Source organism: Nocardia sputorum, assembly GCF_027924405.1.
In the GTDB taxonomy this organism is placed as follows: domain Bacteria; phylum Actinomycetota; class Actinomycetes; order Mycobacteriales; family Mycobacteriaceae; genus Nocardia; species Nocardia sputorum.
Map to the genome: position 1 here is coordinate 5,319,062 of NZ_AP026978.1, position 57,671 is coordinate 5,376,732.

The window sequence follows — 57,671 nt, forward strand, 5'->3', positions numbered from 1 at the left end:
CGCACGGGCCAGGGCGCCGGGCTCCGGCCCGCCGAGCACGCCGATCGGCTGGTCCCGGACCTCGTAGCCGTGGCAGTACGGGCAGTGCAGCACGTCACGGCCCCACCGCTCGGCCACTCCGGGCAGCTCCGGCAGTTCGTCGCGCAGCCCGGTGGCCACGAGCACGCGACGAGCCCGCAGCGTCCCGCCGCCACCGAGCCGCAGCGTGTGGTCGGCCTCCCCCGTCCGCTCGGCGCCGACGACGACGTCGTCGATCATCTCCGCGCCGTAGCTCACGGCCTCGGCGGCTCCGCTCGCCAGCAGTTGCGCCGGTGGCATCCCGTCCCGGGACAGGAACCCGTGCATGTGCTCGGCGGGCGCGTTGCGCGGTGCGCCGCCCCTGACCACCGCGACGCGCCGCCGCGCCCGGGCCAGGACCAGCGCACCGGACAATCCCGCCGCTCCGCCGCCCACGATCACCACGTCGTATGTTTCGCTCATCCGCGATCACCTCCATCGACACAGTGCCGTCAGTTCCGGCGATTCAGCAACAAATGTTGCCAAAATCGGGAAAGCGCGGTGCACTGGTGACATGTCTGCACCACCGGCTGTCGCCCAGGCCCTCGCCGATATCGGGCCACGACTCAAAGCGCTGCGCACCCGCCGCAATGTCACGCTCACCGCGCTGGCCGAAAGCACCGGGATCTCCAAGAGCACGCTGTCGCGGCTCGAGTCCGGTCAGCGCAAAGCCAGCCTGGAACTGCTGCTGCCGATCGCGATGGCCCACCAGGTGCCGTTGGACGAATTGGTGGCCGCCCCCGCGATCGCCGATCCGCGGGTCCACACGACGGCGCGGAAGATGAACGGGCTCACCATCGTTCCGCTGACCCGGCAGCCGGGTCCGCTGCAGGCGTTCAAGATCATCATCCCACCCGAGCGCGGCGAACCCGACCCCAAGGTGCACGAGGGTTTCGAGTGGCTCTACGTGTTGTCCGGACGACTGCGGCTGGTACTCGGCGAGCACGATCTGGTGCTCGGCCCGGGCGAGGCCGCGGAATTCGACACCCGCCAACCGCATTGGTTCGGCAGCGCGGGCCGGGGTCCGGTGGAAATCCTGAGCCTATTCGGGTCGCAGGGTGAACGAATGCATCTTCGCGCGCGGTCGGCGGGCCGGAAACGCGCCTGAACCACTTGTGTCTGAAATGTCCGTTATTGCCAAAACGTGAATTTTCCGGACCCTGGAAAGGGTGAATACCCCAAGCGCTCCTCCCCCGGTGAATCCCCAAGAAAAACCAGGGTTTTCCCGGTTGCCGAACACGCGTCGGCTGCGGACGCTGGGAGAGGTGAACCCCCCGCTGGAGGCATACGCCCCCGAACCCCGGCTGCCGGTGCTGGTCCCGGAGACGCTGCACGATCTGCGCGGTCAGACGATCGCGGAGATCCGGTATCCCGCCGCGGCGGCCCTGGTCGTCGCGGGCGTTCCCGGCGCGGGCAAGAGCACCGCGCTGCGTAAGTTCTTCGGCGCCGACGCGGCGGCCACCACGCCGTCGCGCAGTGCCGCCGGAGTGCTGGTGCTCGACTCGATGCAGGCGCGTAATCGCTGGCGGCCCAAGCTGTGGTGGCTGCCCTACCTGCTGTGGCGCCCGCTGGTGCACGTCGCGCACTTCCAGGCCATTCGCGCCGCGTTGCGGGAGGTCAGCGGCCCGGTCGTCATCCACGACTGCGCCACCTTCGGTTGGGCACGCGCTCTGATCGCGCGCTGGGCGGCGGATCGCGAACTGCACCTGCTCATGTTGGACGTGCCCGCGGCGGTGGCCCGCGCGGGCCAGCACAGCCGCGGACGGCGGATCAACCACGTGGTCTTCCGGCTGCACGTGCGAAGCTGGCGGCGGCTGATGCGCACCGTGGCGACGCAGCGCCGCCCGGTCGGCCGCGCGTCCCGATCGGTGGTCATCGTCGACCGCGCGGCCGTGAATCACCTGCAGTGCGTGACGTTCGCCTGACCGGACGCCGCCGCGGTCAGGGCACCAGGACGGTCAATGCCGCGGGCACCGCCCGGATCGTGATCGGCAGCGTGCCCGCCGGTTCACCGTCGGCGGTGGCGGGCGCGCCGGCCGCGGTGAGCGTGACGGCCGCGGCGCGGAACTGCTTGACCTCCGGGTGATTCTGCCGTTTGCCCGCCGACAGCGCGGGCAGCAGGCGCAGCATCTCCCCGCGCGACAACGCGCCCACCACGGTCAGGTCGAGCAGTCCGTCGTCCATCAGCGCGTCCGGGCAGATCAGCATGCCGCCGCCGTAGGTGCGGGTGTTGCCAACCGCGACCATGACCGCCTCGGTCACCAGCTGCGCGCCCGCGCCCGGGTTGGTCAGCCCGTCGGTCACCGCGTCCACCAGCTCGACCCGGTAGGGCACGGTGAAGCGCCCGGATATCTCGGCCAGCGCGGCGACGGTGTAGCGCAGTCTGCCCTTCGGCCAGCGCATCTCGTTGGCGCGCAGGGTGACCCGCGCGTCGAATCCGGTGCCCGCCACCGTGGCGAACCACATCGGCGGGTCGGAGGACTCGATGCGGCCGAGGTCGATCGTCCTGGTCCGCCCACGCAACACCAGCGAGGCGGCGGCCTGCGGATCGTCGGTCGGCACGCCGAGTTCCCTGGCCAGATCGTTGCCGGTACCGGCGGGAATCATGCCGAGCGCCACGCCGGTCTCGGCGACGGCGGGGAGGGTCACGTTGATCAGGCCGTCGCCGCCGACGCAGACCACGGCATCGGGTCTCGCGCCGCCCGCGATCAAATCCCGCACCTGCCGAACTGTTTCGGCGGCCGAGGGAGCGCATACCTCCGTGACCTCCGCGCCGCCCGCGCGGAAGCGGGCGATCGCGACGCTCGCCGCGTCACCTCCCCTGCCGTGCCCGGACCGCGGATTGGTCACCACGGTGATCTTGCGCACCGGCGAATAGTTGTTCACGGCACCAGCTTTCCGGGATTCAGGATGCCCGCCGGGTCGAGTTCGGCCTTCACCGCACGCAGCACGCGCACGCCTAGATCGCCCACTTCGTCCGGCACCCACGGACGATGATCGGTGCCCACCGCGTGGTGGTGGGTGATGGTGCCGCCGCTGGCGACGATGGCGTCGCCCGCGGCGCGCTTGGCGGCCTGCCACTGGGCCAGCGGGTCGTCGAGCTGCTTGGCGACGACGGTGAAGTACAGCGACGCGCCGGTCGGATAGGTGTGCGAGATGTGGCACATGACCAGGGGCGGAGTGCCCTGCGCACCGAGCGAATCGGTCAGTGCCGCGGTGACCCCCGCCTTCAGCGCGCTCAGATTCGACCAGGTGGTGGCGGTCTCCAGCGTTTCGCAGAGCACGCCCACGTCCAGCAGCGCGTCGCGCAGGTACGGGGCGGCGAAACGACCGTGCTCCCATTCCCGGGCCGGTGTCTCCCCCAAGGACGCGCCACCCGCGGCGGCCAGCACGGCGGCCGCTTCGGCGCTGCGTGCGGCGACATGCGCCGAGCTGCCCTCGTAGGTGGTGATGGCCAGGCATCCGGCCACGGGGTTGCCGCCGATATCGCCGGAGCGGGCGAGATTGATCCCGGTCTCCGCCTCGTCGGACAAGCGGAGCACAGTGGGCGCCGCGCCCGCCTGCACGACCGCGCGCAACGCGGCGGCGCCGGTCGCGAAATCGGGGAACGCCCAAGCTTGGTAGGCGACAGTTTCCGGAACCGGATGCACCCGCAGCGTGACCTCGGTGATCACGCCGAGCGTGCCCTCTGATCCGACGAACAACTCGCGCAGGTCCGGTCCCGCCGCCGAGGCGGGCGCGCGCCCGAGTTCGAGCGTGCCGCTGGGGGTGGCGATCTTCAGCCGCTGCACCATGTCGTCGAAACGGCCGTAGCCCGCCGAGGCCTGGCCGGACGACCGCGTCGCCGCGAAGCCGCCGAGGGTGGCGAACTCGAAACTCTGCGGGAAATGACCGAGGGACAGCCCGTGCGCGCCGAGCAGTTCCTCCGCGCGCGGACCGGTCACGCCCGCGCCCAGGGTGGCGGTGCCGCTGACCGGATCGACCTCGGTCAACCCGGCCAATCTGCGCAGATCAAGGGCGATCACGGTGTCGAAGCGTCCGCGCACGGGATCGACGCCGCCGACCACACTGGTGCCGCCGCCGAACGGGACCACCGCGACGGCGTGCCGCGCGCAGTAGCCGAGCACGGCGAGGACCTCGTCGTGATCGGCCGGGAAGACGACGGCGTCCGGCGCGTCCTGCGGCCCCTCGGCCCGGCGGCGCAGCAGATCGGGCGTGCTCTTCCCGCCGGCGTGCCGCAGCCGATCGCGGTGGTCGGCCGACACGTTGCCGGGGCCGACCACCTCGACCAGCCCGGCGCGCCGCTCGGGCGTCAACGCCGATTCGCGCAGTGGCACGTCGCCCTCGTCGCGGCGCGCCACCGGGTTGCCGGAGACCCCGAACACCTGCGTCAGCAGACCGCGGATCCGTTCCGAAAGTGGCTGGTGAGCAGCCGCGACGCCCCAGGCATCCCAGACCATGCTCGCCGCCGAGTCGCCCGGGCCGGTCTTCGCCGACCGGGCCGGATCGCCGTCGGTGTGCTGCTGCGTGTCCACCATGCGTTACAGTTTGACATAGACTGTCAAGCAGTAACGAACAACTGGACAAATTCTTCCTGGCCGACGCTCCGCCGTCGGCCGCTCGACCCCGGTGGTGACGCTTTGACCGCTCCCGACACCTCCGCCGAGCACCTCTCGGCGACCGACCTGGCGATTCTCGACGCCGCCCGCGCCTGCGTGGAGGAGTTCGGCGTACGCCGCACCACACTCACCGAGGTGGCGCGGCGGGCGGGCGTCAGCAGGCCGACGGTCTACCGTCGCTGGCCGGACACCGGCGCGCTGGTAGCGGAGTTGCTGGTGCGCGAGCTGCGCGGGATCGTGGCGGCGACCATGCCGTCGGCGGGCAGCGCACGCACCAGGTTGGTGGAGGGCGTGGTCGCCGGGGCGGCGACGGTCCGGACGAATCCGTTGTTCGGCAAGATCTTCCGCACCGACACCGATCTGATGCTCACCTACGTCTTCGGCAGGCTCGGGCGCAACCAGCGCGCGCTGATCGAACTGTTCGCGGCGGGCATCCGAGACGGCCAGCGGGACGGCTCCATCCGCGCGGGCCATCCGGAGCGGATGGCCACCATGCTGCTGCTGATCGCCCAGTCCGCGGTGCAGTCGGCGGGCACCGTCGCACCGCTGCTGGCGGGCGAGCACCTCGACGCCGAACTCCGTCGCGCGATCGACGGCTACCTCGACGATCGCGCTCACGAAACGGCCGAAGACGCGGCCCGAGCGCAATCGTGATGAGTACCAGCTCGCGGCGTTCCCGCTGCATCCGAAAGGCATGTGATGAGCACTGAGCCAATGCGTACCGGAGACTCCGCGTTGAACGCCGCGCGCCGCGCCACGGATTTGTCGCGGCTCGGCGACGGCGCCGAGATCGACGTCCTGGTGATCGGCGGCGGCGTCACCGGCGCCGGAGCCGCACTGGACGCCGCCGCCCGCGGACTGCGGACCGTGCTGGTGGAACGCCACGACCTGGCGTTCGGCACCAGCCGCTGGAGCTCCAAGCTGGTGCACGGCGGCCTCCGGTATCTGGCGAGCGGCCGGGTGGGCATCGCCCACGAGAGCGCGGTGGAACGCGGCATGCTGCTGCGCACCACGGCGCCGCATCTGGTGCGCCCGCTGCCTCAGCTGGTGCCGCTGCTGCCGAATGTCGGCACAACGCAAGCCGCTCTGGTGCGCGCCGGTTTCCTGGCGGGCGATCTACTCCGGCGCGGCGCGGGCACACCCGCCGCGCTGCTGCCCCGGTCCCGGCGCGTCGCCGCCGCGGAAGCCGTACGGCTCGCGCCGACCGTGCGGCGCGCGGGCCTGCGCGGCGGCCTGCAGGCATGGGACGGGCAACTGGTCGACGACGCACGCCTGGTCGTCGCGCTGGCGCGCACGGCCGCGGCGCACGGCGCGCGGGTTCTGACCCGCGTCGAAGCGCGCGAGGTGACCGGGCAGTCGGCGACCCTGCGCGACACCCGCACCGGCGAGACCCTCACGGTGCGACCGCGCACCGTGGTGAACGCCACCGGCGTCTGGGCCGATCAGGTGGACCCGAGCATCCGGCTGCGCCCGAGCCGGGGCACACATCTGGTGTTCTCGGCCGAGTCCTTCGGCGGCCTCAGCGCGGCGCTCACCGTCCCGGTGCCCGGCAGCATCGGCCGTTTCGTGTTCGCCTTCCCCGCCGCGCACGGCCGGGTCTACCTGGGCTTGACCGACGAGGACGCGCCCGGCCCGGTGCCCGACGAGCCCGAGCCCACCGGGAGCGAAATCGATTTCCTGCTCGACACGATCAATCCCGCCCTGCGAGAGCCGTTGACCCGCAGCGACATTCGCGGGTCGTACGCCGGATTGCGCCCACTGCTGCAGACCGCCGACGACAGCACGGCGGACATCTCCCGGCAGCACGCGGTGCTGCGTTCCCCGACCGGAGTCGTCACCATCGTCGGGGGCAAGCTCACCACGTACCGGAAGATGGCCGAGGACGTGATCGACGCCGCGGTCACGCACGGCGGTCTCGCCGCGGGGCCGTGCCGCACCCGGCGGCTGCCACTGGCGGGCGCGGTCTCCGGCGCGGCACGCGACCGCATCGACGCCCCGCCCGTGCTGATCGAGCGTTACGGCAGTGAGGCGGCCGACGTACTGGCCGCGGCGCGGCGCGATCCGGCGCTCGCCGAGCCGGTCGCACCCGGAATGGACGTACTAGGTGCGGAATTCGCGTTCGCGGTGTCGCACGAGGGCGCGCTCGAGGCCGGAGACCTGCTGGACCGGCGCACGCGCATCGGCTTGGTCGCCGAGGATCGCGCCGCCGCGGCGGCCGCGGCCGCGCGCGCCTTCGCCTGACCGCACCGCGGGTTCAGTCCATCGACCACTCGGACAGGTCCGCGCGCATGCACGCGCGCGGCCAGCGGTCGAGGCCGTGGGCCCGTTCGGCGGCACGCAACGCGATCAGCCCCGGCGTCTCCTCGTCCGCCGCCAGGTACCGGAAGCCGAGCCGCTGGTAATACGGGCCGTTCCACGGCACCTCGGTAAAGGTGGTCAACGTCATCGCGGGCAGGTTCGCGGTGGCGGCCCATCGGGCGGCCTGGTCGAGCAAGCGTTTGCCGATCCGGCGGCGGGCGTGGTCCGGATGCACCGAAACCTGCTCGATATGGGCGTTTCCGTCGACCACGCCCACGATCAGGTAGCCGATCGGCGGGTCGGCGTCGCTCCATACCCAGGCGCGCCCGGCCTGCAGGAACTCGCGCAGCGTCGCCTTCGAAGGCGGTTCGTCGTCGGCTACGGCCGTCATGCCGAGTTCCGCGAACGGCTTGCCCGCCGCGCGTTCGATCTCTTGCAGCACGGGCAGGTCTTCGCTTGTCGCGGGCCGGATCACCGGCCCATTGTGCAACGGCGCGCCCGACGCGGACCACCGAATTTCACTCCGCCGGGGTGGCTAGGATGCCGTTGATCAGCACTCGCACCGCCCATGCCGCGCGTGCGTCGCCGTCACCCGACAGCAGAGCCTGCCGCATGGCCACGACGGTCGGATAGCGGTCGGCGGGCAGTTCGGCGAAGCGCCGCTCCATCGCGGCGAGATACTCCTGTTCGCTGCCGCCGCCGGTGTCGTGCGCGCTCTGCTCCGCCGCCGCGGCCGTGATGTGCAGATAGAGCAGGTCCACCGCCCACGACGCGGTGCGCTCGTCCAACCCCGCCTCGATGAGCGCGCCGAGCATGAATTCCACCAACCGCACCGCGTTGGGACTGCTCGGGATCACACCGAGCGCGACGAGCGCCAGCCCCTCGTGCTTGCTCATCGCCGCCACCATGGTGTCGGCCAGTGCGGTGAGCCGCTCCCGCCAGTTCGCCCCACCCGGCTCCGGGACGCCGCCGAGGACATGGTCGAGCATGGCGGCCATCAGGTCGTCGCGATTGGCGACGTACACGTACAGCGAGGCGGCGCCGGTGTCCAAGTCCTGCGCCACCCGGCGCATGGTCAGCGCCGCCGCGCCGTCGCGATCCAGAATGCGCAGACCGGTCTCGACGATCACCTCGCGACTCAGCGGAGCTTTGGCCGGGCGGGCCCGGCGGCTGACGGCTGCTGCGCTCATGGGCCGAGCATAACCAGGGACGAACGGCGTTCGGGTGACCGGCGCAGGTCGGGGGTGCGAAACATGCGGGATACCGAGACACGGACCGAGAACCGATCCGGCCGCTGGTTCCGCAACGACCCGCCAGGACGCCGTCGCGACTTCCGGCACACCCCTGTCGCCGCAGTGTCATCCCCGGGCGTACCTGCCCCGCAACTCGGTTGTGCTGCATGCGCCACCGGATCGCAGCCCGCGCGACCACTGCGATCTCGCTGACGCGGAGCCGTCGGCCCACCAGAGAGTTGGGCTGATCCGGGTCCACCGTCCGGGGTCCGGGGCCGGCGAACCACTCACCCTGAGCGCCGGTAGTGTCCGCAAACCTCGAACTGTGACTTATGACATAGCAGGAGACGACGAGCATGACCGTCGCCGACTGCGGAAAACACCACAACGTGCAGCTCACAGCGTTGGTGATAGTGGAAGCAACCGCTCGTGAGAAGACGCGCGCCCGAGCGTGATTCGGGGACCGGACGGTGCGCCGGAGGGTTCCGGCATTCCGCTTCGCGATGCTCGCAGACCCCGGTTCGGTTGTCGCCGACGCTCTATGCTGGCTTCGGAATGCCGGTAGTGCGCCGGGAAGGAGGGCGCGGGTGCGCAGGAAACCGTCCACCGTGGGTGTCGCACCGGGCGACGGGCTCGTCGCTCGCTTCGGTGCGGTCGTCGCCTACCTCGGAGCCGAAACGACCTCCACGGACCGGATACTCGGCACCATCGAAGCCGTGGCCGAAGGAGAGCATCCCGGCGCCGCGCTCGCCCAGCGCTTGGCCGCGGTGATCTTCGGCAGCACGGTCCAACCGCCGCCGTTCGGCGTGGTCGCGCCGACCGACGACGGCTTGCTGATTCTGTTGCGCGGACCGGTGACCGCCGAGATCCAAGGTGCGGAGGGCACCCGCCGCCTCGACGGCGGGCGCGCGTTCACCTGGGTCGACGAGATCGTGCGCGAACCGGTGCGCCGCATCACGATCGGCGCGGACACGGGGACGCCGCCGACCGCGCTCCCCCGCACGGATCTGCGGGCGGGCGTGGTCCCCGGCGGCGGTTTCGTCATGCACGCCGCGGTGCGGCGCGCCGGGAAGACCGTCGAGCCGCGCACCTCCGAGCCCGCGGCACAGGGCGAACCAGAACCCACAGCGGCGGCCGGTTTCGCCGCGATGCCCGAACCGACCGGCGCCGCCGAGGCCGTCGTCCAGCCGAAGCCGGTCGCCCGCCCGACCGACTCGGCCCCGGTCGCTCGGCCGACCGACTCCGCCCCGGTCGCCCGCCCGCCCGACTCGGCTCGTCTCCTGGCCAAACCACGTCCGCCCCGGCACGTCACCGATCGCCCGCTCGCCTGGTCCCAGGTACAGCCCGCGCACGAACCGGTCGCTCCGCGCGAAGTTCCCGAGAACGGTGCGACGCGAGCCGCGCGCCCGGCGGCGCCGTCCGGCGACGCGGCGGCCGGTGCGCTGGTCACCGAGGACGGCGCGGCCTACCCGTTGAACCGCGCCTACGTCATCGGGCGCGGGCCGCAAGTGGACGAATCGGTGCGCGCCGCCACCGCCGCGCCGATCGTCATCCAGCGCGACCGCCACGTCTCGCGCGTCCACGCGTATGTGTCGGTCGACGGCGGCAAGGTGTACGTCCGGGACGCCGCCGCCACCTCGGGCACCTTCATCGCCGGTCCCGGCACCGATCAGTGGACCAGGATCAGCACGTCGCCGACCGAGCTCCCGCCGGGCTGGCGCGTCCGCATCAGCGAGCGGGTCCTCACCTACCGCGGCGACGAGCAGCGCACGGGCGCGGCAGATATCGCGGCAGCGCGCCGCCGATCCTGACGGCCGGATTCCTCCACCGACGCAAGCGCGGTATCGGTCACCCGGTCCGGCATCCACAGACAGCGTCGTTCGCCCGGATCGGTGCGACATACGCAGAGCGCGGGCCGCACGCACCGGCCCGATGCCACATGCACAAAGCACGGCCGCAGTACGCACCGCCCGATCGGAATGCGGTGGGGGGCATTCCCTCCCGCGCGGTCGCGATGTCTCGGGCGACCACGGCGCGGCCCACATCGCCCCGCCCGAGCACGGCAACCCTGGGCACCGCACGGCCCCACGCGAGCGGTGCTGACGCCCGGTCGGCCGGTCCCCGCCCGGTTCGGACCGCGCGGAGAGGACAATGGCGGCATGCACCGAAACGGACCGAGCCGCGACATCGACGAGTCCGAGCTGACGGTGACCCCGCCCGAAGAGCAGGCCGCGGGCGTCACCGCCGTGGCGGTGGCGCTGAAGCGCTCGATCGAGGAAATGGGCGTCGTGCGCACCGCCCGCACCTTGGCGCGGGTCAATCAGGTGCACGGCTTCGACTGCCCCGGCTGCGCGTGGCCGGAGCCGACCGGCCATCGCAGGCCCGCCGAGTTCTGCGAGAACGGCGCGAAGGCCGTCGCCGAAGAAGCCACGCTGCGCACGGTGACTCCGGAGTTCTTCGCCGCACACTCCGTGGCGGAGCTGAGCGAGAAGTCCGGCTATTGGCTCGGTCAGCAGGGCCGGCTGACCCACCCCATGGTGCTGCGGCCCGGCGACACCCACTACCGCCCCATCGCCTGGGACGACGCCTACCACCTGATCGCGGACACCCTGCGCGGACTGGACTCACCCGACGAGGCGGTGTTCTACACCTCCGGCCGCACCAGCAACGAGACCGCGTTCCTCTACCAGCTGGTGGTGCGCAGCTACGGCACCAACAACCTGCCGGACTGCTCCAACATGTGTCACGAGTCCTCCGGCACGGCGCTGTCGAGCTCGATCGGAATCGGCAAGGGGTCGGTCTCCATCGACGACTTCGCCAAGGCCGACCTGATCGTGGTCGCGGGACAGAATCCGGGCACCAACCATCCACGGATGCTCAGCGCGCTCGCCGCGGCCAAGGCCGCGGGCGCACGCGTCGTCGCGATCAACCCGCTGCCGGAGACCGGGCTGTTGGGGTTCCGGGATCCGCAGACGGTCAAAGGCGTCACCACCGGTGTGCCGATCGCCGACGATTTCCTGCAGATCCGCCTCGGCGGCGATATGGCCCTGTTCCAAGTGCTGGGCCGGCTGCTGCTGGAAGCCGAGGATCGCGCGCCCGGCACGGTGGTCGACCGGGCGTTCGTCGATGCCCACTGCGCCGGCTACGCGGAGTACGAAAAGCACGTGCGCGCGGTCGATCTCGCCACCGCCGAAGAGGCCACCGGTTTGAGCCGGACCGAACTCGAGCACACCGCGCGGGTGTTCGCCGGCGCGAGCAACATCATCGTGTGCTGGGCGATGGGCTTGACTCAGCAGGCGCATGCGGTGGCCACCATCGAGGAGGCCACCAACCTGCTGCTCTTGCGCGGCATGATCGGCAAGCCGGGCGCGGGGGTGTGCCCCGTACGTGGGCACTCCAACGTGCAGGGCGACCGCACCATGGGCATCTGGGAGAAGATGCCCGCCGCTTTCCTCGACGCCCTCGACCGCGAGTTCGGCATCACCAGCCCTCGCGAGCACGGCTTCGACACCGTCGCGGCCATCCGCGCCATGCGCGACGGACGCGCGAAGGTCTTCTTCGGCATGGGCGGCAACTTCGTCTCCGCCACTCCGGATACCGGCGTGACCGAAGCCGCGCTGCGCGGCTGTGCGCTGACCGTGCAGGTCTCCACCAAACTCAATCGCAGCCACGTCGTGCACGGTCGCACCGCGCTCATCCTGCCGACGCTCGGCCGCACCGACCTCGACCTCGCCCCCGACGGCGGCAAACAGCAGGTCTCCGTGGAGGACTCGATGTCGATGGTGCACCTGTCCACCGGACGGCTGAAACCGGTCAGCGACCAGCTGCGCAGCGAAGTCGCCATCGTCTGCGAACTCGCCCAGGCGCTCTTCGGTCCCGGGCACCCGGTGCCGTGGGCGCGCTTCGCCCGCGACTACGACCACATCCGCGACGCCATTGCTCGCGTCGTGCCCGGCTGCGCCGACTACAACACCAAAGTGCGCGCGCGCAACGGCTTCCAGCTTCCTCACCCGCCTCGCGACGCCCGCGAATTCCGCACCGCCACCGGCAAAGCCAACTTCGCGGTCAACGAGATGAGCTGGCTGCCGGTCCCCGCGGGCAGGCTGATCCTGCAAACGCTGCGCAGCCACGACCAGTACAACACCACCATCTACGGTCTCGACGACCGCTACCGCGGCATCCACAACGGCCGCAAAGTAGTGCTGGTCCACCCCGACGACATCACCGCGTTCGGCTTCCACGACGGCGATCTGGTCGACCTCGTGTCCGAATGGACCGACGGCACCGAACGCCGCGTCGAGGGCTTCCGCCTGGTCTCCTACCCCACCCCACGCGGCAACGCCGCCGCCTACTATCCCGAAACCAATCCCCTCGTGCCGCTGGACCATGTCGCGAAACGCTCGAACACACCCGTCTCCAAGGCAGTCACCATCCGTCTCGAGGCTGCACCGGCATGAGCGGTCAGGCCCGGAGGCGGCAGCGCAGCGTAACCACGCAGGGCCCCGCCCATGCCGGAATCGGACACAGCATGAGCGGTCAGGCCCGGAGGAGGCAGCGCAGCGTGACCACGCAGGGCGAGGGGTACAGCGCATGAGTCGCGTCACCGCTCGCCGCCGGATGCGCCGGATCACTCCCGGCGCGGACATCCAGCGCCCGGACACCCTCGCCGTCGAGGAGCCGCTGGAAATCCGCGTCGGCGGGCAGTCGCTGACGGTCACCATGCGCACCCCTGGCAACGACATCGATCTGGTGCACGGATTCCTGCTGAGCGAAGGCATCATCGGCTCCGCCGAGGACATCGTGGCGGCGCGTTACTGCGCGGGCACCGACGAGCAGGGCCGCAACACCTACAACGTCCTCGACCTCACCCTGCGCACCCCCGTCCCGGTGCGGACCCGATCCTTCCTCACCACCGGAGCCTGCGGGCTGTGCGGCAAGACCGCTCTGGACGAGGTCCGCACCCGCACCCGGTTCCCCCTGTCACCGGGCGGCCCCGCAGTGGACACCAGCGTCCTGGCCGCCATGCCGGACCGGCTGCGCGACCGCCAGTCCGTCTTCGACGCCACCGGCGGCCTGCATGCCGCTGGCCTGTTCACCCCCGGAGGCCGACCGCTGGCCGTTCGGGAGGACATCGGCAGGCACAACGCCGTCGACAAGGTGATCGGCTGGGCGCTGCGCGAAACCCGCGTTCCCGCCCGCGATCTCGTGCTGATCGTCAGCGGGCGCGCATCGTTCGAACTGGTGCAGAAAGCCGTCATGGCGGGGATCCCGATGCTCGGCGCGGTCTCGGCGCCCAGTTCGCTGGCGGTCGACCTCGCCGTTGACGCCGGGCTCACCCTGGTCGGATTCCTCCGCGGCGACACCATGAACATCTACAGCGCCCCCGAACGGATCAACAGCGATCCGGAAGCCTCCTTGTTGGCCTGACTCACTATTGCCCGCGCCGGATACCCGTTTTACCGTGACTGCACGGGAGCCGAAACGGGTTCGGCGAGAACGGAGTGGCCGATGCGGATCTCGCTGGAGGGGAACTCCGAGGGCCTGCGGGTACGGATGCGATTCCAGCAGCACCGCCGCCTCTTGCTCACGCGGATCGTGCTGGCCGTCCTGGCGGCGCAAGGAGCGATCGTGGGCCTCTGGGCCACCCTCGCGCCGCAGTCCTGGTACACCAGTTTTCCGGGGTTCGGCATCCGGTGGGTGGCGGCCGACGGCCCGTACAACCACCACCTGGCGGCCGACGTCGGATCCTTCTTCCTGGCGCTGACCGCGGTGACGATCGCCGCGCTGGTGGTCGACCGGACCACGGCGGCCCGCCTCGCGGGCATCGGCTGGCTGACCTTCGGGGTCCCGCATTTCCTGTACCACGTCCTGCACCGGCCCGCCGGACTCGGCGCGGCGAGCCTCACGGCCAGCCTGATCGCGGCGTTCCTGCTCGTGGCCGGTGGAGCGGTCTGCGTCTTCCTACCGCCACGCGGCGACCTGCCGCTGTCGGATCCGCAGCCGGTCACCCTGCGTTTCCCGCGCCGCCGTCCGCGCGCCGCCGCCGACCGGCGAGCCCGGGACGCCCGTGGGAGATCACCACGGGCGTGATCCGGTGCGTCCGCGGATGACGCCGCGTTCGCCGAATTCCCCGCCCTCAGTCCTTCAGCGCATCGAGCAGTGCCGCGCGCTGACGCGCGCCCAAACCACCGATGCGGCGGTCCTCGGGGATCTCCGCCTGATCCATCAGCTTGGCGGCCTTCACCGGCCCGACACCGGGCAGCGCCTTGATCACCGCAGCCACCTTGGTCTTCTTGACCAGCTCGTCGGAGTCGGCCTTCTTCAGCAGGTCCGCGACCGAGACCTTGCCCGCCTTCACCTTGCCGATCAGTTCGGAGCGTGCCTTGCGGACCGCAGCCGCCTTGGCCAAGGCCTCGGTACGCTGCTCTGCGGTCATGGTAGGCAGTGCCATGTCTCCTCCGCTTCCACTCGTCACTCGAACGTCTGGTTGACCGGACCGAGTAAACAGCACGGCACCGGGTGCGCAAGCTCGACACACCGGGGCGCGAGCAGCGGAAATAGCGAGGAATCTCCCTGATCCACGCCGTCGGAAGCGACGCACGGCCGACCTCCGCCGGGCGAAACGGACGAAACGAACCGAGGTAACGCGGGGCGCGCGATTCCCGACAGAATCAGCAGACATCCGACGCGGGTCATGGTTCAACGGCGAACCAGGGGGATCAACGGCGATCCCCCGAGCCCGGATCCGGTCGACCACTCCGGACGGCGCCCGATCCCGCGACGACAGAGCGACAGCACGCCGCGCACAGCCGTGACAGCATGGCGGCATGGCGCCGAGCACTCCGCCGAGCACGCCCTCGTCCGCGGTTCTGTGGCTGTGGGCCGGGCAGGCGATCTATCGCGGGCCATCACTGCGCCTGAACGCGCATTCGACCGCGGTCGACTGCCTCGCCGTGGGGGTGGACGCCCCGTTCACGCTCGAGTCCGGCGGCGACGCGCACGTCCTTGGCAGCGCGCTGATCCCGCCGCGCCGGATGCACCGGCTGGTCGCGGGCGGCGACCGGATGCTGTTCTGCTATCTGGATCCGGGCTCGCGCGGCGCGCGGGCATGCCGCGAGCGGATGACGCGGTGGCACAACGAATTCGGACTGGGGCACCGGGCGGATGCCGCACTGGCCGCCGAGGCGACGCAAGCGCGTCCCGATCCGTGCGCGTTGGCCGGACTCGCCGGAACGGCGCCGGTCACCGCGCCGGACCACCGAGTGGCGGAGGCGATGGCGGCCCCGCTGGCCGATCCGGCACGGGACATCCCCGCCGACCGGTTCGCCGCGGCCGCGCACCTGTCGGAGTCGCGCTTCCTGCACCTGTTCGCCGCACAGGCGGGGACCTCCTTCCGGCGGTACCGGCTCTGGGCCAGGATGCTCGGCGCCGCACGCGCGGTCGCCGAGGGCGCGAACCTCACCGTGGCGTCGGCGCACGCGGGGTTCGCCAGCCCGTCCCACTTCAGCGACGCCTTTCGCACCCTGTTCGGACTGTCGGCCACCACGCTGCTTGCCACCGGAGTCCGGATCGTCGTGCTGGACGAAGCGGAGGGGATCGAATCGGGCTCGCGACCTTGCTAGGCTACGAATTAGAACACGTTTCACTTCGGAGGAGACTCGATGGCCAAGCAGATCCGCGACGTGGTCGAGCAGTACGTCAAGCTGGTGGGCTCGGGCCCGACCGAGGACATCGTCGAGCTGTACGCGCCCGACGCGGTCGTGGAGGACCCGGTCGGCACCCCACCCAAGCGGGGCCACGCCGCCATCCGCGAGTTCTACGAGGTGATCGCCGCGCTGGAGCGGGAGACCGAGCTGCGGCCCGAGGACGTCAGGATCGCGGGCAATCAGGCCGCGTTCCCGTTCACCATCGTCACCAAGGTCGGCGGACAGCGCTTCGTCCTGTCGCCGATCGACGTGATGGAGTTCGACGAGGAAGGCCGGATCACCGGGATGCGCGCCTACTGGAGCCAGGAGGACATGCGGGTCGAGCCCGAGTAGCGCGCGCGGGGGCCGGGTGCGCCACGTCACATCGCGGCCCCATCACATTCCGGCACGGTCTCTCGTCCGAGAAGTAGGAACCAGATCCGCTGATCGAAGGAGATCGACATGGGCGCCACCCGTATCGCCGCCGTCACCCCGCAGCAGGCCGGACCGACGACCAAGCTGCTCTACCGGCTGGCCAAGCGCCGCTTCCGCGAAGTGCCGGAGCCCTTCGCCGTCACCGCCAACCATCCGGGACTGCTGCGGGCCGGCGCGATCCACGAGACCATGGTCGACAAAGCCAGCACCGCCCTGCCCGCCGTCATCCGCGAGATCGCGGTTTATCGCACGGCGTGGACCATCGGCTGTTCCTGGTGCGTCGACTTCGGCGCCATGCTCATGCGCCTGGGTGAGCTGGACGTCGCACGGCTCGAGCACATCGCGGACTACGCGACCTCGCCGCTCTACTCCGAGGACGAGCGCGCCGCCATCGCCTACGCCGACGCGATGACGGCCACGCCGACCGCGGTCACCGACGAGCAGGTCGCCGACCTGGAGCGGCGCTTCGGCCGTGCCGGTGTCGTGGAACTCAGTTATCACATCGCACTGGAAAACTCACGCGCGCGGTTCAATTCGGCGCTCGGGATCACCGCGCAGGGCTTCAGCACCGATTCGTGCCGGGTGCCCTGGGCGTGAAAAGGGCCGTGGCGCTGCGGAAACGTTCAGGCCGACCTGGTCTTTCAGCGCCGCGGCCACTCCGGACTGTCGCTCCGGCCCGGAATGCACTAAGAATATGAGGTGTTGACGTCGGCTGGCCGTATCGCGGTCGGCGAACTGCCGTGGCGGATTTCGCCGCTCGGCGGGCCGTGCCGGCGTCTTCGGTTTCTCGAGTTCCCCTCCGCTCAACCGTTTGGAGCCGCATGCTCGACGAACAGACCCCGGACGATGACGTCGCACGGCTGGCGAGACGAGTCGAGAAGGCTCGCGGCCGTCTCGCCTACCAGTTCGACCCGGCACTGACCGGCGCGCTGTCGGAGGAGGAACTGCTCGCGGAACGCGAACTGGCCGAACGCATCCGGACCCAGGATCGCGACCAGCGCTGGAAGCAGGCCGAGGCGTCCGCCTCGGCCTCCGACCGGTCGCGGCACACCGCGGAGGCCATCGAGAAGGCCGAGATCCGAGACCTGCTGCTGGCGCGCAAGGCCATCGCCGCGCAGCGGCGCGCGTCCAGCCCGCATGCCAGGCTGGCGTCGCTGTACCGGCACCGCTCCTGGTCGCTGGGCGCGCTGGCGGGCGTGGTGGCCGCCGGGATGCTGTGGTCGGCGGTCAACGTCCAGCACAACATCGCGCCGGGCGGACCGACCGATCCGCTGTACTGGTTCAGCTACCTGCTCGAAGCGATGATCAGCGTGTCGCTGATCATCATCATGATCGGCACGAACAAGGTCACCGAGTGGGGCGTGCTGGACAACCGCAGCCAAGTGGCGGCGGCCGAGGTCGCCTTGCTCGCGCTCACCGTGGGATTGAACACCTACCCGTACGTGAGTGCCGGGCGGTGGTTCGACGCCGCCGTGCACGGGGTCGCCCCCGTGATGATCGGCGTCGCGCTGCTCATCCACGACGCGGCGAGCGCGCGGTACGGACGCGCCATCAGCTACGCCACCGAGCAGGTGCGGAGCCTGCCCGACCCCACCGGGCACGACCCCTTGCCGGAACGCTCCTCGGAGAACATCCGCACCGGTGCGGACACCGGCCTCTCGCTGGATCTGCACGCCCCGATGGTGCAGGGCGCGCACAGCTAGATATCGCTCGGTAAACGCAGCAGAGATTTTGTCACGTCGCGGGGCGACTGCTCGCACCCCCGCGATGGGCGGTGCGAAGCGGCGGACCTATTACTACGGGTATCGCCGCTCGACCGCGTCCTTGGCCTCTTTCAGCCCGCACCCCGTCAGCTCGCGATACCGCTTGATCGCGTGAATCTTCTTGCCCTGCCTCAGGAGTGCGTCGACCTCGACCATGCCGTCGCCCCGCGGGACGTGCGGCACCGCAGGCGGACGTGCGACCGCAGGGGCCTCGATGCCCAACTGGGCCATGATGAGATCGAGCTTGACGTGCAACGCGTCGACCTTGCGCTCCAAGCGCCGGTTGGCGAACATGATCCGATCGTAACGACCGGCGGCGCGCGTCAAGCTACGTCGAGTACGGCGTCGGCGAGGCTCGTCCTGGTCTCGAAGCGCCCGAGATCATCGGACAGTTGCAGCAACCGGTCCACACACCGCGTGCCGGTGACCAGGCGCAGCCTGCGCCCGGTCTGCGTCAGCACGGACCGCGCGTCCACCAGGACATGCAGCCCGGCGACGCCGAAGAACGTCACTTTGGACAGGTCGAGGACCACCAGGGGCGCCGCCGTGCCCAGCGAGCCGATCACCCTGCGGCGGAACACCTCGACGGTGTAGTGGTCGACCTCCCCCGCGAGCGCGCATAGCGTGACCAGATCGCTCGGGGCGGTAACGGAGATCTTGAGCCGCTCGGCGGGGTGATCGGCATTGCGAGCAGCGTTGAGAACGTACGTGGGGTTGGCCAAGCCTGCCGACATGCGGACCTCGGTCCTGTCGCCCGCAGCGAATCTCCGGACGGATCGCTTGCGGATACCAATGCGCTCCGGACCAGAGTGCCGCCGGAACTAGGCTGTTTGCTCAACCCTCACGCAGGAGTACCCCCGAGGAGGGGTCGCCACACCCGTATTACGCCGACTTCTCCCGGCGCTCCGAACGCTGCGGCTTGCGCGGCACGATGGTGGGCAGCACATTGTCGTTGACCGTGTCCGCGTTCACGACCACCTTCGCGACGTCGTCGCGGCTGGGGATGTCGTACATCGCGGGCTGCAGGACCTCTTCCATGATCGCCCGCAAGCCGCGCGCGCCGGTGCCGCGCAGAATCGCCTGGTCGGCGACGGCCTCCAGCGCGTCATCGGTGAACTCGAGGTCGACCCCGTCCATCTCGAACAACCGGACGTACTGCTTGACCAGCGCGTTCTTCGGCTCGGACAGGATCTTGACCAGCGATTCCTTGTCCAGATTCGTCACCGAGGCCACGACGGGCAGACGGCCGATGAACTCGGGGATCAGGCCGAACTTGATCAGGTCCTCGGGCATGACATCCGCGAAGTGATCGGTCGTGTCGATCTCGGCCTTGGACCGCACCTCGGCGCCGAAGCCGATGCCGCGGTGGCCGGTGCGGTCGGAGATGATCTTCTCCAGACCCGCGAAGGCGCCCGCCACGATGAACAGCACGTTGGTGGTGTCGATCTGGATGAACTCCTGGTGCGGATGCTTGCGGCCGCCCTGCGGCGGCACGCTCGCCTGGGTTCCCTCCAGGATCTTCAGCAGTGCCTGCTGCACGCCCTCACCGGACACGTCGCGGGTGATCGACGGGTTCTCGCTCTTACGCGCGATCTTGTCGACCTCATCGATGTAGATGATGCCGGTCTCGGCGCGCTTGACGTCGTAGTCGGCGGCCTGGATCAGCTTCAGCAGGATGTTCTCGACGTCCTCGCCGACGTATCCGGCCTCGGTCAGCGCGGTGGCGTCGGCGATGGCGAACGGAACGTTCAGCATCTTCGCCAACGTCTGGGCCAGGTAGGTCTTGCCACAGCCGGTGGGACCCAGCATCAGGATGTTGGACTTGGCCAGCTCCACGGTCTCGCCGCGGCTGTCGCGACCCTTGTCACCGGCCTGAATGCGCTTGTAGTGGTTGTAGACGGCCACCGCGAGAGTGCGTTTGGCGGTGTCCTGGCCGATGACATAGTTCTCCAGGAAGTCCCGGATCTCGGCCGGCTTGGGCAGCTCATCGAGCTTGACCTCGCTGGACTCGGCGAGTTCCTCCTCGATGATCTCGTTGCAGAGATCGATGCACTCGTCGCAGATGTACACCCCTGGTCCCGCAATGAGCTTCTTGACCTGCTTCTGGCTCTTTCCGCAGAACGAGCACTTCAGCAGATCGCCGCCATCTCCGATGCGCGCCATCTCGTGGGTCCCTACTTCCTTGTCCGCGTGCAACCGTCCGTCCAGGTTGCCAGCTGTCCACCACTTTCGCAGCCGCAAACGCATCGGCTGATTCGTGGCCGGTGGGCAGTGCTGTCAACCGGGAGCAAAGGTCCCTAGGTCGACCGTACCCGGTGTTCGGGATGGAGGTCGACAACTCGCGCATGTTTCTCGCGCGGGTTGTGCGAGTCGTCACGACGCCGAAAGACGAAGCGCTCGCCGGATCGGACAATCGACACCTCCGGACCGCCCGGCGCGCCGCGCCGGGGTTCGAACAGATTCTCGAACCCACGGCGGCGCGTAAGCGGTCCGGCCGGGCGGCATGCCCCATTGCATACTTCCCGGCCGGAATTCCCTGTGATAGAGCGAATTCGAGCGAATCGCCGCCGGGATCGGCAATTCGCACCGCCGTCCCGGCCCGGCCGGAAACGACGATCGGCGCCTTATTTCTGCGCGCTCAGCTTGCGGTAGTCGAACACCGTGTCGATGATCCCGTACTCCTTGGCCTCCTCGGCCGTCAGGATCTTGTCACGGTCGGTGTCCTTGCGGATGGTGTCGGCATCCTTGCCGGTGTGCCGCGCGAGGGTGGTCTCCATCAGGCGACGCATGCGCTCGATCTCGGCGGCCTGGATCTCCAGGTCCGACACCTGCCCCTGGATACCACCCTCCAGCGACGGCTGGTGGATCAGCACGCGGGCGTTGGGCAGGCAGGCGCGCTTGCCGGGAGTGCCCGCGGCCAGCAGCACGGCCGCGGCCGAGGCGGCCTGGCCCAGGCAGACCGTGGCGACGTCGGCGCGCACGTACTGCATGGTGTCGTAGATGGCCATCAGCGAGGTGAACGAGCCACCCGGCGAGTTGATGTACATGGTGATGTCGCGGTCGGGGTCGAGCGACTCCAGCACCAGCAGCTGCGCCATGATGTCGTTCGCCGAGGCGTCGTCCACCTGCACGCCGAGGAAGATGATGCGCTCCTCGAACAGCTTGTTGTACGGGTTGGACTCCTTGACGCCGAAGCTCGAGTGCTCGATGAACGACGGCAGGATGTAGCGCGCCTGCGGGCTCTGCGGTGCGATGCCGGACAGGCCGGCGCGCGGGTCGATCGAATTGGCCATCTGAGTCTCCAAAGTCGGTGCGGCGGCCGGACGTTCGAGGTGTCCGGGGGCCTGTGGGGTGATCCGGTGCGTTACTTCTTGGCGCCGTTGGCCTGATTCGCGTGGCTGATCACGTGGTCGATGAAGCCGTACTCCAGGGCTTCGGACGCGGTGAACCAGCGGTCGCGGTCGGCGTCGGCGGTGACCTGCTCGACCGACTTGCCGGTGTGCAGCGCCTGCAGCTCGTTCAGCTCGCGCTTGGTGTGCGCGAACTGCTCGGCCATGATCGCGATGTCGGCCGCCGAGCCGCCGATCCCCGCGGAGGGCTGGTGCATCATGATGCGCGCGTGCGGCAGCGCGTAACGCTTGCCCTTGGTGCCCGCGGTGAGCAGGAACTGCCCCATGGACGCGGCCAGGCCCATGCCGTAGGTGGCGATGTCGCACTCGGCGAACTGCATCGTGTCGTAGATGGCCATGCCCGCGGTCACCGAGCCGCCCGGCGAGTTGATGTAGAGCGAGATGTCCTTGGTGGGATCCTCCGCCGACAGCAGCAGGATCTGCGCGCACAGCTTGTTCGCGATGTCGTCGTCGACCTGCGTGCCCAGGAAGATGATGCGCTCACGCAGCAGGCGCTCGTACACCGAATCACTGAGGTTGAGACCAGCAGTCGCGGTTGTCATGACCCCTGCCTGGTTGATTGTCACGGATACCTGCCTTCTCTCGCCGGCTCGTTGCCCATTGCCACATAGCCATCACTGGTTGGATATGCCGCACCCGGTCGGACAGGGCCATCCAACTTGCCGTCACAAACATTAACGAAGCAGGGCGGCACCGAACTCCCGGTACCGCCCTTTCTTCGCTCACAGCGCAATCAGCGCACCTCGCGGGCGACGATCACACCGACATTCCATGAAATTATTCGGCGTCCGCCGCGGCCGTCTCACCGGCCTGGTCCTCGTCCGCCGAATCGGCGGGCGCGCCGAACATTTCGGCGGTGTCCACCGGGTTGCCCGCGGAGTCGGTGACGGTCACCTGGCCGACCACGCCCGCGAGCGCCTTGCCGCGCCGCACGTCCGCGAAGATCGCGCCGAGCTGGCCCGCCTGCTGCACCTGCTGGATGAACTGCTCCGGGGACAGGCCGTAGCGCTGCGACTGGAACAGGATCCGCTCGGTGAGCTCCTCCTGACCGACCTGGGTGCCCTCCGCCTCGGCGATCGCGTCCAGCAGCAGCTGAGTCTTGACCGACTTCTCGGCGGACTGCTTGGTGTCGGCGTCGAACTCCTCGCGGGTGCTGCCCTGCGCCTCGAGCGCCTCGGCGAACTTGGCCTCGTCGTGGTCGAAGCCGTGCACCGCGTCGTGGGTCACGGCGTCGATCTCGGCCTGCACCACGGCGTCGGGCAGCGGCACCTCGACCTGCTCGAGCAGGGTCTCCAGCACCTTGTCGCGGATCTCGCCCGCCTGCTGCACCTTCTTGACCCGCTCGACGCGGCTGCGCAGGTCGGCCTTCAGCTCCTCCAGCGTGTCGAATTCGCTGGCCAGCTGGGCGAACTCGTCGTCGGCCTCGGGCAGCTCGCGCTCCTTGACGCTCTGCACCGTCACGGTGATGACCGCCTCCTTGCCCGCGTGTTCGCCCGCGACCAGCGTCGAGGTGAACTCCTTCGACTCGCCGGCCGACAAGCCGACCAGCGCCTCGTCCAGGCCCTCGATGAGCTGACCGGAGCCGACCTCGTGGGACAGGCCGGTCGTGGCGGCCTCGGCCACCTCCTGGCCGTCCACGGTCGCCGAGAGGTCGATGGACACGAAGTCGCCGTTCTGCACCGGACGCTCGACCCCGGTCAGGGTGCCGAAGCGCTGGCGCAGCGACTGCAACTGCTCCTCGATGTCCTCGTCGCCGACGGTGAACGCGTCGACGGTGACCGCGATGCTCGAGTAGTCCGGCAGGGTGATCTCCGGACGCACGTCGACCTCGGCGGTGAAGGCGAGCTCCTGGCCGTCCTCGATCTTGGTGATCTCGATCTCGGGCTGACCGATGACCTTCACCTCGGAGGTGGTGACGGCCTCGCTGTAGCGGCCGGGCAGCGCGTCGTTGACGACCTGCTCCAGGATCGCGCCACGGCCGAGGCGGGCCTCGAGCAGCTTCGCCGGCGCCTTACCGGGACGGAAGCCGGGGATGCGGACCTGCTTGGCCAGTGCCTTGTACGCGCGGTCGAAATCCGGCTTCAACTCCTCGAAGGGCACCTCGACATTGATCCGGACCCGGGTCGGGCTCAGCTGCTCGACGGTGCTCTTCACGGACATGCTCCTTGTTCGTTGTTCGTACTGGTTGACGTTCTGTGTGCGGTGCCACGCCGCCGGCGCTCCGGGGTCGGAAACGGCGGGCGCGGCGGCCCTACGCCGGCTGCCGCACTCCCCCACCGGCGCCGATCCGAACCGGAGTCCCGGCCTCGGCCGAGACGACGAGGGGTGCGGCGTACGCCACGCATCCCGACCAGGTTAATTGACCGGCCGAGCGGGCCTGCACCCGGCGGTGGCTCGGCGGCCGCGCTACTTCCCCACCGACACCGCGTCGGTGACGAAGACCAGCGTCTCGTACGGCGCGATCCCGCGCCCGCCCGCGCCGTAGCCCAGCTCCGGCGGCACGATCAGCAACCGCCGTGCACCCTCCCGGACGCCGACGAGTCCCTGGTCCCAGCCGTCGATGACCTGGCCCGCGCCCAGCGTGAGCTGGAACGGCTTACCGCGGTCGAACGAGCTGTCCAGCGTCTTCTTGTCCGACCAGGTGACCAGCGCGTAGTTCATGGTCAGCGCCTGCCCCGGCGCGGCGCCGGGCCCGCTGCCCTCCTTCAAGTCCTTGACGATCAGCTGCTTGGGCGGATCACAGTTGTCGGGAACGGTGATCTTCGGCGCGGCGCCGAACTCGCCGCTGACGGTGATGTCCTCGGCGGTGCACTCCCGGCCTTTGCTCTGCGTGGCCGGGCGCTGCGCGGAAGCCCCGGCCGCCGCGGTGGTCTTCGTCGGCGAGACGGTCACGGGGGACGGCTCGTCGTCCGAGCCGCAAGCCGCCAGCGCGATGGTCGTCGCGGCGAGGGCGCCGATACCGAGGATCCTTCCGAGAATGTGCATGCCGCGGACCCTAGACCACGAACGGGCATCGGGTGGCGCGAGCTTCCCGCGACACGCACGGGCCGCCGCACCGAGCCCGCGACGGCTAGGCTGACGGTGAATTCTCCATCCGGCGTTGTCGATTCCGATCGGCGACCGTCGCAGGACCGGGACGGTGGTCCCCTCGTGGCGCCGCGGTCCCCGATGCCCCGAACGTGAGGAGAGTCAGCGCATGACCCACATGGCAAGTGCAGGTGGCGATACTTCGGCGGACAACGTCGGCAGCACCGGCGGACGAACCGTCGCCCCGCGTCCCTACCGCTTGGCGGACGTACCGGGCCCGTTGGAACGCGACGAAATGAACTCGATCGACGCGTGGTGGCGGGCGGCCAACTATCTCGCGGTCGGCCAGATCTACCTGGTGGGCAATCCGCTGCTGCGTGAACCGCTGCGCGCGGAGCACGTCAAGCCGAGGCTGCTCGGGCACTTCGGCACGGTGCCCGGCTTGAATCTGGTCTGGGCGCACGCCAATCGCGCGATCCGGCAACGTGGCCTGAGCGCTGTCTTCGTCGCGGGCCCCGGACACGGCGGTCCCGGCCCGAACGCGTGCGCCTGGCTGGAGGGCACCTACTCCGAGTGCTACAGCCACATCCCGCAGGACGCCGCGGGCATGGGCGCGCTGTTCCACCAGTTCTCCTTCCCCGGCGGGGTGCCGAGTCACTGCGCACCGGAGACGCCCGGCTCCTTCCACGAGGGCGGCGAACTGGGGTATTCGCTGCTGCACGCGTTCGGCGCCGCGTTGGACAATCCCGATCTCACCGTGTTCTGCGTGGTCGGCGACGGCGAGGCGGAGACCGGGCCGCTGGCGACGAGCTGGCATGCGAACAAGTTCCTCAATCCGGCGCGCGACGGCGCGGTGCTGCCGATCCTGGCGCTGAACGAGTACAAGATCGCCAATCCGACCCTCCTCGCGCGCATCCCGGAATCCGAGCTGCTGGCCCTGCTGCGCGGATACGGCTACGAGCCGATCGTCGTCGCGGGCGACGACCCCGCTGCGGTCCACCAGGCGATGGCCGCGGCGGTGGATACGAGTATGGAACGCATCGATCGAATCCAGCGCGCCGCACGCGACGGCGCCGATGGGACGCGGCCCACCTGGCCGATGATCGTGTTGCGTACGCCGAAAGGCTGGACCTGCCCGCCGATGGTGGACGGCGACCAGGTGGAGGGCACCTTCCGCGCGCACCAGGTCCCGTTGCCCGGCGCCCGCACCGATGCCGGCCACCGTGCGGTGCTGGAACAGTGGCTGCGCTCCTACCGTCCGGAGGAGTTGTTCGACGACAGCGGCAAGCCGGTGCCGGAACTGCTCGCTCAGGTACCCGGCGGCGATCGGCGGATGAGCGCCAACCCGGTCGCCAACGGCGGTGCGCTGCTGCGCGACCTGCGCCTGCCGGATTGGCGGGAGTTCGGCGTCGAGGTGCCCGCTCCCGGCGCGACCGACCACGAGGCCACCAGGGTGCTCGGCGGCTGGCTGCGGGAGGTCACCGCACTCAATCCGGACAACTTCCTCACCTTCGCGCCCGACGAACTGGCCAGCAACCGGTTGCAGGACATCCTGGAGGTCACCGGCCGCAACTGGCAGGCCGAGATCGATCCCCGCGACCAGAAGCTCGACCGTGGCGGCCGCGTGATCGAAGTGCTCTCCGAACACATGTGCCAAGGGTTGCTGGAGGGCTATCTGCTGACCGGCAGGCACGGTGTGTTCACCTGTTACGAAGCGTTCATCCACATCGTCGACGCCATGTTCAACCAGCACGCCAAATGGCTCGACGCCAGTGCGGCGGTGCCGTGGCGGCGCCCGGTTCCCAGCCTCAACTACCTGCTGTCCTCGCACGTCTGGCGGCAGGACCACAACGGCTTCACCCACCAGGATCCCGGCTTCCTGGACGTGGTGCTGAACAAGAAGGCCTCGATCGTGCGGGTGTACCTGCCGCCGGACGCCAACACCCTGCTGTCCACCTACGATCACTGCCTGCGCTCCCGGCACTACGTCAACGTGGTGGTCGCGGGCAAGCAGCCCCAGGCCGACTGGCTGTCGGTGTCCGAGGCCGCCGAGCACTGCGCGCGCGGCATCGGCATCTGGCCGTGGGCCGGCCACGGAGACGAGACCGGCACGACGCCGGACGTGGTGCTCGCCTGTGCGGGCGACGTGCCGACGCTGGAGACCCTCGCCGCGGCCGCGATCCTGCGCGAACGGCTGCCCGATCTGCGCGTCCGGGTGATCAACGTGGTGGACCTGATGCGTCTGCAACACCCGGACGAGCATCCGCACGGCTTGTCCGACAGCGAGTTCGACACGCTGTTCACCCGGGACCGGCCGGTGATCTTCGCCTTCCACGGGTACCCGTGGCTGATCCACCGGCTGACCTATCGGCGCACCAACCATGGCGAACTGCACGTCCGCGGCTATAAGGAGCGCGGTACGACGACCACGCCGTTCGACATGGTGATGCTCAACGACCTGGACCGGTACCACCTGGTGATGGACGTGATCGATCGGGTGCCGACCCTGCGCGAGCGGGCCGCGGGCCTGCGACAGGAGATGGTCGACGCGCGGTGGACGGCCCGGGCGTGGACCAGGGAACACGGCGCGGACATCCCGGAGGTCGCCGACTGGAGGTGGCCGTACCAACGGACGTGAGCCTGCGACCGCGGCGACGCCCGTACGATCGACCGTATGGAAAGTGGCCCGCAGATCGCCGAGATCACCGACAAGCGTCTGCTGCGTGGTGCGCGAACGCGCGCCACCGTGCTGCGCCAGGCGGTCGACATCGCCTCACTGGACGGATTGGAAGGCCTGAGCTTCGGCAGGCTCGCCACCGACACGGGGCTGAGCAAGGCGGGCATCCAGACCCTGTTCCGCACGAAGGAAGCGCTGCAGCTGGCCGCGGTCGACTACGCGCGCGACCGGTTCGTGGAAGCGGTGGTCGAACCGGCCGGCTCCGCGCCGCGCGGCGTCGCACGCCTGCGCGCCTTGGTGGACCACTGGATCGTCTACGCCACGACGCCGCTGTTCGCGGGCGGCTGCTTCCGGGTCGCGACCATGGCCGAGCACGACAGCAAGCCGGGACCGGTTCGCGACGCCCTCATCCGCGATCAGCGGACGTGGGTGCGGCTGCTGGCGCGCGAACTGCGCGCGGCGGCGTCCGCCGGTGAGATCGGCGAGCTGGATGCCGATCTGACCGCATTCCAGATCGATGCGGTGCTGTGCGCGACCAATATCGCACTGCGGATCGGCGATCCGGATGCCGCCGACCGCGCCCGCCGCATCGTCGAGGGCTTCTTGCGACCGTCCTGACCACGCTTGATGCCTTCCGGGTATGACGCGCACCCAATTGTGAATACAGCCAGGGCATTCGGAAATCTCGGACAGAACGAGCCGCCACCTTGTATCTTGCGGATAACGCGTTCGACGCGTTTCGGTAGCAACTCCCCCATCCGTCGCCGTTGCCGGAGGGCGCGCAGAAGGGCGGTTCCCCATGAACCACACAGCCGGAGCGACCGGGATGGAAATCCTAGGTGCGATCTTGATGGTGGCCTGGATGGTCGTCATGTGGGCGGCGGTCGGCGTGCTCGTCGTCGCGTTGCGTAAACCCCTGCGCCCATGGATGTTCCGCACCGCGCTCGGCGTGATCGCACTGGGCGTGGTCGCCCAGATCGGTCACTTCCAGGAGCACGTGGCACAGGTCGGCTATTGGATCCAGCATCCGAACTCGCCCGCCTGGATGACCCCGTGGGGCACCGGCCTGGCCAACGGGTTCGGTCAGGTCAACCACATGAAGCCGGCGCTCGGGATGGAGATCCTGCACCTGGTCGGCAATTTCCACTTCCTCGCCGGACTGGTCGGCGTCGCCCTGGTGACCCACCACGCCTTGGAGAGCAAGGCGCGCAAATGGGGTCGCATGGGCGTGCTGATGCAAGGCATCCACGGACTCGAGCACCTCGCGCTCACCCTGACGGTCGCGTTCGGCACCAAGGCGATCGGACTGTCGACCATCTTCGGTCTGCTGGATCCCGGGCCCGGCGCGGCGACCTACCGCATCTGGTGGCACTTCTTGGCCAACGTGATCGGCACCAGCATCTTCGCCATGGCGCTGTACTACCTGTGGCGCGAGCGCGCGGTGATCGAAGCTCCGTTCCGCGACCCCGCCGCCGCGAAGCCGAGTCGGGTATCCGCGGCCAAGGATCCGGTGGCTCCGGCATACGCGGCGGTCACCGAAGCCTGATCGCGAGACCGATCCCGCACCTTCGCCGCGGCGCACGACGGCGTCGGAAGGACGGACCGAGACTTCCCACATCGCCCGCCGCGGTTCGCACAGGGCCGTAGCGGCACATTCAGCGAAAGGGCGTCCGCCAGACGGCGGGCGCCCTTTCGCTATGCCATGCCCGGAGAACGCGCCGCGGCATGCCTGGCATCAGAGGCAGTTGGCCTCCCGCCGCCGGAAGTCTCCACGGTCATGTCGGCCGCCACGAAGGAGGCGTGCGTACGTCGACGGGCCACCAGCGCGAGGTCATCGCCCAGCAACGAGTCACGCCGACAAGTCATCCGCGCCTCTCGAGCATCCCGCCCTCCGGCCGCGACCGCGCGCCAACGGGCCACAGTCCGCACCGGCCGGTAGCGCAGCCTGCGTCACAGTCGGCGGGAATCGGTATCACTGCGAACTCTCGCATCGGTCTCGCCTGCGCCGATCACACGCGCTCGCCTGCGCGACGACTCGAGCTCAGCGCATTTCCCGCCGCACTGCCACCGCTATGGCGGGGACATCGAGGCTGGTGACGGCCGCAGACCGCACAAAGACACAGAGCATCCTTCCCAACTGCGGGAAAGTGCTCGACAAGACATCGACCCGTCGATTAATGTGACGTTATCCAACGGCACGATAGATAGGGACCCGCCGATCGGACCACACCGGACCGATCTCCGATCCCGAGGTGGCGAGATGAACGGACGCGAACGATGACCGGCATCACGCCGCACCAGCGACGGACACAGACCTGGCTCGTCCGCCCGCTGATCGTGAGCGCTATAGCGGCCACGCCGGAAACCCCGGCACCGGTCGAAGCGCTGGCCGGGCCCGACGCGACCGTCGCGGCACCGCGCCCCGCAGACCCGGGCCGCCACGGATACGACAGGCCGGGCTCTTCCCATCCCGACGACCGGGACCGAGCCGACCGGCACCGCCCCGCGGAAGACACCTCCGCGACGGATGCCGCCCCGATCCCTTCCCCGCCCCCAGCTCGCGCGGCAACCCCGACCATCGACGTTCGCCGCACCGCCGCCGCTCGAACCGTGCTGCCGCGCACGGCTCGAAATCCGAACGGAGACTTACGATGACCGCCACCACCCACTCCGCCGCACGGCGACTGTTCGCCTGTGCCGCGATCGTCGGCATGCTCACCGCGGGCGCCGCCGGTATCGCGGGCGCCGAGTCGCACTCGAACCCCTCCGACCCGCGCAACGGCACCGGGGACACCAACGGCTGGCACCACATCGATCCGATGGGTTACAACCACCGCGACAGCGACCCGCGCCGCGCGGACGAGCACGACGACGCCATCCGCGACTACCACCAGCGCCAGAGCCGGCCCGCACCGGCCGACACCCCCACGGGCGACACCTCCGTCAGCCCCAGCTGGTCGCGCGTCGGCCGCCCCGACGGCAGTGGCTACACCGTCTGCCGCCCGCAGGCCCGCTGGTGCCAGTGATCGCCGGATCGGCTCGCTCACTCGCACCCACGACCTTCCGTGACGTCCTCCGGGACTGACCATACCGCTACTCAGCGGCACATTACTTGAAGCATCACCATCCCGGAAATCCACTCCGGCCGGGATAGCGCACGAAAGAGAAAAGCACATGTTTAAGATCAACGGGCTTCGCCGGACGACCGCGTGTAACGACAAGCGCGGCGGTACGGCACGGACGCTCACCCTGCTGGCGGCGGCAGCGGTGGCGGCGGGCGGCCTGAGCCTCGGCGCGGGCACCGCCGAGGCTCAGGGCGCTGCCTGCCTCTGGGCCGGTGACGCCTACGGCCAGGGCACCACGGTCGTCGCGGGCGGCTGGGCCTTCAGCTGCGGAACCGACGCGGTCGGCGCGCCCTACTGGCACCGCGGCAACGCCGTGCGACAGGCCAGCACCGTCCCCAACCCGGGCGCCTACGCCCACCCCGCGGGCCTGTTCAGCCCCGGCGCGCGCCAGTACGGCACGGAATACAACGACTACTGCGTCGGAAGCCAGCTCATCGAGGGTTCCGAGGATGTCTACCAGGTGGTCTCGGACGGCCGCGGCTCCCTGTGGTGGAAGGCCGCCGGCTCGATCGACCAGTGGTCCTTCGACCCCGGCACCGGGCCGCAGCGGTCCTGGCGGTCGTCGAGCCTGTGCTACGACGGCTCCCTGACCTGACCCGACCTCGCTCCCGCACGCCCGTAGCCGTCGCGACGGCTACGGGCGTGTTCGCGTTCGCGCGGGCCGCCGCTCGGATTCCAGCTTGATCCGCTCCGCGAGGTGGTCCGGGACGTGCCGGCCGATGTCGGCCCTGGTGGCCGCCATCAGCTTCCGGCGCACGGACACCACCTGGGCGTCGACGGTCCGGATGGAGCTACCCCGGCGCGCGGCGATAGCGCTGTTGGCCCAGCCGGCCGCGGCCAGCACGGCGACCTCCCGTTCCGCCGGCGTCAGCTCGTCCCAGCGCGAGGCCGTCGGCCTGGTCTGCGGACGCGGGCTGGGCAGCTGGTCGACCGGCAACCTGCCCAGCAGCAGCAACTGCAGTTCGTCGCGTTCGGGACGCAGGCGGGCGCCGCGCTGAACCGCCGCCGCGTGGGCCTGCTCGCCGATGACCGCGGTAACCGCCGCGACAGCTCGAGCGGTGCCGCGGGCCACCAGCGTCACCCGGTCGGCGACGATGCCCATCGAACGGTGCAGCGTGGCGATCCCGCCTTGCAGATGGGCGATCTCGGTGGCGGCGGCGATCGCTTCGGCGCTCCCGGTGTCGCCCGCCTCGAGCCGGGCGGACAGGAGGTAGGTCAGCGCCATCATGATGAAATGCGCGACCCAGCCCGCCGTCCAGGTGTCCCCCGTGACCAGCAGGCGTTCCAGGGTGGACTGCCCGAGCTTCACCGCTTCCCGTGGATCGCCGTGCCGGGAGACCGCGATCATCCAGGCCAGTTCCGCCCAGGAGGTCGCCCAGCCCGCGTCGGAGGCGACGGCCCGGTCCAGATGTTCTCGCGCGGCCGCGAGCGCGACATCCGCGTCACCGAGGTTCGCGTAGGTGAGTGCCTCGAACAGTTCACTGCGCTGCTCTCCGGCGCGGTCGCCCAAGGCGGCGAATTTCTCGCGCGCTCTGGACAACACGTCGACCGCGCGCAGGTCGAGATGGATCAGCAGCAGTTCCAGACCCCAGGTGAACTCCACCGCGGCGGGCAGGCCCGCATCGATCGCCGTCATCTCCCGCCAGCGGTGCCGCAGCTCCGGATCGAGGCACTCCGCCGCACATTCGTCCAGTAATTGCGCGGTGTAGGCGTGCCTGCCCTGCCAGATGGCGATCCAGCCGACCAGCGCGGTCGCGTTGATCCGCAGCCGGGTCGGCGGCGGATCGACCTGTGCGGTGACTTCCAGGGCCTGTTCGGTCAGGCTGGTGATGGCCCGGTTCGACCCGGTGATGAACGGCACGCGCAACGCCATCAGCGTCGCGGCGGTCTCCAGCCCGACCACGGCCTCCTCCGGGTCGGCGAGGCTGGTCTCGACGGCGATGAGGATGTTGTCCCAGGCCGCACGCGCCCAGTCGATCCACTCCTGCTCCCGCGGGCCGTACCAGGTGGCCGGGCCGGCGGCGACGCGATCGCGGTAGTGCCGCCGATGCCGGGCCAGCAAGCGCGCCTCGTCCAGGTGGTCACCGCGCGTGGCCAGTCGGTCGCGCACGAACACCCGGACGCTCTCCAGCAGGTAATAGCGCACCGTGGCCGCGGTGAGATGGACCGAAAGCAGCGACCGTTCGACCAGGCGCTCGAGCAGTCCCTCGATCCGCTCGGCGGGCAGCGCCGCGTCCGCGCACACCGCGACGATCGCGTCCACCTCGGCTCCGCCGCACTGCGTCTCGTCGTTCTCGGCGTCGCAGCCGGTGGCGAACACCGACAAGCGGTCCAGCAGCAACTGCTCGGGCGCGGTGCACAGACCGTAGGACCAGGCGATCACGTCACGCACGCTGCGATGCCGCTCGCCGACGCCGCCTCTGGCTCCGTGCGTCCACTGCAGGCGCCGATCGGCGGTGTCGCCGGACAACTCGCGCAGCACGATGGCCGGTGGCCGGTGCAGCAGCCGCGCCGCGGCCAGGCGGATGAACAGCGGGTTGTTGTCGACGTGCCCGCAGATCCGGGTGGCGATGGCGAGTTGGCCGGGATCCTCGGGAATCGGCCGTCCGGTGCGCTCGGCTCGCCGCCGGAACAGTTCGAGGGCGTGCACGCTGGACAGCGGCGGCACGGTAACCAGATGCTCGTCGATCCAGCCGATCGGCTCCCGGCTGGTCGCGACGATGGTCAGGCCGGGCACCTCCTGCAGCAGGCCGACGACGAGCGGGCCCACCCCGCCCAGCACGTGTTCGCAGTTGTCCAGCACCAGGATCGTGCGGTGCGTGCCGTCGTCGGTGAAGATCTCCAGCAAGCCGTCCCACGCGGAGCGGCCCACGATGCCGTTCTTCTCGACGGACAAGAGCACTTCCTCGGCGACCGCCCCGGTCTCCGCGCCTGCCGCGAGCCGGGCCAGGCGGGTCCAGTACACCGTGTGCCGCGCCGCGCCGCGATACCGCCGCACGGCTTCGACCGCCAGCGTCGTCTTGCCGATGCCGCCGGGCCCGACCAGGGTGATCAGCCTGGCGTTCGACGAGTCCAGCAACGCGTGGATCCGCCGCAGTTCGGCCTGCCTGCCCACGAACTCACCCAGCGCGGCGGGGCCGTTGCCACCGCCGCCGTTCACCTCCGACATGCCGACGCACCTACCGATCCGGAAAACCACCGCTCGAGCAGCCTAATGGGCGCGAGGAGACCTCCCTCTGCGGCCACGGCTGGGCCGCCGCTCGGATTCGTAGCGGACCCGGTCGGCGAGGTCGTCGGGGATGTGGGCCGCGATCTCGGCGCGGGAGGCGATCATGAGCTTCTGCCGGATGGCGGCGACCTGCGCGTCGACCGTCCGGATGGAACTGCGCCGACGGCCGGCGATGGCGCTGTTGGGCCAGCCCGCCGCCGCGAAGACGGCGACATCGCGTTCGGCCTCCGACAGGTCGTTCCAGCGCGAGGCGGGCCGCCGCGACACGGGCCGGGAAGCGGCCGGTCGGTCCGGCCGCCGGGCCGTCTGCCCCTGCTCCGGGGTCGGGGTGGGACACCACAGCGCGTCCAGCTCGGGGCGCAGTCGCGTCCGGCGTTCGGCGGCGGCGTAGGCCCGATCGCCGAGTACCGCGCGGGCGAGTTCGGCGGCGCCGCGCAGCTCGGCGGCGATCAGCGGAACCCGGTCGACGGAGATCCCCATCGAACGCTGCCGCGCCTTGAAACCACCGATCAAGTAGGCGATCTCGGTCGCGACGTCGGCGCACGCGGCGGGATCACTCCCGTCGGCCCGCCGCGCGACGAGTATCTGGGCCAGCGCGACGATGTGCGCGCCCACCGCCCAGCTCGCCGTCCAGGTGTCCCGCTCGCCGCGGTAGCGGGTGAGCACACCGTGGGTCAGCGTCAGGGCCTCGGCGGCCGACCCGTGCTTGGCCAGCGCCACCGCGCGCGCGATCTCGGCCCAGGCCAGCGACAACGTCGAGCCGGTCGACATCGACCGCTCCAGGAATCGCGCGGTGTGCTCCAACGCCTGCCGCCGGTCGCCGACGAGGGCGGAACAGAACGCCGCGAAGACCTCGCTGCGTTCGGCGCCGATGCGATCGCCCTGGTCGGCGAACTTGCGGCGGGCCCGGGTGAGGACGGTGATCGCGCGTGGATCGCCGTATACGAGCATCAGCTCGAGTCCCCACATCCACTCGACCGGAGCCGGCAGACCGAAATCCGTGTCGGTGTACCGTGGGCCCGCCCCCGGAGGGAGGGCGGCGCGATCGGCGAGCAGTTGCGGGATGTGCTCGGTCCGTCCCTGCCACAGCGAGATCCAGCCGAGCAGTGCGGTGGCCAGGTCGGCGAGCCCGGAGGGACCGAGTCCGGACGCCCGGGTGGCTTCCAGCGCGCGCTCGGTCAACCGGGTGAGCGCGCCCGCACCGGACTTGACGTACGGCACCTTCATCGACAGCAGAACGGTGGCGATCTCCAGCGCGACCACGGCCTCCGCCGGGTCCGACAAGCCGGATTCGATGGCGAGCACCATGTCGTTCCAGGCCGACCGCGCCCACGCCAACCATGCCTGATCCTGCGGGCCGAGCCAGATGGCCTGCCCGGCGACCACCTTGTCCCGGAAGTACCTGCGGTGCCGCGCGGCGAGCCGGTCGGCCTCGCCGCGATCCCGTCGGCGCAGCCGGTCCCGGGCGAACACGCGGACGCTCTGCACCAGGTACCAGCTGACCGTGGTGGCGGTGAGATGCGCCGACAACAGCGACTGCTCGGTAAGCCGCTCCAGCAGGCGCTCGATCTCGCTCGCGGGCAAGGTGTCATCGGCGCACACCGCGATCGCGGCGTCGAGGTCGATACCGCCGCGCAGCGACTCGTCGTCGGTCTCGTATCCGGCGGCGAAGACCGACAGCCGCTCGAGCAGCAACTGCTCCGGCGCGCTGCACAGATCGAAGGACCAGGCCACCACGTCGTAGACACCGCGGTGGCGCTGCTCGGCGCCCGCCCGTGCCCCGTGGTTCCAGTACAGGCGTTTGTCGTCCGCGTCGCCGGTGAGTTCGCGCAACACCATGGCCGGCGGCTGGTGCCGCAGGCGTGCCGCGGCCAGGCGGACGAACAGCGGATTGTGGTCGACCCGCAGGCAGATCCGCGCGGCGACGTCCATCGGCTCGCGCTCGTCCGGGATCGCGCGGCCGATGAGCTGGGCCCGCTGCCGGAACAATTCGAGCGACTGCCGCGGCGACAGCGGCGGTACGGGCAGGATGTACTCGTCGGCCCAGCCGATCGGTTCGCGGCTGGTGGCCAGGATGGTCAGCCCCGGTGCGGCTTCCAGCAACTCGGCGATCATCGCCGCGACCGCGCCGAGCAGGTGTTCGCAGTTGTCCAGCACCAGCACGGCGCGCTCGGTGGAGCGGTCTCCGCTGCTGAAGGTGCGCACCAGCGCGCTGTGGGTCGGCGGTGCGTCCAGGTCGGCGCGCACGGCCGACTGCATCACATCCTGCGCGGTGGCGGTGCTGTCGGCCTCCAGTCCGGCCAGCCGCGCCCAGTACACCGGCCTGCGCAGGGTGCGCGCGCCACGGCGCAACGCCTCCGCGGCTAATCGCGTCTTCCCGATCCCACCTGGGCCGACCAGGGTGATCAGGCGGGCGCCGCCGTCCAGCAGCGTGCCCAGCCGGTCCAATTCCGTTTCCCGGCCGATGAATTCACTGGTGGATGCAGGCAGCACGTCGCCACGTGCCTGAACCAGGGACATAAAACGAAAGTTAGCCGACGACGCGGCAACGCGCTCGACAATCACAGGTTACGGCGTGGTCAAGCCCCCGTTTACCTGGGCAACGGACCCCGTTTCGCGGTTCCCCGCGCCGGTTGCTACCTGGCGGAGGCCATCTGCTGGTAGTGCATCTGGACCACGGCGCTGTCGAAGGTCATCACGTCGACCAGTTGCAGCCCCGAGACCACGGCAGGCGTCGGGAACAGCGGAATCCCGCCACCGAGCAGGATGGGATGCACGAACAGCCGGTACTCATCGATCAGGTCGTGCTTCATGAACTCCGAGGCCGTCTCCGCGCCGCCGAACAGGACCATGTCGCAGCCCGGCTGGGCGCGTAACGCGGTGATCTCCTCGACGAGGTCCTCCCTGACCACGCGCGTGTTCCAGCTCGCGGTGGACAGGGTGCGGGAGAACACCAATTTGGGCGTCTGTTTCCAGCATCGCGCGAAATTCACGTAGAACTCCGAGATCGCGGGATCCACGTCGGCGGTCGGCCAGAACGACGCCATGATCTCGTAGGTCTTGCGGCCGTAGAGGAACAGGTCGGCCGAGCGTAATTCGTCGAGGAACGACTCGCACAGTTCCTCGTCCACCACCGGCCAGTGGATCTCCTGATCCGGCCCCTCCGCGAAGCCGTCGAGCGACATCTGCATCCACAGTGTCACGCTTCCCATGTGCCCACACCCATCTGCTGCCCTTGTGCGACTTCCAGATTGTCGGGGGGAGCGACACTTCGGCGCATCGGTAGGTTGCCTGAGACATACCTAAGTAGGCGAGCGTAGGTAGGTTCGCGGCGCCGCGAACGCGCGCCGGATGTCGCCCAATATACCGTTGAACAACGGCACGTTACTGCTACGTATCACCAACTATGGGAATCTGAAACGTAAACACTTCGACCAGGCGGGATACGCGCCGCACGATCAGCCCTCCGGCAACGCGTCGCTGAGCTCGGCGTCCTGGTCGAGATACCTTGCGACGAGCCGGTTCACGAGTTCGGCAGCGGTCTCCGCGGGGATGGCCTTGGTCGCCGCCAACCGCTGCGCGAGTTCGGCGGACTGTGCCGGGCCGCGATCGGACGCCTGAAACGACGCCCAAACGGTTCGCCGGAACAGGTCCACGTAACGCCGGGCGATGCGCTCCGCGTCCGCGCGCAGCTTCTCCAGCTCGCCGAGCACCTCGTCGGCCGGAACGCCGGCGGCGGTCAGCTGATCGAGGCTGTGCGCCAGGCGGCGATCCGCGATCCGGTAGGTCGCCGCGTCGACGGGCTCGTACAGACCCGCGGCGACGACCCGGGCCAGGCCGTTGGGCACGTCGCGATAGAGCTCGGCCAGTTCGGTCGCCGCGATCGTGTCGCCCGCGTCGACGACGGGCGCCTCGGTCACATCCGGTTCGGCGACGCCGAGGATGTCTCCGAGATCGTCGCCGCGATCCCAGGCGTTGAGCAATTCCTTGATGCCGTTGAGTTTGATCCCGCGGTCCAGCAACCTGCTGATGGTCCGCACCCGATTGAGGTGGTCGGCGCCGTAGAACCCGGTACGCCCCTTCACCTGCGGGGGCGGCAGCACACCGCGTTCGTGATAGACGCGCAGGCTGCGCACGGTCGTACCGGCCTCCCGCGCCAGCTCGTCGATCGTGTACTCCACACCCGCAGTCATACCTCAAGGAAACCACATCGCAACACGGAGCGACCGCCGGTGCGCGGCCATTGTCGGGGCGACCGACCGGTCTCCAGCGACATAACAGCAAACATCGGCGGCGCGGGGCGGAAACAGCTCGCCACGCACACCCGCCGACCGCTTCTTCCCGCCCCTGGAAATCCCCTCGGTGCCCGGTTCCGCCGTCGCGCCTATCCTTCCGGCATGGGTGAATCCGCGGGCACTCCGGCCGGTCTCGCCGACCGCGAACGCGCGATGCGCGAGCTGACCCACCATCTGGGCACGGGCCGGCTGAGCCTGGCCGAGTTCGACGAACTGAGCGCGGCGGTCGCCGCCGCGACCACCAAGACGCAGCTGGCGGAACTGTTCGCCGACCTGCCCGGCAGCACACCACCCCCCGCCGAGATCACCCCGGTCAACCCGCTGCCTCGCCTGGTCGTCCTGGCCGGCGCGGCGGTGGTCTTCTCGGTGGTGCTCGCGGTGACCACCGGCAACTGGCTGTGGCTGCTGGTGATCCTGGCCGCGCCAGCCCTTTTCATGTTCACCGCGCGCACGACCTGAGACCGGTCACCACCTCGACTTCGGCCGGACGTAGTTGGCCAGGTCGACCAAGCGGTAGCGGTGCAGCCGATGCGGGGCGATCCGGGCCAGCGCGCGCAGGCTCGACTCCAGTCCGCGTTGCAGGCCCAGCAGGGTGAACGGGAAACCGAGCAGGGTCGCGTCCGGATCGGCCGCCGCGCCGCCCGCTCGCACCCACTCCAGCGCCGCGCCGACCACGATGACCTGGAGTTGCAGCGCCCGCGGTTCGTCCGGCGCGGCGTCCAGCCGCGCGGCCGCCTCGAGCAGGTCGGCCTCGGTGGTCTCCGGGATGGGTTGCGAGACCAGCAGCAGACATCCCGTCATGCGCGCCACGCTCTGGTACCGCGACGCCTCCGGCACCTGATCCAGGACTTCCACCGCCTCCAGCAAACCGCCGTCGGCGGCGAGCCTGCGGGCCAGGCCGAAAGCCGCGCTCACCAAGCCGTGATTGGTCCGCCACACCGTGCGGTAGTACTCCTCGGCGAGCCGATGCCAGCGGTCACCCGCGGCGTCCCCGAGATGCTGGAGGGTCAGCTCCGCGGTGGCCGCCAGCGCCAGGGCCGGGGCGATCTCACCGGGCAGCATGCCGTGCACCAGGTCGAAGTACTCGTAGGCGCGTTCGTACTGCCCGTCCAGTAGGGCCGCGACGGCCGAATACCACTCCAGCCGCCAATCCGTGCCGTAGTCCGGCCGCAGGTCGGCGAGCCGATCGCAGGCCGGCACCACCTCGCCCAGGTCCAGGTGGGCGCGGACCGCGGTCAGCGTGCCCTCCAGTTCGAACGTCTCCGGCTCCGGAATGGTCCCGGAGACGATCCGGTCGGCGGTGCGGCGCAGCGCGTCCAGCGCGTGCCTGGGATCGCCGTGCAGCAGCGTGGACAGCAGATCGGCGCTGGGGTCCTCGCCGTCGATCAGCGGCACCGGCAGGGCCGCGACGACGCTCGGCGCGTCCAGCGCGGGCAGGCGGTGCCGGCCGTCGGTCATCCCGTCGGTCTGCCCGATCAACGTCTCGATGCCGAAATCGCCGCGCATGGCACCGAATTCGAGCGACGCCTGCGGATGTTCCTTACCGGTGTCGTAGGCGAGCACCATGCGCAGGACGCCGGCGAGCTGGCCGTACATCGCGTAGGCGGTCGGGAAGCGACGTTTGGGATCCGGATCGGTGGCACGGCACAGCAATCGGTACAGCGCCGGATAGTCGCGCAACAGCGGCTCGTCGTCCGGCGACGGGATGCCGGGCAGCTGGTGTCCGTCGGCGTTCTTGGGCATGTCCAGCACCAGCGCGGCCAGCGTTCGTCCGACGGTATAGATGTCCGAGGCGACGGTGGGCCCGGTCTCGGTGATCTCGGGCGCTTGATAACCCGGGGTGCCGTAGATGCTGCCGTAGGACTCCATCGCGGCCACCGCGCCGAGATCGATCAGCTTGACCTCGTCCTCGCTGACCATGATGTTGTCGGGCTTGAGATCGTTGTAGGCCAGCCCGAACGAGTGCAGATAGTCCAGCGCGGGCAGGATCTCCATCATGAAGGCGATCGCCTCGGAGACCGGAATCCGTTCCGGCGCACGCAGGTCCAGCATCCGCTTGAGCGAACGCCCGCCGACGTACTCCATGACGATGTAACCGTCGGCCACGTCGCGCCCGGAACGGTGCTTGACGAAGTTGTGGATCTTGACGATGCCGGGATACGCCACCTCCGAGAGGAATTGGCGTTCGGCGAGGGCGACGACATGCGCCTCGAAGTCGAGCGGGTTCTGCAACCCCTTCAGCACCACCCAGCGATCGCTGACGTTGCGATCGACCGCCAGGTAGATCCATCCGAGTCCGCCGTGGGCCAGGCAACCCTGGACTTCGTACTGGTCGGCGACCATCTCCCCCGGCTGCAGCAGCGGCCGGAAGTTGAACGGGGAGGCGCAACGGCCGCACTCACCCTCCACGGCGCCGGGCCCCGCCGCGGTGGTGCGGCCGACCGGCTGCTGGCATTTCCAGCAGAACCGCTTGTGCTCGGGCACTTCCGGGTTCTGCATCACCGCGGTGCGCGGATCGAGCGGGCTCACCTTGGGCATCGACACCAGCCCACCGCCCAATCTTCGCCCGCTCGGGCGCGAGCGTGCGCTGCGCCCGGAATCCGATTCGGACTCGAGTGCGCCGAGCAGCAGCCGCTCAGCGGTGCCGATGGTTTCCTCGCCCCCGTCGTCGCGGCCGGTCGGCGGCCCGCCGTCGCTGGGCACCGAGTCGACGGCGACGGCACGTCGTTTGTCGACCGTCCGCGGTGTCGACCACGGATTGGGAAGTCGCGGGGGCACCTCGGTCTTGAGCAGGTGCCGAGTTGCCCAAGGGTGAGAAGTTCGCCGAGGCACCTCGGTGCCGCGCATGCGCCGATTCGCCCATGGATGCGCAAGTGGACGGTCGGATGCGCTGGGGTGCTCCGGCATACGAACCTCTCAGACCCGCCGTTGAATCGCGGTTTCATTCTGGTCCGCCGCCTGTCGATGCGCGCGTGTATTGTTCCCGGCATTGGGAATAGTTCCGCCCCGGGCGAACGGCCCGGGGCGGATACTGCCTTACTCTTCGTCGTCGGGCTTGTCGAGGATCACCACCGGGTCGGCCGTCGCGCGGAGCGGCCGCTCGGCCAGGACCGGGAACTGGCCGGTGATGCCCTGGCGGATCTCCGCGATCTGCAGCACTCGCTTACGGGCGAGGAACCAGCCGCCCACCAGCGCGGGAACCATGATGACCAGCATCGCGATCACCGCACCGCGCTGCACGTGGTCGTCGCTGAACGCCATCAGCAAGACCACGGTGGCCAGGAACACCAGCGTCGCGAAGCTCGTGTACGGCGCGCCGATCAGCCGGAACGACGGACGCTCCGCGCGGCCGGTGCGCGACCAGCGCCACAGCTGCAACTGGCAGACCACGATCGCGGTCCAGGCGAAGATGGTGCCCAGCGCCGACATGTTCAGCACGATCTCGAAGGCCTGCTCCGGCACGACCGCGTTCAGGCCGACGCCGATGAGCGCGACCGCGCCGGTGGCCAGGATGCCGACGTAGGGCACGCCGCCACGGGACATCCGCGCCGCGATGGTCGGCGCGCTGCCGTTCATCGACATCGAGCGCAGGATGCGGCCGGTCGAGTACAGGCCGGCGTTCAGGCTGGAGAACGCCGCGGTCAGCACGACCAGGTTCATCACCGAGCCCGCGCCTTCCACACCCAGCCGCGAGAAGAAGGTGACGAAGGGGCTCTCGCCGTTCTTGAACGCGGTGTAGGGCAGCAGCAGCGCCAGCAGGACCAGCGAACCCACGTAGAACAGCGCGATCCGGGCGATCACCGAGTTGATCGCGCGCGGCATGATCTTCTCCGGGTTCTCCGCCTCACCGGCCGCGGTGCCGACGAGTTCCACTGCGGCATAGGCGAAGACGACACCGGTGGTGACCAGCACCAGCGGGAGCAAACCGGTCGGGAACAGCCCGCCGTGGTCGGCGATGACGCTCGGCCCGGTGACCTGGCCATCGATCTTGAAGCGGCCCGCGAGGAATACCGTGCCCACGATCAGGAAGGTGACCAGCGCGATCACCTTGATCAGCGCGGCCCAGAACTCGAGTTCGCCGAACCACTTCACCGACACGAGGTTGATGCTCACCACGACCGCGAGGGAGACCAGGGCGATCAGCCACTGCGGGATCGCCTCGAACGCTCCCCAGTAATGGACATATGTCGCGATGGCGGTGATGTCTACGATCCCGGTCATGCACCAGTGGAAGAAGTACATCCACCCGACCGCGAAGGCCAGTTTCTCGCCGTAGAACTCGCGGGCGTAGGAGACGAACGATCCCGAGGAGGGGCGATGCAGCACCAGCTCACCGAGCGCCCGCAGGATGAAGAACACGAACACGCCGCAGATGGCGTACACGAGGAACAGACCAGGGCCCGCGCTGGCCAGCCGGCCACCCGCGCCGAGGAACAGGCCGGTGCCGATCGCCCCACCGATCGCGATCATCTGCAGCTGACGCGGGCGCAGCGACTTGTGGTAGCCCGAGTCCTCGTCTTCGAGCGCGGCAGCCTGCGCGGGCGCATCCGCTGGTGGTCGAACTGTGGTCATGGCGATGGCCTTTCAGGTGACGGCGATCATAACTTCGCTCAATGTACCGTTAGATAGCGGCACGTTCAATAGCGAGTCGCGACTTGTAACACGCTGGACATCAAAGACTTTGGAAAAACAGCGTCCGAGCAGCGGCGATCGGCGCGGGAGTCGTTGATCGTGCCACCGCATATCGGTACGCTCAATGTGACAAATAGGACGATGAGGGAGCGCAGATGGCCTGGTTCGAGCGGGAATTCATCGCGGTCCCCGAGGACCGCAAGAACCAGCTGGTCTACAAGTGGCCGGATGTCAACATCCGCCGCTACAGCCGCGCGCTGGTCAACGCCGACCAGCTCGCCCTCTTCGTCAAATCCGGGCGCGTGGTGGCCGCGATGGGCCCGGGCCGCCACCGCATCGACGCCGACGAGCTGCCCGTGCTCGGCGCGCTCGTCGACACCCTCACCGGCGGCAACTACTACCGCGCCGAACTGTATTTCGTCTCCACGCGGGAGTTCCCGGGAATCCGTTTCGGCGGCCGGCTGGACGACATCCTCGACCCGGTCAGCGAGCAGGTGGTGACACTGCGCGTCTTCGGCGAATTCGCCCTGACCGTGCGCGACCCGGCCGAGCTGCTCACCGCGCTCGCGGGCACCGCCGATCTCACCGACCAGGACCGGGTGCAGAACTGGTGCGCCGACTTGCTGCTCAAATCCATGAAGATCGCGGTGACCCAAGGGGTCGCGCGCGGCGACTGGCCCGTGCTCGGGCTCTCGGCGCAGCTGCAGCCGATCGAGCACGCGGTGATGCGCCAGACCAACACCGCGCTCTACGAATACGGGCTGCGCATCCCGCGCATGGGCAACTTCGACATCAGCCTGGCGCCGGAGGACGCCGACCGGCTGAAACGACTGGCCAAGGACGTCAAGTACATCCGCCTCACCGGTGATTTCCAGCGCTACGCCGCCGGCGAGCTCGCACTCGGCGCGAGCCAGGGCTTCGCACGCGGCCACCACGGTATGGAAGGTGGATTCCTGGGAGCGGCATTGAGTCTGAACGCCATCGGCCATCAGGTCGGCCACTCCCCCGCGCCGCAACCACCCGCCGCGGCGCCGGAGACCGCCCAGACGACCTGCGCCGCCTGCCAGGCCGCTAATCCGGCGGGCGCCAAGTTCTGCATGAACTGCGGGGCGCGTCTCGCACCGCAGCCACGGCACTGCCCGAGCTGCGGCGCCCCGTCGACGCCCGCCGCCAAGTTCTGCGGCGACTGTGGAACGCCGATGCCCGGAGGCTGACGCCGAGCGCCTGCCTCCGGGCATCGTGCGGCCGGATCAGCCCGCGACCGTCGGCGCCAAGGCCGTCGATTCGCCGCCGCTCACCATGCCGCGAACCTGCCGCGCCGCCACCGACAGCGCCGCGAGATCATGGGTCTCGGCGGCGAAGATCTGCGCCAGCGACGCGCCCGCGCGGGCCAGCCGCGACCGGTTGGTCGACTCCCAGTACGCGATCTTCTCGGCGGTGCTGTCCTGCGGCTCGCTCGCGGTCAGCACGTCGAGGGTCAGCGACCGCAGCGAATCGTAGAGGTCCTCGCGGACCGCGAGGCGCGCCAGTGCCCGCCACCGCCCGCCGCGCTCCAGCTTGCCGACCGCGGTCAGCAGCCGTTCGATCTGGAAGTGCTCGTTGAGCGCGTAGTACAGCACCGCGACCTCCGCGGCGTCGCGCTCGGCGATGTCGGCCAGGTCGATCACGTCCAGCAGCGGGAAGCGATGGATCAGCCCGAACGCCTCCTCGGCCAGCTCCCGCGGCGCGCCACGGGCGATCGAGCGCCGCGAACGCTCGGCGAGATCGTCGGTGAGGTAACCGGTCAGCCACGTGGGCACCTGACCGGACAGGGCGCGCACGCCGTCGCGGTACCTGGCGATGTCCGCGCCGATCGCGATCGGCTGCGGCCGGTTGGACAGCAGCCAGCGCGACGCCCGGTCCAAGGTGCGCTTGGTCTCCAGCTCCAGCTCGTTGCGCGCCGCCGTGGACATCGGCGTCTCCCGGATGCGCTGCCAGAGCGTGTGCAGATCGAAGATCTCCACCGCGGCCTTGTAGGCGCGCACCGCGTCGTCGGTGGTCGCCCCGGCCTCTTCCGCGAGCCGGAACGCGTAGGTGATCCCGCCGTAGTCCACCATCTCGTTGACCACGACGGTGGCCACGATCTCCCGCCGCAGCGGGTGCCTGCCGATCGCGGCGGCGAACCGCTCCCGCAGCGGGGCGGGGAAGTAGGCGGGCAGCACCGACGCGAACGCCGCGCTGTCGAGCAGATCACCGGCCAGCAGGTCGGCCTTCAGCGAGAGCTTCACGTGCGCCATGAGATTCGCCAGTTCGGGCGAGGTCAGCCCGGTCCCATCGGCGGCGCGGCGGGCCAGCTCCGCCTCGGTCGGCAGCGCCTCCAGTTCGCGGTCCAGACCGCGCCGCTGCTCGAGGTCGTTGATCAGCCTGGCGTGCACGCCCGACATGCCCGCCGCGTCGGCCCGCGACATCCCGAGCCGGAAGTTCTGCGAGATGTTGTCGCGCAGCACGAGATCAGAGACTTCGTCGGTCATCGAGGCCAGCAGCGGATTGCGCTCGGCGACGGCCAGCTCGCCGCTGGAGACGACGGCGTCGAGCAGGATCTTGATGTTGACCTCGTGGTCGGAGCAGTCCACGCCCGCCGAGTTGTCCAGCGCGTCGGTGTTCATGCGTCCGCCGTTGCGGCAGAACTCGATGCGGCCCAGCGCCGTCGCGCCCAGGTTGCCGCCCTCACCGATCACCTTGACCCGCAACTGGTCGGCGTTCACCCGGACCGAGTCGTTGGACTTGTCGCCCACGTCGGCGTTGGTTTCGGTGCTCGCTTTGACGTAGGTGCCGATACCGCCGTTCCACAGCAGATCGACCGGGGCCAGCAGGATGGCCTTGATCATCTCCGGCGGGGACAAGGTGGTCACGCTCGCGGGCAGGTCGAGTGCCGCGCGCACCTCCGGCGTCACCGGAATCGCTTTGGCGGAGCGGTCGTAGACGCCGCCGCCGGGGCTGATCAGCGAGGTGTCGTAATCCGCCCACGACGACCTGGGCAACGCGAACATCCGCTGCCGCTCCCGATAGGAACGCGCCGCATCCGGATCCGGATCCAGGAAGATGTGGCGGTGGTCGAACGCGGCCACCAGGCGAATGTGCTCCGACAGCAACATCCCGTTGCCGAACACGTCACCACTCATGTCACCGACGCCCACGACGGTGAAGTCTTGGCTCTGAGTGTCGATCTCCATCTCGCGGAAGTGCCGCTTCACACTCTCCCACGCGCCCTTGGCGGTGATGCCCATGGCTTTGTGGTCGTAGCCGGCCGAACCGCCGGAGGCGAAGGCGTCACCGAGCCAGAAGCCGTAGCTTTGCGCCACGTCGTTGGCGATGTCGGAGAACGTCGCGGTGCCCTTGTCGGCGGCCACGACCAGGTAGGTGTCGTCACCGTCCCGGCGCACCACCTGTGCGGGCGGCAGCACTTCGCCGGTAGCGCGGTCGACGTTGTCGGTGATGTCCAGCAGGCCGGAGATGAACGTGCGATAGCAAGCGACGCCTTCCGCGCCCAATGCCTGCCGGTCCGCGGCTGGATCGCCGGTAGGAGTCGGCGGTTGCTTGACCACGAAGCCGCCCTTGGCGCCCACCGGCACGATCACGGCGTTCTTCACCGCCTGGGCTTTGACCAAGCCCAAGATCTCGGTGCGGAAGTCCTCCAACCGATCCGACCAGCGCAAGCCGCCACGCGCCACCGAACCGAAGCGCAGATGCACGCCTTCCACCCGCGGCGAGTACACGAAGATCTCGAATTGCGGCTTGGGCTTCGGCAACTCGGCGATGGCGTGCGGATTCAGCTTGACCGACAGGTAGTCCAGCCTGGCACCCGCCTCGTCACGCCGGTAGTAGTTCGTCCGCAAGGTCGCCTCGATCAGCCCGAACAGTGCGCGCAGGATGCGGTCGGTGTCCAGGCTGACCACCGCGTCGATCTCGCTCTGCACCCGCGCGGCGATCTCCGCTGCCCGGTCGGTGGCCTCCGTACCGACGCCGTCCGGGTCGAAGTACGCGGCGAACAGGTCGATGCACGACCGCGCGGTCGCCGGATGCGTGAGCAGCACACGGGTGATGTTTCCGAAGGTGTAGGCGAATCCGGCCTGTTGGAGATACTTCGCGTAGGCACGCAGCAAGGCCACCTCGCGCCAGTGCAGACCGGCGCGCAGCACCAGTTCGTTCAGGCCGTCGACTTCGGCGCGGCCGAACCACATCGCGGTCACCGCGTCCGGAAAGCGCCGCCGCGCACTGGTCTCCGGCAGCGACGTGGCGTCGACGGAGTGCGCCAGTTGCGCCGAGGGCTCGGCGGCCAGTGCTTCCCGCAGCGGCGCCGCGGTCACCCGGAGTCCGAAGTCGTAGATCCAGCGGTCCGGCCGGTCCGCCAGCACGATGCGGTAGGGCCGCTCGTCGACCACCTCCACGCCCAGGCTGTGCAGCACCGGAAGCACCCGGCTCAGCGAGACACCCTCGCCCGCCACGTACAGCGTGAAGCGCCATTCGGCGGAAGCGGAGTCGCCCTGGCGGTAGAGATCGGTGTCGATCGCGCCGTCGGCCAGCCGCTCGAGCCTGCGCAGATCGCTGAGCGCGTGCGCGGGCTCGTGCTCCTGCTGGTAGCTGGCCGGGAAGGCCGCGGCGTACTCGGTGACCAGCGCCTGCGGCACGTCGGACGCACCCGCGGCCTCGGCGACCAGGCGGTCGCCCCACGTCCACGTCGTCGCCAGCAGCAGCTCCTGGATCCGCTCGCGATTCTCCTCGGAGATGTCGGCGGCGTCGGCGCCCGGCTTGCGGTGCACGGTGAAGTACACGACGGCCAGCTCCGATTCGGTGGCGCGGGCCGAGTACGCGATCTGCTCGGCGTCGAACTGCTCGCGCAGGATCTCGCCCATGCGCACACGAACTTCGGTGGAGTAGCGGTCGCGCGGCATGTAGACCAGGCAGTAGATGGTGTCGCTGCGCGAATCGCGCCGGATGAACAGCCGCACCTGCCGCCGCAGCCCGAGATTCATGACGGCGGAGACGGTTTCGAACAGCCTGCGGGCGTCGGTGGAGAACAGCTCCACTCGCGGGAACGACTGCATCATCTCCAGCATGGCCTGCCCGGAGAACGAGTCGAGGCCGAAACCCGCCCATTCGATGACCTGCAGCACGCGCCGGGAGATGACCGGGATGTCGAGGATGTTCTCGTGCAGGCCCGCGACGGTGAAGGTGCCGACGAAGACGTGCTCGCCCTTGACCATCTTGACGGTGTCGCCCCAGGCCGCCCGGCCGCTCGGGTCGCTCGCGCCGTAATCGGCCACGCTGATGAAATACAGGTCCCGCGATCCCGGCAGCAGCGAATCGACCGAGCCGTTGGCCATCCGCAGCACCGTGCGCTTCGCGCCCACCACGGGCACGCTGATGTCCGCGTCGGCGCCGTTGCCGAGGATGCCGAGCCCGGTGCCGGGCAGCTGCCACGGCTCGAAGTCGGCGTTCGCGCTGGGCGCGGAGCGGCGGAAGTGGTAGTAGCCGTAGCCGAGTGGGGTGAAGTGCCCGTCGGACAGCCAGCGCAACAGCCCGGCGGTTTGCGGGATCTCCGCGTCACCGGCCCACTGCGCGGCCTGATCGAGCTGATCGGCAACGGTATTGAGCACCTCGACCATGGTCGGTGTGTCGTCGGCCACGCGCCGCAGATCGGCCAGCAGCGGCGGCAAGGCTTGTTCGATCCGGTCCACCAGTTCGTCGGACAGGCCCGCGCCCAGCTGCACGTGGATCCACGATTCGCGCAGCGTCCGCCCGTCGGCCTCCCCCGCAGGCTCGGCCACGCCGTCCCGGGGCGCGATGGACAGCACCCGTCCGTCGGCGTCCCGCGAGACGTCGAAGACCGGGTGCACGACTTCGGTGACCGTCGCGCCCAGGCGGCGCAGCGCCGCGGTCACCGAATCGACCAGCAACGGCATGTCGTCGTTGACGATCTGGATCGCGGCGCCGACCCCGGCGCTGTCGTCCGGCCGGTAGACCCTCGTGGTCGCCGAACCGGGCGCGCGGGTGGCCGCCAGCTCCAAGTGCTGCCGGAAGATCCGCTCGGCCCGGTCCGTGATCGCCGACGTCGAGGATCCCGGCTGGATCCACCGGAAATATGCCGCCTCCAGATCGGTCGGATCATCGCGGAACCGCTTCGGTGAAATCGTCTGCTGGGTGGTTGCCACCATCGATCCGTTGCCTTCCCGAGAACTGCGCTCGTACGTGTTTCGTACTTCAAATAACGTACCGCTGGATAACGGCACAATCAACAGTGTAACAATAATCTGCCAGGACGAACATGGGTTACGCCGTCCGGATCAGGGATTTTCCGGGGCTCAGTGGAACGACCGCGGTGACGTCAGCGGACCAGTCCTGCTCGCGACAAGAAGGTCTGGGCACCGGCTCGACCGGCGAAGGTGCCCGTCTCCAACCGCAGACCCGTCCGAGTGTCCGCGTACCAGACGGTTGCCGAGGGGCCGATCGCCGCGTAGACGGGACCGTCGACGAGGGCCGCTCCACCCGCGCCGCGCCATCGAGAGATGCTGTCGGCCAAGCGATCCTGCGCTAGCACCTCGACGTAGAAGGTCAGGTCGCGGCCGCCGGCGATATTGCCGAACAACATCGGGTCGGTGGCGGCGATGACGCACTTCTCCCGCTGCCCGCCCGAGTCGAGCGGTTGACAGATCGCCGAGGTGCGCAGCAGATCCGGCATGGCTCGCACCGGCGCCGTTCCCTGCACCGTCGACGGCAGGGACAGCGAACAGGAACGCACGCCCCAGACCGCGGCGAGGACCATCAGCAACGCGAGCACCCCGACGGCCTGCCACTGCCAGCGCGGATATGCCTTGTCCACGAATCTCTTCGCCTCGCCGCCCGCTTTCTCGGCGACTTCGGCGACCTGGGCGGGCAGCTTCTCCGCGACGGACTTCACCTTGTCCACGGCCGTGTGCAGCGGCGCTCCGCAGTGCGCGCAGCGCGCATCGGCGCCGGTGTTGCGGTGCGAGCAGTACTGGCAGACCAGTTCGGGCAGTGTGGACACCTCAGCGCCCCGTGATGACGATCGAGGAGATCGCGGTGGTGTTGATCGTCGAATCGCCCTTCGACTCCAGCACGGTCAGCACGATCTTCGAGGCGCTCACCGCGGGCTCGATCTTGGTCACCACCAGGGTCCGCTGGTCGAGGGTCGGCTGCGTGTAGACGGTCTTGGTGCTGTCGTCGAACATGTACGAAACCCGGCTGACCGTGCGGTATTTAGCCCACTGATCCGTGCCGTCCGCGCTGATGTGATCCCAGCCGGGCACGATGCCGATCGAATCGATCTGATAGGTCTTGCCCAGATCGATGGTGATGACCTGACCGTCGACCTTATAGGCCCGCACACACGACCACGCCTTGCCGGTCTGCCCGCCGAAGGCGTCCATCGCCGAGGTGCTGCCCGGCGGGCACTTCGAGTCCGCGGACTTCACCTGGATCATCGAACTCGCCGGTGGCGCGGGCGAAGTCGACGGCGCGGCGGAACTCGGCGGCGGCGTGACGACCAGCACCTGGCTGGCCGAGGTGTTCTCCTGGCCGCCCGTAGTGATCAGCAGCAGCACCAGCAGCACGGCGAGCACCGCGGCGACGATCAGCGCGACCCTGGGTTTGCGCAGCTGGACGAGCGCGTCCTTCGCCATCTGCTGCGCGGGGGCGAGCCGGGTGGCCGATGGCGTCGACGGACGCTCCGGCTCCGGTTCCGGCGTGGCCTCCGCGTTCGATCTCGCGGCGACCGATGAGTAGTCGTTCGCGAAATCCATCGCCGGGGTGGAATCCTGCGCCTGCCCGTTCAGCAGCGCCAGGATTCGTTCGCTGGCCTTCGGGCCGTCACCGGTGCGGCGCCGCGGCGCGGCCTCTCGCGGCTGCGAGTCGAAATCCGGCAAACCGACCGACGGGACGCTGATCGCCGCGCTGTCGACCGGTTCGGCGCCGCCGCCGAAATCCGCGGCGACTGTGGACGGCGTCGCGGAAGACCCGAGTGAAGGATCGGCGAGCAATGCGTCGAGGACCGCACCTCGATGACGGAGAAAGACATCTCCCGGGTCCTCGGCGGGCATGACCCGGATCGTATCCGGACCGAGTCACCCGCCGAGTCGTCGCTATTCCCGCTGGAGAGAACAGCCGACCGGGCGGATCAGCGCTTCTTCTCCTCGGTCACGAAGTACTCCGGCGGCACGTCGAACACCCGCGCCAGCGCGATCACCAGGTCCAAGCGCGGGATCGCGTCACCGTGGATCAGCCGGTACAAACCCGACTGCGACACCGGCACGTCCGGGTAGGCCAATTCCAGGTGCTGCGCCAGCGAGTAGAGCGTCAGCGACCGCGTCGATCCGTCCTCGGTCGAGACGACGGATTCCGCGATCAGCTCCGACAACCGGCTGGAGAAAATCGCCGCCGCGGCCTGTCTGGGAGTTAGCGCGTCCCCGGCGTCCGGATGAGGGAGATCGCCGCCATCGGAATGGGTGTCCGCTACCACGGTGATAGACATTAACCGACCGCTCCCATCAGCTCACGCGACGGCCACCGGGTTGCGGAGGTGCAACCACGGGTCCGGATGCCTGCGCGGGATGCGCGGGCGGACCGTCGACAGTATCGAAATATCGTGTTTCGCCTCTCGGCTCGATGAGGTCAACCCGCACCGTGCGCATCGGGATGCTCACGTCCACCGCGGTTGCGCTGACCTGGTTGATCGCGAGATCGACCGCACGCCTGCGCGGACCGCCGGGCTCGCTGATGGTGACCGTCGTGTGCGCCCTGGACGCACGTGGCGGCAGGTGGTCGAAGACCGCGATGGTGGCCGGGGGCTCCGCCTCCGCGTCGTGGCCGCCGGTGTGCCCGTCGCCCGGGTCGGCCAAGCGCATCGAGCGCGGGTCGCCGACCGCGGTCACCAGCTGGCGCCAGCTGTCCGGCCGCGCCGAGTGGATCTCCACGTCCGCGCCGACCACCATCGCCCGCAGAATGATCTGCTGGGCTACCGGCAGCATGGCGTGCACATCGATGGTGCGCCTGCGCGGGTTGTACCGGGCCGGGTCGAACAGCGGCAGCGCCAGGGTGTGGCGCGGCTGACCACTGATCGCACCGAGGATCTGCCCATTCGGGCCGATCGCGATGGCCAGGTCGGTGACGAGTTCGTCGGGTGCGATGTCGGCGCCGGACTCGAAGCCGCGCAGGGCGCGGACGGACGCGCCGGTGGGCAACGACGCCAGCAAGGCGGTGGACTGGTCGCCACCCAGGAGTCGCAGATAGTCCGGCGGGTCGGTGGTGACCGCGGGGCCGATGAACCGGACGATGGCACGCGGACCCGCCATGTCGTCGGTCAGGCTCACCACGAGGGTGGTGCGGCCGCGGTTCCACGTCCAGCAGTCGTCCAGGCTCACCCCGCTCAGGCGGGTCCAGTCGATCAGGAAGCTGGTCACGCACCGTCCCGGCACCGACGACTCCAGATTGCTCCAGGTTTCCCGGAGGTCGGAGAGCTCGACGCCCGCGTGCAGCAGGCGCGTCGCGTCCTGCAGGGCGGCGGCGGGCAGCGCGTGCGCGGCGATCCCCCGCTCGCGTAGCCGCCCAGCGATGCGATGCGTGGCGCTGGCCAGCGCTTTGGGCGCGACCACCGCGCACGGCCCGCGTTTGCTGAGCGCCGCCAGATTGCGTTCTTGGTCGAGCCGCACCACCAACCAGGTCAGCCGGTCACCGACCACCGGGTGGGTACCGATCAGCTGGTCGTACAGCATGCTGTAGCTGCCGCTGGAGCGGACCCGTTGACCGGTGGTGACGATGTCGATGTCGACCGAGATGCCGAATTGGTCCAGCATCGGAAGCAGCGTGTCCACCGGGATGGTGTCCTCGGTGTAGAGGGTCCGCTCGGCGATGACGGTGGGCAGGTCCAGGTTGGGCGCGAGCTGGATCATCGCGATCAGCGTGTCGCCGGCCTCGTTGACGCCACAGACTCCCGCGGCGACCTGCACGTCCCGGATCCGCGCCGGCTGCGTGCGTTCGCGCGCCCGCGCGGTGCGGCCGGTGCGGTAGGCCACCCAGTCGAGCAGCCAGCGCATGCCGGTTCGTTCGTTCACCCGAACGGTCACCGTCACGACCAGGACCGTGACCACCACCGCGCTCACCCACCACGGGGTCTTTGCCGACAGGCCCGCCAGCAGCGGGCTGCCGACGACGACGAAGGCGGCGAACGGACCACGCTCGACGCCGGCGACCCGTACGCTCGGAAAGCTCACCGGCGCCTCCGCGTCCCGGAGTTGAGATGGCTTCCGGCGAGGCCGAGCAGCACGGCCGCGAGGATGACGACGGTCGCGGTGATCGCGGGCCGCAGATCCTTCGCGCGTGGCGGAGCGGGCATCGGCAGTTCCGAGGACCGGAACAGGCCCGCGGGTTGCTGCGGCGGTGTGCGGTAGCTGAGGGCGGCGAGCGGGTCGATCACGCCCGCGCCCACGATGTTGTCGATGCCGCGGGCCGGCGCGTGTGCGCTGGCCTGCAGGCGGGAAGCGATCTCGCGCGGGGTCTCGTTGGGGAACCGCGAACGCAACAAGGCGGCTACCCCGCTGACGTATGCCGCGGCGAAGGACGCGCCGCCGACGGGCACCAGTTTGTCCGGTTCGCCGACGCCGTTGATCAGGCCACCGCCGCCGGGGCCGAGCGATTCGATGCCGGTCCCCGGTGCGGCCACCGAAACCCAGGGGCCGGTGAGCGAATCCGGCATGGGAGCGCCGGTCGCGGTGGTGAATCCCACGGTGAGCACGTCGGGGCCGAACCAACCCGGCGTGGAGATGGTCTTCACGTCGCGCCAGTTGCGCGGGTCGCTCGGGCGCGCCGGATCGATGTCCGGATTCTGCGCGCAGTTGGCGGCTCCCCCCGCGTTCCCCGCCCCGGCCACGATGAGCGCACCGCGCACGTGGACGGCATGGCCGATGGCCGCCGACAGCATGGACTGGTCGACCTGTGCGTCCACCGGCATACAGGTCGGCAGCGACACGGTGATCACTCCGGCGCCCTGATTCGCGGCGCGCGTGATCGCCCGGGCCAGCGTCCTGATCTCGACGGCGATCCGCTGGCTGGGATCGGAACTCGGCCGTTCGGGACTGAACGCGCCGGAACGCGTGCGGATGGAGATGATCCGCGCGTCCGGCGCCACCCCGGTGAACCCGTCCGTGGCATCGGAGGCGGCGCCGATGATGCCCGCGACCAGCGTGCCGTGCGCATCGCAGTCCGACAGGCCGTCGCCGCCTGGCGCGAGGTAGTCGCCGCCGCCGACCAGGTTGGGCAGGCGCGACTGGGGCTGCACCCCCGTGTCGATGACGGCGACGGTCACTCCGGCGCCCCGGCTCAGCGCCCTGGCGCGGCGCAGATCCAGCGCCAGTTCCGGCGGCGGAGTGCGGCTGAGGTCGCTGTCGGGCAGGACACCTGCGGCCAGGCAGCCTTTCTGCTGCTTCATCGGCTCCTCGGGGCCCGGCGGGTCGTCCGCGGGCGGCGCGCCGACCACGACCTGGGGCGGTTCCAGCGCGACCGCCGGAGCGGCGGTCACTGCCAGCATCACCCCGGCCAGGACCGCCACAGCGGCACTGCCGACCTTCATCAGATCCCTCGCATCGCGGTGTAGACGCCCATGATCCAGAAGGCGATCACCGGAACCACCAGGATGAGCGCGTATTCCACCAGATCGATGACCCGGCGGGTGACCGGCGAGAGCCGCTTTCCCGGCAACCGGAACGCCGCGACACAAGCAGCGCAGGCCGCCGTCGCGACGACGAGTCCGACCACGAGGCGGGCGACCGGGGTCTCGTAGGCGCCGACCAAGCTGAAACCGACGCCGCACACGGTCACGGCGGACCCGGCGATCAGCGCGATCGCCTGGACCCGGTCCGGATGCCAGCGCGCGCGCATCGCCAGCAGGCCGCCGATCGCGGCGGCCATGACGATCTCGCGGATGCCGCCGGGGCTGGTCACGGCCGAGACCACCGCGGAGACCGCGAGCACCGTGGAGATCGCCGCGATCAGGCCGCGCAGACTGGTCACCGCCAGCCGGGCGCGGCTCTCGATACCGGCTTCGGCGGCATGGCGCTGCTGCTCGCCGACCGCGGTGTGCTCGTCCCCCTCGCGCACCGTCTCCGCGTCGAAGATGTCGGTCAGCGTCGTCGGTGAGACCTCGTTGCCGGGGTCCGGCAGATCGGGCGGCCGGATGCGCGCGATCACCACGGCCAACCGTGGCGCCATGGTCAGCAGCACGATTCCGACGAACACCGCGCCACCCGCGACCTGCTCGACGGACAGATCCGCGTAGGTCAGCGGCAAGGCCGCCGCGGTCAGCGTCGCGCCGAGCACCGTCACCGCCATCAGCGTGGCGATGCCCACGCCGCTCACCCGCATCATGGTGGCTGCGGCCACCGCCGCCACCACGGCCCCGGCCGCCAGATTGGCGGCCGCGAACGGGCCCGGCTGACCGTAGGCCGGTGGCACCAGCATCGCGCCGCCCGCGAACAACAGCGGCGTCGCCGACAACGACAAACCCAGGGTGACCATGGCCGGCGCGTTGCGGCGGCGGGCCAGTGCGGCCCCCGCCCAGCACAGCCCGCCGAGCAGCAGGGCGGGCAGCCCGCACCACAGGGCCGAACCGGTCATGGTCCACGACCAAGCCAGCATCGCGGCCACCGCCGAGGCCCCGATGCCCAGCACGGTCAGCCCGACGATCGCGGCGGTGTTCGCGTCGAACTCGGCGAACTCGCGCTCGTTGATCAAGGCGAGCGCGTCGGTGATGTCCTCGACCACCGGCGTGAACACCTCCGCCGACTCGACGACCGACAGCATCAGTATCGTGCCGTCGGTGACGTCGTGGTCGGCGAGGCTGCGCCAGCGCGGAATCGGCAGCTCACCCGGACGGGCCAGGCTCCACTGTCCTTGCGGCGGCGTGAAATCGACGCTCTCGTCATCGATCGCCGAGGCCAGCACGACCAGCAGATCATCGATGAACGTCTCGATGGTGAACTTGGTCGGCACCACCACGTCGACCTGATAGGTGGAGACCATCACGGCGATCCGAGCCCGGGCGACCTCCGCCGACGGCTGCGTCCCGGCAGGCGCGGGCGCGACGGCAGTACTCATCGCCACCCTCCGCGGTCACCGGAGTTGTCGGCGCCGCTGGAGAGGTATCCAGGGAATCCATCGGCCAGCCAAGCGGCCAGCTCTTCGAACGCGAGCACCGTCTCCTTCTCCAACAACCGCAGGTCGATCTCGCCGCCTTCGGCCAGATGCGCGTCATAGGGCAGCACGCAGGTGGGGCGCTGCGCGGTCTCGAACAGCTTCTCGATCGCGTCCACGTCGACGGTCGGCTTCAGCGGCTGGTGATGGACGATGCCGACGATCGACTTCGCGATCAGGTGTTGCAGACCGTGCGAACTCAACCAGTTCAAGGTGGCCACCGCGCCGGTCACGCCGCCGACGGTCGCCGGGGTGACGACCACGACGGCGTCGCTGGTCTGCAGTACCGTCGCCGTCGCCGAATCCAGCACACCGGTCCCGCAGTCGACCACCAGCAGATTGAAGTGCTTGCGCAGCACCTCCACGGCGATGCTGTACTCGCGGCCCGACAGCGCCTCGGTGGCCTCGGTGCTCCACGGCGACGCGATCACGGCGAGGTCGGAGGAGTTGATCGAGGTGAACGACTGCACCGCGGAGAACGCGTCGAGATTCTGCGCCTGCGCCAGATCGCGCAGGGTCAGGCCGTACGGGTGCCTGCAGGTGCGGGTGGAGAGGTCGCCGAAGTCCGGATTGGCGTCGATCGCGACCACCCGGTCCGGGCGCAGGCCCGCGAAGGTCGAGCCGAGCGCCGCCACGGTGGTGGTGCGGCCGACGCCGCCCTTCACGCTGATCACCGCGATCTGATACGTCGTGGTGAGCTGGCGCCGGATGCGCGCTTTGCGGTCCTCGGCGCGCTGTTCCGCAGGCGATAGCCCGAGATTGAAGCCGACCTTGTTGAGCGCGCCGCGCATACCGGAGCTGGAGCGCAGCTGCGCGCGTTTCGCGGCGGAGATGTCGGCGAGCAGTTCGATCGAGCTGAGCGCGGCGGGCAGCACCTCGATGCGCGGCGTCGGCTCGTAGGCGGAGTGATCGACGCGCTCGGGGACCCAGGGCGTGGCCGATCCAGAAGACCACTGCTGATTCGCGGATGTCGGGTCGGTGCGCGCGATGGCCTGGGACGGCGTAGCGGCGGCATGGTCGGCACGGTACTGCTCGGCGGACTGCTGCTGTGCCGAATGCTGTTGCGCTGATTGCTGCGCAGCCGCGGGTGGGGCGGCCGAATAGCCCGGCGAGGGGGCGCTCGGCGGCGGCGGAGCGACGTTGGTCTGCATCGGTGGCGTGTTCGCCTGTGGTGTCGGCGCATTCGCCTGCCGAGGTGGCGGGCCCGCGGCGGCAGGAGGTGTCACCGCCTGCGGGGAGCGGGAATCGGGTTCTCCCGCGGACGGCCGCGGCTCGCGCGGCGCGCCGACCGGTGGTTCGACGTGGGTGAACTTGTCGGCGTCCTGGTTCTTCTCGGCGGCGGGGCCCGGTGCGACAGCCGCGTCGGTCAGCTCGTTCGTCGGTGCGAAGTACGCGTCGTAACCGCCGCGAGCGCGCGCGGACTCGGCCTCATGACCGTTTCTGCTCGGTGCTCGGTTCATTTCCGTCGTCCTCTCGACAAACACGGTCCGACGTTCAGCTCGTTCTGCTGGTGTCGAACCAACTTCGACCGGGCAGCAGGTCGATCAGCGCCCCGATACCCGACCGCAAGGCCGCATCATCGCCCGGCGCATATCTCGCCCACTTCCGTCCGTCCATCGCGACGCTCGGCGTCACGATGAATCGCCCCGACAGCGTATCCACCACGTTCACGCTGGATACGGATTGCGCGGAGCTGCCGTCGTGGTGCTCGATGATCACCACTTCGGCTCGTCGGACCACCTCGTCCAGCACCCGGCTCAGCACCGCGGCGGCGTGCGGTTCCGCCCCGAGTTCTACCAGGGCGCGCCGCCGTTCGTCCTGGTCGTCGGGAATCTCGCCGAATTGCTCCACCGTCGCGGCGACCGGCTCGAACTGCAACACCGGCGCCGGACCGAGCGCGGCCAGGACGGCGGCGGGCAAGGTGTCGAGCTGGTCGTCCTGCTGGAAT

Annotated in this window: 47 protein-coding genes (2 of these 47 running past the window's edge); 19 read left to right on the forward strand and 28 right to left on the reverse strand. The window is 69.7% G+C overall.

Annotation, left to right across the window (positions count from 1 at the left end; genetic code table 11):
* Nucleotides 1-480, reverse strand: partial view of an NAD(P)/FAD-dependent oxidoreductase gene (locus QMG86_RS24100; RefSeq protein ID WP_281874946.1) — the 5' portion only. 447 nt of this gene lie to the left of the window's left edge; only the first 480 of its 927 coding nucleotides appear in the window; the start codon lies at nt 478-480; its stop codon lies off the left edge, out of view.
* A gap of 91 nt (nt 481-571) precedes the next feature.
* On the opposite strand from QMG86_RS24100, the gene QMG86_RS24105 reads away from it, so the two are divergent.
* Nucleotides 572-1,165, forward strand: a complete 594-nt coding sequence (locus QMG86_RS24105) for a helix-turn-helix domain-containing protein (RefSeq protein ID WP_281874947.1) — start codon at nt 572-574, stop codon at nt 1,163-1,165.
* Between the two features lie 157 nt (nt 1,166-1,322).
* Entirely contained in the window at nt 1,323-1,982 is a 660-nt protein-coding gene (locus QMG86_RS24110; RefSeq protein WP_281874948.1) for a hypothetical protein, read from the forward strand.
* A 16-nt stretch (nt 1,983-1,998) separates the two neighbouring features.
* On the opposite strand, the gene QMG86_RS24115 is transcribed toward QMG86_RS24110, so the two are convergent.
* Both QMG86_RS24115 and QMG86_RS24120 read right to left on the reverse strand, forming a co-directional pair.
* Nucleotides 1,999-2,943: a diacylglycerol kinase gene (locus QMG86_RS24115; RefSeq protein WP_434085500.1), complete on the reverse strand. Its 945-nt coding sequence runs from the start codon at nt 2,941-2,943 to the stop codon at nt 1,999-2,001.
* Nucleotides 2,940-4,517 carry an FAD-binding oxidoreductase gene (locus QMG86_RS24120; RefSeq protein WP_281881111.1) on the reverse strand — a complete coding sequence of 526 codons (1,578 nt, stop codon included), beginning with the start codon at nt 4,515-4,517 and terminating at the stop codon, nt 2,940-2,942. Before QMG86_RS24120 ends, QMG86_RS24115 begins: the two co-directional genes overlap by 4 nt.
* 180 nt (nt 4,518-4,697) lie before the next feature.
* On the opposite strand from QMG86_RS24120, the gene QMG86_RS24125 reads away from it, so the two are divergent.
* On the forward strand, nt 4,698-5,330 hold the full coding sequence (locus tag QMG86_RS24125; RefSeq protein ID WP_281874949.1) for a TetR/AcrR family transcriptional regulator: 633 nt from the start codon (nt 4,698-4,700) through the stop codon (nt 5,328-5,330).
* 45 nt (nt 5,331-5,375) lie between these two features.
* Entirely contained in the window at nt 5,376-6,917 is a 1,542-nt protein-coding gene (locus QMG86_RS24130; RefSeq protein ID WP_281874950.1) for a glycerol-3-phosphate dehydrogenase/oxidase, read from the forward strand.
* Nucleotides 6,918-6,930: 13 nt separating this feature from the next.
* Here QMG86_RS24130 and QMG86_RS24135 read toward each other — a convergent pair whose 3' ends face one another.
* Together QMG86_RS24135 and QMG86_RS24140 are read right to left on the reverse strand one after the other, a co-directional pair.
* Complete coding sequence (locus tag QMG86_RS24135) at nt 6,931-7,449, reverse strand: GNAT family N-acetyltransferase (RefSeq protein WP_281874951.1); 519 nt, start codon at nt 7,447-7,449, stop codon at nt 6,931-6,933.
* Nucleotides 7,450-7,492: 43 nt separating this feature from the next.
* Entirely contained in the window at nt 7,493-8,164 is a 672-nt protein-coding gene (locus tag QMG86_RS24140; RefSeq protein ID WP_281874952.1) for a TetR/AcrR family transcriptional regulator, read from the reverse strand.
* Nucleotides 8,165-8,793: 629 nt separating this feature from the next.
* Here QMG86_RS24140 and QMG86_RS24145 point away from each other — a divergent pair.
* The 4 genes from QMG86_RS24145 (at nt 8,794) to QMG86_RS24160 (ending at nt 14,296) form a co-directional block, all read left to right on the forward strand.
* Nucleotides 8,794-10,017 (forward strand): FHA domain-containing protein, encoded by a 1,224-nt coding sequence (locus QMG86_RS24145; RefSeq protein ID WP_281874953.1) that lies wholly within the window; start codon nt 8,794-8,796, stop codon nt 10,015-10,017.
* A gap of 348 nt (nt 10,018-10,365) precedes the next feature.
* On the forward strand, nt 10,366-12,663 hold the full coding sequence (locus QMG86_RS24150; RefSeq protein WP_281874954.1) for an FdhF/YdeP family oxidoreductase: 2,298 nt from the start codon (nt 10,366-10,368) through the stop codon (nt 12,661-12,663).
* 133 nt (nt 12,664-12,796) lie between these two features.
* On the forward strand, nt 12,797-13,633 hold the full coding sequence (gene fdhD / locus QMG86_RS24155; protein ID WP_281874955.1) for a formate dehydrogenase accessory sulfurtransferase FdhD: 837 nt from the start codon (nt 12,797-12,799) through the stop codon (nt 13,631-13,633).
* Between the two features lie 81 nt (nt 13,634-13,714).
* Entirely contained in the window at nt 13,715-14,296 is a 582-nt protein-coding gene (locus QMG86_RS24160; RefSeq protein ID WP_281874956.1) for a hypothetical protein, read from the forward strand.
* 46 nt (nt 14,297-14,342) lie between these two features.
* Here QMG86_RS24160 and mihF read toward each other — a convergent pair whose 3' ends face one another.
* Nucleotides 14,343-14,657 carry an integration host factor, actinobacterial type gene (gene mihF / locus QMG86_RS24165; RefSeq protein WP_029895202.1) on the reverse strand — a complete coding sequence of 105 codons (315 nt, stop codon included), beginning with the start codon at nt 14,655-14,657 and terminating at the stop codon, nt 14,343-14,345.
* Nucleotides 14,658-15,033: 376 nt separating this feature from the next.
* Between mihF and QMG86_RS24170 the strand changes: the two genes are divergently transcribed.
* The 4 genes from QMG86_RS24170 (at nt 15,034) to QMG86_RS24185 (ending at nt 18,029) form a co-directional block, all read left to right on the forward strand.
* Nucleotides 15,034-15,828 (forward strand): AraC family transcriptional regulator, encoded by a 795-nt coding sequence (locus QMG86_RS24170; protein ID WP_281874959.1) that lies wholly within the window; start codon nt 15,034-15,036, stop codon nt 15,826-15,828.
* A 39-nt stretch (nt 15,829-15,867) separates the two neighbouring features.
* A complete protein-coding gene (locus QMG86_RS24175; RefSeq protein WP_281874960.1) occupies nt 15,868-16,245 on the forward strand; it encodes a nuclear transport factor 2 family protein in 378 nt (125 codons plus the stop codon).
* Nucleotides 16,246-16,353: 108 nt separating this feature from the next.
* Nucleotides 16,354-16,923: a carboxymuconolactone decarboxylase family protein gene (locus QMG86_RS24180; protein ID WP_281874961.1), complete on the forward strand. Its 570-nt coding sequence runs from the start codon at nt 16,354-16,356 to the stop codon at nt 16,921-16,923.
* A 224-nt stretch (nt 16,924-17,147) separates the two neighbouring features.
* Nucleotides 17,148-18,029, forward strand: a complete 882-nt coding sequence (locus tag QMG86_RS24185; RefSeq protein WP_281874962.1) for a hypothetical protein — start codon at nt 17,148-17,150, stop codon at nt 18,027-18,029.
* 93 nt (nt 18,030-18,122) lie between these two features.
* Here the strand turns inward: QMG86_RS24185 and QMG86_RS24190 are convergent, their stop codons facing one another.
* From QMG86_RS24190 to QMG86_RS24220, 7 genes are all read right to left on the reverse strand, one after another.
* Nucleotides 18,123-18,383 carry a ribosomal protein bL12 gene (locus tag QMG86_RS24190; protein ID WP_281874963.1) on the reverse strand — a complete coding sequence of 87 codons (261 nt, stop codon included), beginning with the start codon at nt 18,381-18,383 and terminating at the stop codon, nt 18,123-18,125.
* Between the two features lie 29 nt (nt 18,384-18,412).
* Nucleotides 18,413-18,823 (reverse strand): STAS domain-containing protein, encoded by a 411-nt coding sequence (locus tag QMG86_RS24195; RefSeq protein WP_281874964.1) that lies wholly within the window; start codon nt 18,821-18,823, stop codon nt 18,413-18,415.
* A gap of 148 nt (nt 18,824-18,971) precedes the next feature.
* A complete protein-coding gene (clpX, locus tag QMG86_RS24200; protein ID WP_281881112.1) occupies nt 18,972-20,252 on the reverse strand; it encodes an ATP-dependent Clp protease ATP-binding subunit ClpX in 1,281 nt (426 codons plus the stop codon).
* Nucleotides 20,253-20,713: 461 nt separating this feature from the next.
* Nucleotides 20,714-21,382, reverse strand: coding sequence for an ATP-dependent Clp protease proteolytic subunit (locus QMG86_RS24205; RefSeq protein ID WP_043721507.1), 669 nt, complete (start codon nt 21,380-21,382; stop codon nt 20,714-20,716).
* Nucleotides 21,383-21,453: 71 nt separating this feature from the next.
* A complete protein-coding gene (locus tag QMG86_RS24210) occupies nt 21,454-22,041 on the reverse strand; it encodes an ATP-dependent Clp protease proteolytic subunit (protein ID WP_039796608.1) in 588 nt (195 codons plus the stop codon).
* 235 nt (nt 22,042-22,276) lie between these two features.
* Nucleotides 22,277-23,653: a trigger factor gene (gene tig / locus QMG86_RS24215; protein WP_350356346.1), complete on the reverse strand. Its 1,377-nt coding sequence runs from the start codon at nt 23,651-23,653 to the stop codon at nt 22,277-22,279.
* Nucleotides 23,654-23,905: 252 nt separating this feature from the next.
* On the reverse strand, nt 23,906-24,484 hold the full coding sequence (locus tag QMG86_RS24220) for an FKBP-type peptidyl-prolyl cis-trans isomerase (protein ID WP_281874966.1): 579 nt from the start codon (nt 24,482-24,484) through the stop codon (nt 23,906-23,908).
* A 211-nt stretch (nt 24,485-24,695) separates the two neighbouring features.
* On the opposite strand from QMG86_RS24220, the gene QMG86_RS24225 reads away from it, so the two are divergent.
* From QMG86_RS24225 to QMG86_RS24245, 5 genes are all read left to right on the forward strand, one after another.
* Nucleotides 24,696-27,164: a phosphoketolase family protein gene (locus tag QMG86_RS24225; protein ID WP_281874967.1), complete on the forward strand. Its 2,469-nt coding sequence runs from the start codon at nt 24,696-24,698 to the stop codon at nt 27,162-27,164.
* A gap of 36 nt (nt 27,165-27,200) precedes the next feature.
* Complete coding sequence (locus QMG86_RS24230) at nt 27,201-27,821, forward strand: TetR/AcrR family transcriptional regulator (protein WP_281874968.1); 621 nt, start codon at nt 27,201-27,203, stop codon at nt 27,819-27,821.
* Between the two features lie 232 nt (nt 27,822-28,053).
* Entirely contained in the window at nt 28,054-28,749 is a 696-nt protein-coding gene (locus QMG86_RS24235) for a DUF6008 family protein (protein ID WP_281874969.1), read from the forward strand.
* 1,105 nt (nt 28,750-29,854) lie between these two features.
* Entirely contained in the window at nt 29,855-30,229 is a 375-nt protein-coding gene (locus QMG86_RS24240) for a hypothetical protein (protein ID WP_281874970.1), read from the forward strand.
* A 148-nt stretch (nt 30,230-30,377) separates the two neighbouring features.
* Complete coding sequence (locus tag QMG86_RS24245; protein WP_281874971.1) at nt 30,378-30,923, forward strand: hypothetical protein; 546 nt, start codon at nt 30,378-30,380, stop codon at nt 30,921-30,923.
* A 39-nt stretch (nt 30,924-30,962) separates the two neighbouring features.
* Here QMG86_RS24245 and QMG86_RS24250 read toward each other — a convergent pair whose 3' ends face one another.
* The 4 genes from QMG86_RS24250 to QMG86_RS24265 form a co-directional block, all read right to left on the reverse strand.
* Nucleotides 30,963-33,497, reverse strand: a complete 2,535-nt coding sequence (locus QMG86_RS24250) for an ATP-binding protein (protein ID WP_281874972.1) — start codon at nt 33,495-33,497, stop codon at nt 30,963-30,965.
* Nucleotides 33,498-33,539: 42 nt separating this feature from the next.
* Nucleotides 33,540-36,077, reverse strand: a complete 2,538-nt coding sequence (locus QMG86_RS24255) for an ATP-binding protein (RefSeq protein ID WP_281874973.1) — start codon at nt 36,075-36,077, stop codon at nt 33,540-33,542.
* Between the two features lie 116 nt (nt 36,078-36,193).
* Complete coding sequence (locus QMG86_RS24260) at nt 36,194-36,769, reverse strand: dihydrofolate reductase family protein (protein WP_281874974.1); 576 nt, start codon at nt 36,767-36,769, stop codon at nt 36,194-36,196.
* Nucleotides 36,770-37,015: 246 nt separating this feature from the next.
* Nucleotides 37,016-37,750, reverse strand: coding sequence for a MerR family transcriptional regulator (locus tag QMG86_RS24265; protein WP_281874975.1), 735 nt, complete (start codon nt 37,748-37,750; stop codon nt 37,016-37,018).
* 204 nt (nt 37,751-37,954) lie between these two features.
* Between QMG86_RS24265 and QMG86_RS24270 the strand changes: the two genes are divergently transcribed.
* Nucleotides 37,955-38,311, forward strand: a complete 357-nt coding sequence (locus QMG86_RS24270) for a DUF1707 SHOCT-like domain-containing protein (protein WP_281874976.1) — start codon at nt 37,955-37,957, stop codon at nt 38,309-38,311.
* A gap of 6 nt (nt 38,312-38,317) precedes the next feature.
* Here the strand turns inward: QMG86_RS24270 and QMG86_RS24275 are convergent, their stop codons facing one another.
* Together QMG86_RS24275 and QMG86_RS24280 are read right to left on the reverse strand one after the other, a co-directional pair.
* Complete coding sequence (locus tag QMG86_RS24275) at nt 38,318-40,759, reverse strand: serine/threonine-protein kinase (RefSeq protein WP_434086122.1); 2,442 nt, start codon at nt 40,757-40,759, stop codon at nt 38,318-38,320.
* 129 nt (nt 40,760-40,888) lie between these two features.
* Complete coding sequence (locus QMG86_RS24280; protein ID WP_281874978.1) at nt 40,889-42,424, reverse strand: amino acid permease; 1,536 nt, start codon at nt 42,422-42,424, stop codon at nt 40,889-40,891.
* Nucleotides 42,425-42,639: 215 nt separating this feature from the next.
* Here QMG86_RS24280 and QMG86_RS24285 point away from each other — a divergent pair, with 215 nt between their 5' ends.
* Nucleotides 42,640-43,698, forward strand: coding sequence for an SPFH domain-containing protein (locus QMG86_RS24285; RefSeq protein ID WP_281874979.1), 1,059 nt, complete (start codon nt 42,640-42,642; stop codon nt 43,696-43,698).
* 36 nt (nt 43,699-43,734) lie between these two features.
* Here the strand turns inward: QMG86_RS24285 and QMG86_RS24290 are convergent, their stop codons facing one another.
* The 9 genes from QMG86_RS24290 to QMG86_RS24330 all read right to left on the reverse strand — a co-directional run.
* Nucleotides 43,735-48,678, reverse strand: a complete 4,944-nt coding sequence (locus QMG86_RS24290) for an NAD-glutamate dehydrogenase (protein ID WP_281874980.1) — start codon at nt 48,676-48,678, stop codon at nt 43,735-43,737.
* Nucleotides 48,679-48,848: 170 nt separating this feature from the next.
* Nucleotides 48,849-49,529 (reverse strand): hypothetical protein, encoded by a 681-nt coding sequence (locus tag QMG86_RS24295; RefSeq protein WP_281874981.1) that lies wholly within the window; start codon nt 49,527-49,529, stop codon nt 48,849-48,851.
* 1 nt (nt 49,530) lies between these two features.
* On the reverse strand, nt 49,531-50,580 hold the full coding sequence (locus tag QMG86_RS24300; RefSeq protein WP_281874983.1) for a hypothetical protein: 1,050 nt from the start codon (nt 50,578-50,580) through the stop codon (nt 49,531-49,533).
* A 77-nt stretch (nt 50,581-50,657) separates the two neighbouring features.
* A complete protein-coding gene (locus QMG86_RS24305; protein WP_063024976.1) occupies nt 50,658-51,011 on the reverse strand; it encodes a helix-turn-helix domain-containing protein in 354 nt (117 codons plus the stop codon).
* Nucleotides 51,012-51,027: 16 nt separating this feature from the next.
* On the reverse strand, nt 51,028-52,749 hold the full coding sequence (gene eccE / locus QMG86_RS24310) for a type VII secretion protein EccE (RefSeq protein ID WP_281874984.1): 1,722 nt from the start codon (nt 52,747-52,749) through the stop codon (nt 51,028-51,030).
* Nucleotides 52,746-54,104, reverse strand: a complete 1,359-nt coding sequence (gene mycP / locus QMG86_RS24315) for a type VII secretion-associated serine protease mycosin (RefSeq protein ID WP_281874985.1) — start codon at nt 54,102-54,104, stop codon at nt 52,746-52,748. Before mycP ends, eccE begins: the two co-directional genes overlap by 4 nt.
* The gene (eccD, locus tag QMG86_RS24320; protein WP_281874986.1) at nt 54,104-55,627 is read right to left on the reverse strand and encodes a type VII secretion integral membrane protein EccD; all 1,524 of its coding nucleotides are present in this window, start codon (nt 55,625-55,627) and stop codon (nt 54,104-54,106) included. Before eccD ends, mycP begins: the two co-directional genes overlap by 1 nt.
* Complete coding sequence (locus tag QMG86_RS24325; RefSeq protein WP_281874987.1) at nt 55,624-57,183, reverse strand: MinD/ParA family ATP-binding protein; 1,560 nt, start codon at nt 57,181-57,183, stop codon at nt 55,624-55,626. Before QMG86_RS24325 ends, eccD begins: the two co-directional genes overlap by 4 nt.
* Before the next feature lie 34 nt (nt 57,184-57,217).
* Nucleotides 57,218-57,671 carry the 3' portion of an ESX secretion-associated protein EspG gene (locus tag QMG86_RS24330; protein WP_281874988.1) on the reverse strand. 437 nt of this gene lie beyond the right edge of the window, so 454 of the gene's 891 nt are visible here — the last part of the coding sequence; its start codon lies off the right edge, out of view; its stop codon occupies nt 57,218-57,220.

Bases quoted from the DNA above. Each gene is read 5' to 3' on its own strand.
- QMG86_RS24130 (WP_281874950.1), top strand. From the start codon at position 5,376: ATGAGCACTGAGCCAATGCGTACCGGAGACTCCGCGTTGAACGCCGCG.
- clpX (WP_281881112.1), bottom strand. From the start codon at position 20,252: ATGGCGCGCATCGGAGATGGCGGCGATCTGCTGAAGTGCTCGTTCTGC.
- QMG86_RS24240 (WP_281874970.1), top strand. From the start codon at position 29,855: ATGACCGCCACCACCCACTCCGCCGCACGGCGACTGTTCGCCTGTGCC.
- QMG86_RS24285 (WP_281874979.1), top strand. From the start codon at position 42,640: ATGGCCTGGTTCGAGCGGGAATTCATCGCGGTCCCCGAGGACCGCAAG.
- QMG86_RS24290 (WP_281874980.1), bottom strand. From the start codon at position 48,678: ATGGTGGCAACCACCCAGCAGACGATTTCACCGAAGCGGTTCCGCGAT.
- QMG86_RS24235 (WP_281874969.1), top strand. From the start codon at position 28,054: ATGGTGGCCTGGATGGTCGTCATGTGGGCGGCGGTCGGCGTGCTCGTC.
- fdhD (WP_281874955.1), top strand. From the start codon at position 12,797: ATGAGTCGCGTCACCGCTCGCCGCCGGATGCGCCGGATCACTCCCGGC.
- QMG86_RS24210 (WP_039796608.1), bottom strand. From the start codon at position 22,041: ATGACAACCGCGACTGCTGGTCTCAACCTCAGTGATTCGGTGTACGAG.
- QMG86_RS24275 (WP_434086122.1), bottom strand. From the start codon at position 40,759: ATGCCGGAGCACCCCAGCGCATCCGACCGTCCACTTGCGCATCCATGG.
- QMG86_RS24195 (WP_281874964.1), bottom strand. From the start codon at position 18,823: ATGTCGGCAGGCTTGGCCAACCCCACGTACGTTCTCAACGCTGCTCGC.
- QMG86_RS24255 (WP_281874973.1), bottom strand. From the start codon at position 36,077: ATGTCCCTGGTTCAGGCACGTGGCGACGTGCTGCCTGCATCCACCAGT.
- QMG86_RS24190 (WP_281874963.1), bottom strand. From the start codon at position 18,383: ATGTTCGCCAACCGGCGCTTGGAGCGCAAGGTCGACGCGTTGCACGTC.
- eccD (WP_281874986.1), bottom strand. From the start codon at position 55,627: ATGAGTACTGCCGTCGCGCCCGCGCCTGCCGGGACGCAGCCGTCGGCG.
- QMG86_RS24300 (WP_281874983.1), bottom strand. From the start codon at position 50,580: ATGCCCGCCGAGGACCCGGGAGATGTCTTTCTCCGTCATCGAGGTGCG.
- QMG86_RS24160 (WP_281874956.1), top strand. From the start codon at position 13,715: ATGCGGATCTCGCTGGAGGGGAACTCCGAGGGCCTGCGGGTACGGATG.
- QMG86_RS24245 (WP_281874971.1), top strand. From the start codon at position 30,378: ATGTTTAAGATCAACGGGCTTCGCCGGACGACCGCGTGTAACGACAAG.
- QMG86_RS24325 (WP_281874987.1), bottom strand. From the start codon at position 57,183: ATGAACCGAGCACCGAGCAGAAACGGTCATGAGGCCGAGTCCGCGCGC.
- QMG86_RS24225 (WP_281874967.1), top strand. From the start codon at position 24,696: ATGACCCACATGGCAAGTGCAGGTGGCGATACTTCGGCGGACAACGTC.
- QMG86_RS24120 (WP_281881111.1), bottom strand. From the start codon at position 4,517: ATGGTCTGGGATGCCTGGGGCGTCGCGGCTGCTCACCAGCCACTTTCG.
- QMG86_RS24250 (WP_281874972.1), bottom strand. From the start codon at position 33,497: ATGTCGGAGGTGAACGGCGGCGGTGGCAACGGCCCCGCCGCGCTGGGT.
- QMG86_RS24185 (WP_281874962.1), top strand. From the start codon at position 17,148: ATGCTCGACGAACAGACCCCGGACGATGACGTCGCACGGCTGGCGAGA.
- QMG86_RS24270 (WP_281874976.1), top strand. From the start codon at position 37,955: ATGGGTGAATCCGCGGGCACTCCGGCCGGTCTCGCCGACCGCGAACGC.
- QMG86_RS24305 (WP_063024976.1), bottom strand. From the start codon at position 51,011: ATGTCTATCACCGTGGTAGCGGACACCCATTCCGATGGCGGCGATCTC.
- QMG86_RS24180 (WP_281874961.1), top strand. From the start codon at position 16,354: ATGGGCGCCACCCGTATCGCCGCCGTCACCCCGCAGCAGGCCGGACCG.
- QMG86_RS24220 (WP_281874966.1), bottom strand. From the start codon at position 24,484: ATGCACATTCTCGGAAGGATCCTCGGTATCGGCGCCCTCGCCGCGACG.
- mihF (WP_029895202.1), bottom strand. From the start codon at position 14,657: ATGGCACTGCCTACCATGACCGCAGAGCAGCGTACCGAGGCCTTGGCC.
- QMG86_RS24230 (WP_281874968.1), top strand. From the start codon at position 27,201: ATGGAAAGTGGCCCGCAGATCGCCGAGATCACCGACAAGCGTCTGCTG.
- QMG86_RS24150 (WP_281874954.1), top strand. From the start codon at position 10,366: ATGCACCGAAACGGACCGAGCCGCGACATCGACGAGTCCGAGCTGACG.
- QMG86_RS24140 (WP_281874952.1), bottom strand. From the start codon at position 8,164: ATGAGCGCAGCAGCCGTCAGCCGCCGGGCCCGCCCGGCCAAAGCTCCG.
- QMG86_RS24175 (WP_281874960.1), top strand. From the start codon at position 15,868: ATGGCCAAGCAGATCCGCGACGTGGTCGAGCAGTACGTCAAGCTGGTG.
- QMG86_RS24205 (WP_043721507.1), bottom strand. From the start codon at position 21,382: ATGGCCAATTCGATCGACCCGCGCGCCGGCCTGTCCGGCATCGCACCG.
- QMG86_RS24265 (WP_281874975.1), bottom strand. From the start codon at position 37,750: ATGACTGCGGGTGTGGAGTACACGATCGACGAGCTGGCGCGGGAGGCC.
- QMG86_RS24260 (WP_281874974.1), bottom strand. From the start codon at position 36,769: ATGGGAAGCGTGACACTGTGGATGCAGATGTCGCTCGACGGCTTCGCG.
- QMG86_RS24170 (WP_281874959.1), top strand. From the start codon at position 15,034: ATGGCGCCGAGCACTCCGCCGAGCACGCCCTCGTCCGCGGTTCTGTGG.
- QMG86_RS24105 (WP_281874947.1), top strand. From the start codon at position 572: ATGTCTGCACCACCGGCTGTCGCCCAGGCCCTCGCCGATATCGGGCCA.
- QMG86_RS24280 (WP_281874978.1), bottom strand. From the start codon at position 42,424: ATGACCACAGTTCGACCACCAGCGGATGCGCCCGCGCAGGCTGCCGCG.
- mycP (WP_281874985.1), bottom strand. From the start codon at position 54,104: ATGAAGGTCGGCAGTGCCGCTGTGGCGGTCCTGGCCGGGGTGATGCTG.